At 52.1% G+C, this 53,179-nt stretch carries 39 protein-coding genes, 1 tRNA gene and 7 pseudogenes; 11 read left to right on the top strand and 36 right to left on the bottom strand.

Annotated elements, in window-relative coordinates:
• The 4 genes from DFR77_RS07185 to serB form a co-directional block, all read right to left on the bottom strand.
• Positions 1 to 744: opacity family porin (locus DFR77_RS07185; RefSeq protein ID WP_113852078.1), on the bottom strand; the 744-nt coding region annotated here is incomplete at its 3' end.
• Positions 745 to 1,472: 728 nt separating this feature from the next.
• Positions 1,473 to 3,053 (bottom strand): bifunctional phosphoribosylaminoimidazolecarboxamide formyltransferase/IMP cyclohydrolase, encoded by a 1,581-nt coding sequence (gene purH, locus DFR77_RS07175; RefSeq protein WP_003698822.1) that lies wholly within the window; start codon positions 3,051 to 3,053, stop codon positions 1,473 to 1,475.
• Positions 3,054 to 3,213: 160 nt separating this feature from the next.
• Positions 3,214 to 4,437, bottom strand: coding sequence for a chloride channel protein (locus tag DFR77_RS07170; RefSeq protein WP_003703667.1), 1,224 nt, complete (start codon positions 4,435 to 4,437; stop codon positions 3,214 to 3,216).
• A gap of 63 nt (positions 4,438 to 4,500) precedes the next feature.
• Positions 4,501 to 5,334, bottom strand: a complete 834-nt coding sequence (serB, locus tag DFR77_RS07165) for a phosphoserine phosphatase SerB (protein WP_003693646.1) — start codon at positions 5,332 to 5,334, stop codon at positions 4,501 to 4,503.
• Between the two features lie 288 nt (positions 5,335 to 5,622).
• Here serB and DFR77_RS07155 point away from each other — a divergent pair, with 288 nt between their 5' ends.
• The 3 genes from DFR77_RS07155 to pntB all read left to right on the top strand — a co-directional run bounded on the left by DFR77_RS07155 (position 5,623) and on the right by pntB (position 9,013).
• The gene (locus DFR77_RS07155; protein WP_025456209.1) at positions 5,623 to 7,161 is read left to right on the top strand and encodes a Re/Si-specific NAD(P)(+) transhydrogenase subunit alpha; all 1,539 of its coding nucleotides are present in this window, start codon (positions 5,623 to 5,625) and stop codon (positions 7,159 to 7,161) included.
• A 3-nt stretch (positions 7,162 to 7,164) separates the two neighbouring features.
• Positions 7,165 to 7,548: an MAPEG family protein gene (locus tag DFR77_RS07150; protein WP_003689346.1), complete on the top strand. Its 384-nt coding sequence runs from the start codon at positions 7,165 to 7,167 to the stop codon at positions 7,546 to 7,548.
• Positions 7,549 to 7,627: 79 nt separating this feature from the next.
• Entirely contained in the window at positions 7,628 to 9,013 is a 1,386-nt protein-coding gene (pntB, locus tag DFR77_RS07145; RefSeq protein WP_003700295.1) for a Re/Si-specific NAD(P)(+) transhydrogenase subunit beta, read from the top strand.
• 207 nt (positions 9,014 to 9,220) lie between these two features.
• Here pntB and DFR77_RS07140 read toward each other — a convergent pair whose 3' ends face one another.
• Positions 9,221 to 9,799 (bottom strand): NAD(P)H-dependent oxidoreductase, encoded by a 579-nt coding sequence (locus DFR77_RS07140; RefSeq protein WP_003693637.1) that lies wholly within the window; start codon positions 9,797 to 9,799, stop codon positions 9,221 to 9,223.
• A 238-nt stretch (positions 9,800 to 10,037) separates the two neighbouring features.
• Between DFR77_RS07140 and crgA the strand changes: the two genes are divergently transcribed.
• Positions 10,038 to 10,949 (top strand): LysR family transcriptional regulator CrgA, encoded by a 912-nt coding sequence (gene crgA, locus DFR77_RS07130; protein WP_003689351.1) that lies wholly within the window; start codon positions 10,038 to 10,040, stop codon positions 10,947 to 10,949.
• Positions 10,950 to 11,446: 497 nt separating this feature from the next.
• Here the strand turns inward: crgA and DFR77_RS07125 are convergent.
• The 10 genes and pseudogenes from DFR77_RS07125 to DFR77_RS07080 all read right to left on the bottom strand — a co-directional run bounded on the left by DFR77_RS07125 (position 11,447) and on the right by DFR77_RS07080 (position 18,672).
• Positions 11,447 to 11,522 (bottom strand) — tRNA-Asn (locus tag DFR77_RS07125).
• A 91-nt stretch (positions 11,523 to 11,613) separates the two neighbouring features.
• Positions 11,614 to 11,973 carry a roadblock/LC7 domain-containing protein gene (locus DFR77_RS07120; protein ID WP_002212575.1) on the bottom strand — a complete coding sequence of 120 codons (360 nt, stop codon included), beginning with the start codon at positions 11,971 to 11,973 and terminating at the stop codon, positions 11,614 to 11,616.
• A 20-nt stretch (positions 11,974 to 11,993) separates the two neighbouring features.
• A pseudogene (locus DFR77_RS07115) lies at positions 11,994 to 12,636 on the bottom strand (peptidase M23).
• A gap of 1 nt (position 12,637) precedes the next feature.
• Positions 12,638 to 13,173 (bottom strand): annotated as a pseudogene (locus tag DFR77_RS07110) (GTP-binding protein).
• A gap of 11 nt (positions 13,174 to 13,184) precedes the next feature.
• Positions 13,185 to 14,283 (bottom strand): annotated as a pseudogene (locus DFR77_RS07105) (response regulator).
• 2 nt (positions 14,284 to 14,285) lie between these two features.
• Positions 14,286 to 15,723: pseudogene (locus DFR77_RS07100) on the bottom strand (tetratricopeptide repeat protein).
• 220 nt (positions 15,724 to 15,943) lie between these two features.
• Positions 15,944 to 16,726 (bottom strand): malonyl-ACP O-methyltransferase BioC, encoded by a 783-nt coding sequence (gene bioC, locus DFR77_RS07095; RefSeq protein WP_003689357.1) that lies wholly within the window; start codon positions 16,724 to 16,726, stop codon positions 15,944 to 15,946.
• On the bottom strand, positions 16,714 to 17,361 hold the full coding sequence (locus tag DFR77_RS07090; RefSeq protein WP_003689360.1) for a pimeloyl-ACP methyl esterase BioG family protein: 648 nt from the start codon (positions 17,359 to 17,361) through the stop codon (positions 16,714 to 16,716). Before DFR77_RS07090 ends, bioC begins: the two co-directional genes overlap by 13 nt.
• A gap of 9 nt (positions 17,362 to 17,370) precedes the next feature.
• Positions 17,371 to 18,513, bottom strand: coding sequence for an 8-amino-7-oxononanoate synthase (bioF, locus tag DFR77_RS07085; RefSeq protein ID WP_003689362.1), 1,143 nt, complete (start codon positions 18,511 to 18,513; stop codon positions 17,371 to 17,373).
• Between the two features lie 21 nt (positions 18,514 to 18,534).
• Positions 18,535 to 18,672, bottom strand: a complete 138-nt coding sequence (locus DFR77_RS07080; protein ID WP_010358890.1) for a hypothetical protein — start codon at positions 18,670 to 18,672, stop codon at positions 18,535 to 18,537.
• A gap of 63 nt (positions 18,673 to 18,735) precedes the next feature.
• Between DFR77_RS07080 and DFR77_RS07075 the strand changes: the two genes are divergently transcribed.
• Complete coding sequence (locus DFR77_RS07075) at positions 18,736 to 19,812, top strand: L,D-transpeptidase (protein ID WP_003689364.1); 1,077 nt, start codon at positions 18,736 to 18,738, stop codon at positions 19,810 to 19,812.
• 203 nt (positions 19,813 to 20,015) lie between these two features.
• On the opposite strand, the gene DFR77_RS07070 is transcribed toward DFR77_RS07075, so the two are convergent.
• The 8 genes from DFR77_RS07070 to rpsT all read right to left on the bottom strand — a co-directional run bounded on the left by DFR77_RS07070 (position 20,016) and on the right by rpsT (position 29,475).
• Positions 20,016 to 21,482: a DASS family sodium-coupled anion symporter gene (locus tag DFR77_RS07070; RefSeq protein ID WP_003697406.1), complete on the bottom strand. Its 1,467-nt coding sequence runs from the start codon at positions 21,480 to 21,482 to the stop codon at positions 20,016 to 20,018.
• 197 nt (positions 21,483 to 21,679) lie between these two features.
• The gene (speB, locus tag DFR77_RS07065; protein WP_003689368.1) at positions 21,680 to 22,603 is read right to left on the bottom strand and encodes an agmatinase; all 924 of its coding nucleotides are present in this window, start codon (positions 22,601 to 22,603) and stop codon (positions 21,680 to 21,682) included.
• A 98-nt stretch (positions 22,604 to 22,701) separates the two neighbouring features.
• Positions 22,702 to 24,594, bottom strand: coding sequence for a biosynthetic arginine decarboxylase (gene speA / locus DFR77_RS07060; protein WP_003689369.1), 1,893 nt, complete (start codon positions 24,592 to 24,594; stop codon positions 22,702 to 22,704).
• 166 nt (positions 24,595 to 24,760) lie between these two features.
• Positions 24,761 to 25,045: a PepSY domain-containing protein gene (locus tag DFR77_RS07055; protein WP_003693623.1), complete on the bottom strand. Its 285-nt coding sequence runs from the start codon at positions 25,043 to 25,045 to the stop codon at positions 24,761 to 24,763.
• A gap of 149 nt (positions 25,046 to 25,194) precedes the next feature.
• Positions 25,195 to 27,003 carry an aspartate--tRNA ligase gene (gene aspS, locus DFR77_RS07050; protein ID WP_113852075.1) on the bottom strand — a complete coding sequence of 603 codons (1,809 nt, stop codon included), beginning with the start codon at positions 27,001 to 27,003 and terminating at the stop codon, positions 25,195 to 25,197.
• A 57-nt stretch (positions 27,004 to 27,060) separates the two neighbouring features.
• Positions 27,061 to 27,762 carry a DUF502 domain-containing protein gene (locus DFR77_RS07045; RefSeq protein ID WP_010358891.1) on the bottom strand — a complete coding sequence of 234 codons (702 nt, stop codon included), beginning with the start codon at positions 27,760 to 27,762 and terminating at the stop codon, positions 27,061 to 27,063.
• A gap of 141 nt (positions 27,763 to 27,903) precedes the next feature.
• The gene (locus tag DFR77_RS07040; protein WP_003689377.1) at positions 27,904 to 29,052 is read right to left on the bottom strand and encodes a phospholipase A; all 1,149 of its coding nucleotides are present in this window, start codon (positions 29,050 to 29,052) and stop codon (positions 27,904 to 27,906) included.
• A gap of 159 nt (positions 29,053 to 29,211) precedes the next feature.
• Positions 29,212 to 29,475 (bottom strand): 30S ribosomal protein S20, encoded by a 264-nt coding sequence (gene rpsT / locus DFR77_RS07035; RefSeq protein ID WP_002212556.1) that lies wholly within the window; start codon positions 29,473 to 29,475, stop codon positions 29,212 to 29,214.
• Between the two features lie 305 nt (positions 29,476 to 29,780).
• Here rpsT and DFR77_RS07030 point away from each other — a divergent pair, with 305 nt between their 5' ends.
• The gene (locus DFR77_RS07030; protein WP_010361543.1) at positions 29,781 to 30,923 is read left to right on the top strand and encodes an extracellular solute-binding protein; all 1,143 of its coding nucleotides are present in this window, start codon (positions 29,781 to 29,783) and stop codon (positions 30,921 to 30,923) included.
• A 1,197-nt stretch (positions 30,924 to 32,120) separates the two neighbouring features.
• On the opposite strand, the gene tbpA is transcribed toward DFR77_RS07030, so the two are convergent.
• From tbpA to DFR77_RS14690, 3 genes and pseudogenes are all read right to left on the bottom strand, one after another.
• Positions 32,121 to 34,859, bottom strand: a complete 2,739-nt coding sequence (gene tbpA / locus DFR77_RS07015; protein WP_113852072.1) for a TonB-dependent transferrin-binding protein TbpA — start codon at positions 34,857 to 34,859, stop codon at positions 32,121 to 32,123.
• 86 nt (positions 34,860 to 34,945) lie between these two features.
• On the bottom strand, positions 34,946 to 37,048 hold the full coding sequence (locus tag DFR77_RS07010; RefSeq protein ID WP_113852071.1) for a transferrin-binding protein-like solute binding protein: 2,103 nt from the start codon (positions 37,046 to 37,048) through the stop codon (positions 34,946 to 34,948).
• 1,531 nt (positions 37,049 to 38,579) lie between these two features.
• Positions 38,580 to 38,696: pseudogene (locus DFR77_RS14690) on the bottom strand (Fic family protein); the annotation flags it as partial.
• A gap of 196 nt (positions 38,697 to 38,892) precedes the next feature.
• Here DFR77_RS14690 and fic point away from each other — a divergent pair.
• A complete protein-coding gene (gene fic, locus DFR77_RS06990; protein WP_003689382.1) occupies positions 38,893 to 40,002 on the top strand; it encodes a protein adenylyltransferase Fic in 1,110 nt (369 codons plus the stop codon).
• Positions 40,003 to 40,730: 728 nt separating this feature from the next.
• Here fic and murI read toward each other — a convergent pair.
• The gene (gene murI / locus DFR77_RS06980) at positions 40,731 to 41,543 is read right to left on the bottom strand and encodes a glutamate racemase (protein ID WP_003689383.1); all 813 of its coding nucleotides are present in this window, start codon (positions 41,541 to 41,543) and stop codon (positions 40,731 to 40,733) included.
• A gap of 188 nt (positions 41,544 to 41,731) precedes the next feature.
• On the opposite strand from murI, the gene tsaE reads away from it, so the two are divergent.
• From tsaE to DFR77_RS06960, 3 genes are all read left to right on the top strand, one after another.
• Entirely contained in the window at positions 41,732 to 42,193 is a 462-nt protein-coding gene (gene tsaE, locus DFR77_RS06970) for a tRNA (adenosine(37)-N6)-threonylcarbamoyltransferase complex ATPase subunit type 1 TsaE (protein WP_003703029.1), read from the top strand.
• Complete coding sequence (locus DFR77_RS06965; protein ID WP_010358909.1) at positions 42,190 to 43,440, top strand: N-acetylmuramoyl-L-alanine amidase; 1,251 nt, start codon at positions 42,190 to 42,192, stop codon at positions 43,438 to 43,440. Before tsaE ends, DFR77_RS06965 begins: the two co-directional genes overlap by 4 nt.
• A gap of 81 nt (positions 43,441 to 43,521) precedes the next feature.
• Positions 43,522 to 44,340: a Fic family protein gene (locus DFR77_RS06960; RefSeq protein ID WP_170123228.1), complete on the top strand. Its 819-nt coding sequence runs from the start codon at positions 43,522 to 43,524 to the stop codon at positions 44,338 to 44,340.
• 45 nt (positions 44,341 to 44,385) lie between these two features.
• On the opposite strand, the gene DFR77_RS06955 is transcribed toward DFR77_RS06960, so the two are convergent.
• The 9 genes and pseudogenes from DFR77_RS06955 to DFR77_RS06910 all read right to left on the bottom strand — a co-directional run bounded on the left by DFR77_RS06955 (position 44,386) and on the right by DFR77_RS06910 (position 52,254).
• Positions 44,386 to 45,528 (bottom strand): THUMP domain-containing class I SAM-dependent RNA methyltransferase, encoded by a 1,143-nt coding sequence (locus DFR77_RS06955; RefSeq protein WP_047926989.1) that lies wholly within the window; start codon positions 45,526 to 45,528, stop codon positions 44,386 to 44,388.
• Between the two features lie 48 nt (positions 45,529 to 45,576).
• Entirely contained in the window at positions 45,577 to 45,999 is a 423-nt protein-coding gene (locus tag DFR77_RS06950; protein WP_003697420.1) for a hypothetical protein, read from the bottom strand.
• A complete protein-coding gene (locus tag DFR77_RS06945; RefSeq protein ID WP_003697422.1) occupies positions 45,992 to 46,801 on the bottom strand; it encodes an NUDIX domain-containing protein in 810 nt (269 codons plus the stop codon). Before DFR77_RS06945 ends, DFR77_RS06950 begins: the two co-directional genes overlap by 8 nt.
• 81 nt (positions 46,802 to 46,882) lie before the next feature.
• Positions 46,883 to 47,260: a holo-ACP synthase gene (gene acpS, locus DFR77_RS06940; protein WP_003689390.1), complete on the bottom strand. Its 378-nt coding sequence runs from the start codon at positions 47,258 to 47,260 to the stop codon at positions 46,883 to 46,885.
• Between the two features lie 49 nt (positions 47,261 to 47,309).
• The gene (gene pdxJ / locus DFR77_RS06935) at positions 47,310 to 48,038 is read right to left on the bottom strand and encodes a pyridoxine 5'-phosphate synthase (RefSeq protein WP_010358916.1); all 729 of its coding nucleotides are present in this window, start codon (positions 48,036 to 48,038) and stop codon (positions 47,310 to 47,312) included.
• A 52-nt stretch (positions 48,039 to 48,090) separates the two neighbouring features.
• Positions 48,091 to 48,834, bottom strand: coding sequence for a DNA repair protein RecO (gene recO / locus DFR77_RS06930; RefSeq protein ID WP_003689392.1), 744 nt, complete (start codon positions 48,832 to 48,834; stop codon positions 48,091 to 48,093).
• Positions 48,835 to 48,867: 33 nt separating this feature from the next.
• Positions 48,868 to 49,995 carry a prephenate dehydratase gene (gene pheA, locus DFR77_RS06925; protein WP_113852069.1) on the bottom strand — a complete coding sequence of 376 codons (1,128 nt, stop codon included), beginning with the start codon at positions 49,993 to 49,995 and terminating at the stop codon, positions 48,868 to 48,870.
• A 38-nt stretch (positions 49,996 to 50,033) separates the two neighbouring features.
• Positions 50,034 to 51,263: pseudogene (locus DFR77_RS06920) on the bottom strand (multidrug effflux MFS transporter).
• Positions 51,264 to 51,378: 115 nt separating this feature from the next.
• Positions 51,379 to 52,254 (bottom strand): DMT family transporter, encoded by an 876-nt coding sequence (locus tag DFR77_RS06910; protein ID WP_003689397.1) that lies wholly within the window; start codon positions 52,252 to 52,254, stop codon positions 51,379 to 51,381.
• A gap of 182 nt (positions 52,255 to 52,436) precedes the next feature.
• On the opposite strand from DFR77_RS06910, the pseudogene DFR77_RS06900 reads away from it, so the two are divergent.
• Positions 52,437 to 52,838: pseudogene (locus DFR77_RS06900) on the top strand (pilin); the annotation flags it as partial.
• Between the last annotated feature and the right edge of the window lie 341 nt (positions 52,839 to 53,179).

The following is a 53,179-nucleotide window of genomic DNA, read 5'->3' as shown; positions in this document are numbered from 1 at the left end:
GTAGCGGTAGCCGGTGTCCAAGGTCAGGTTGGGCGTGATGTCGAAACCGATACCGGCGATGACGCCGAGGCCCACGCGGCGGATGCTGTTGCTTTGGTGATGGGCGTTTTGCGTATTTTCCTCAGTATAAACCGTAGGGTTTAAGCCACCATAGGAGGAGGTAAGAAACTTTGTTGTTTTTTTGGTCGAATCGATGCTGTGTCTGACGTGTCCGTAGGCGACGCGCGCGCCGATATAGGGTTTGAATTTATCGTTGAGTTTGAAGTCGTAAACGGCGGACAAGCCGAGAGAAGAAACGGCGTGGAAGCTGCCGTTTTCCTGATTTTCCGTCTTCAGGTCTCTCTTATTCTGATTCTTGTTTTCCAACTCTTTTATGTCGACGGAATATTTATTGTCGTTCCACTTTCTGTAACGGGCATAATCTGCCGCTATCCTCCAGCCGCCGAAGTCGTAGCCGACCGACACCCTGGGGTGGATGGAATGCGTACGGATGTTTCTGAAATAATCGCTTACCGTGCTTATTTTGCCTTTGTTTGCGCCGGCTGCATCGGGATAATCGCGGGTAATGTGTTCGTAGGCGTAAGCCAGATCCGCCTGCACATACGGGCCGCGCCCATGGTCTTCACCCGCCGCCTGCGCTGCGGAAGAGAAGAGAAGAGAAGAGAAGAGAAGAGAAGAGAAGAGAAGAGAAGAGAAGAGAAGAGAAGAGAAGAGAAGAGAAGAGAAGTTTTTTGTCGGCCGTATGCATATCAACTCCGAATATCTAAGATTAAATTATTAAAAAGATTGTTAATAAACGCCAAGCATTTTATCAGATTTGTTTTGCCGGGATATGATTTGTTTTGTTAAAAAATGTATTTATTTTTTAAAATTCCGGTGCGGCGATCGGATATGGCGGATTAACAAAAATCAGGACAAGGCGGCGAAGCCGCAGACAGTACAAATAGTACGGAACCGATTCACTTGGTGCTTCAGCACCTTAGAGAATCGTTCTCTTTGAGCTAAGGCGAGGCAACGCCGTACTGGTTTAAAGTTAATCCACTATAGTGGATTAAAATAGGAAATATCCAATGCCAAAGCAATTTGTCGGAAATGGCCGGAACTCAAAAACCGGATTCCCACTCCTTCGTCATTCCCGCGAAAGTGGGAATCTAGGAATGAAAAGCAGCAGGAATTTATCGGAAATAACCGAAACCGAACGGTCCGGATTCCCGCCTTCGCGGGAATGGCGGCGCATAAGTTTCCGCGCGGACAAATCCGGATTCCCGCCTGCGCGGGAATGACGGGTTTTGGAATTACGGTGTATCGGAAATGATGACACGGGTATTCCTGACGATTCGGGTATTTCTGACAGGATGGATTCTCATCTAGATTCCTGCCTGCGTGGGAATGACGGGATTTCAGGATTACGGTAAATAGCGCAAAAATGCCGTCTGAAAACCCTTCAGACGGCATTGCCTTGTTCGTCTGCCTTAATGGCGGAAGTGGCGGATGCCGGTTACCGCCATGGCGATGCCGTGTTCGTCCGCCGCGTCGAAAACTTCCTGATCGCGCATCGAGCCTGCCGGATGGATGATGGCTTTGATGCCCTGTTCGGCAATCACGTCCACGCCGTCGCGGAATGGGAAGAAGGCATCGGAAGCGGCACATGCGCCGTTGAGGTCGAGACCGGCATCTTGCGCTTTGCGGGCGGCGATGCGGGTGCTGTCCACGCGGCTCATTTGGCCTGCGCCGATACCGTAGGTTTGGCCGCCTTTGCCGAAGACGATGGCGTTGGATTTGACGTATTTTGCGACGTTCCAGACAAACAGCAAATCGTTCCATTCCTGCTCGGTCGGTTGGCGTTTGGAGACGACTTTCAAATCGGCGCGGTTGATGCGGTTGATGTCGGGCGTTTGTACCAACAGTCCGCCGCCGACGCGTTTGAGTTCAAAGCGGTTGGCACCTGCTTTGAGCGGCACTTCCAATACGCGCACGTTTTTCTTGGCGGCGGCGATTTCAAGGGCTTCGGCGGTAAACTTCGGCGCCATGAGGACTTCCATAAATTGGTTGTCGGTAATCTGTTTGACGGTTTCGCCGTCGACTTCGCGGTTGAAGGCGATGATGCCGCCGAACGCGCTGGTGGTGTCGGTGGCGTAGGCGAGTTTGTAGGCGGTCAAGGTATCGGCTGCAACGGCTACGCCGCACGGATTGGCGTGTTTCACGATCACGCAGGCGGGCGCGTCAAAGGATTTGACGGCTTCCCAAGCGGCATCGGCATCGGCGATGTTGTTGTAAGACAATTCTTTGCCTTGCAGTTGATTGTAGGCGGAAAGGCTGCCTGCGGCGGGGTCAATATCGCGGTAAAACGCGGCGCGCTGATGCGGGTTTTCGCCGTAGCGCATGTCTTGCACTTTAATCCAGCTTTGGTTGAACCGGCTTGGGAATTCGCCGATTTGGGGCTGGCCGCTCAAAACGTCGTCTGAAAGGGAGGTCAGGTAGTTGGAAATCATGCCGTCGTATTGGGCGGTGTGGCTGAATGCTTTGCGTGAGAGGTTGAAACGGGTTTTGTCGCTCAACGCGCCGTTGTTGGCTTCGAGTTCGGCGGCAATGGCGGGGAAGTCGGCGGTATCGGTAACGATGGCGACGTGTTTCCAGTTTTTCGCGGCGGAACGCACCATGGTCGGGCCGCCGATGTCGATGTTTTCAATTGCGTCTTCCAGTGTGCAGCCGGGCTTGGCGATGGTGGCGGCGAAGGGGTAGAGGTTGACGCACACAAGGTCGATGTTGCCGATGCCGTGCTCTTCCATCTTGGCGACGTGTTCGTCCAAATCGCGCCGACCCAAAATACCGCCGTGGATTTTCGGATGCAGGGTTTTCACGCGGCCGTCGAGCATTTCGGGAAAACCGGTGTAGTCGGCGACTTCAATCACGGGAACGCCCGCACCGGCAAGCAGTTTCGCCGTGCCGCCGGTGGAGAGGATTTCGACACCGAGCTTGTGCAGGTTTTGGGCAAATTCAACCGCGCCTGCCTTGTCGGACAGGCTGATCAGGGCGCGTTTGATGACGGACATTGGGGCTTCCTTTTCTGACGGTTGGATGGTGAAAGGGGATCTTTTTCGGGGCGGTATTATCCGCTATTTTCAGTTTTTTGGCAGTAGGTTTTTGCAGATATTGTTGACAATTTACAAAGAAATGCCGTCTGGAAACCTTTCAGACGGCATTTGTCGGCATTCATTTGAAGCCCATTTTTCCCGATGTTCCCAATGCCCCCGCCATGCCGATGCACAAAGGCAGCAGCAGGGACAGCGGCGCGTAGGTCAGTTCCAATACGAACACAATGGCGGTCAGCGGCATTTTGAGCGATACGCCGAGAAACACCGCCGCTCCGACGACTGCCGCGCTTTCAGACGGCATTTCGGGGAAGACGCTGTTCCACGCGGCGGCGGCTGCAAAAGAAATGGTGCTGCCGAGCATCATAGACGGCGTAATCAGTCCGCCGTATGCGCCTGCCGCCAGCGCCATCAAAACGACCGCCCATTTGACAGCGGTCAACTCAAGGCTGTATTGCCAGCCGGTCAAACCGCCAAAAGTCAGTTGGTTGCCTGCTTTGCCGTTGCCCAAAATTTCGGGAAACCAAACGGCAATCACACCGATGAGTACAAACATACAGACGGCCAAGGGAATGATTTTGATATTGTCGCGCTTGATGAAGGGGAATTTTTGGGCGGTGCGCCGGAAAAAGACGGCGGTTGCGCCAAGTATCGGGCCGATGACGGCGGAAAACCAAAGCAATGAAGTATTTACGGCAAGGTTGGCGGGATGATACTGCTGCACGTCGCCTAAGCCGATGCGCGCGACGGCGGTGGCGATGACGGAAGTCAGCAATGCGGCGGCAACCGCCTGCTGCGTCCACACGCCCAACATCGCTTCGAGGATAAACAGCGTGGAGGCGAGCGGCACGTTATACACCGCCGCCAAACCCGCTCCGGACGCACAGGCAATCAAGAGGCGCATTTCGCCTTCGTCCAAACCCAACCGCCTGCCGCCGGCAAAAGCAAACGCGGCAGTCATTTCACGCGGGGCGACTTCGCGTCCGAGCGGCGAACCGAGTCCGACCGTTATGATTTGCAGCAGAACATGGAAAACCGTCGTCAGAAACGGCAGCCCCTGCAACGGCTGCTTCAAGGCGGCTTTGATTTCGATTTGCGGCTTGCCGAAACGTTTGAGCAGCCACCAGCCGCCGCCTGCGATCGCGCCGCACAGCGTCAGCATGGCAACGCGCCGCATACCGAAAGCCTGTGCCACACCTTCGCGGAACGAGATGTACGCACCGTCCGCGTCATAACCGTATGCCGTATGCCGTATGAAGTGCATCAGTTCCGTCAGCACAATGCCGACCAAACCGCCGATAACGCCTGCTGCCGCCAGGGCAAACCAAAGTTTTCTGCGTCCCACTGTCGTTCCTGCCGTTCAAATGCCGTCTGAAAACCTTTCAGACGGCATCCGTTTCCTATCCGCCTATCCGAACAGGCCGCGTACACGCTCCAAACCGCCGAAGTTGATACAGGCATCGGCGGCGGCCCGCGCTTTCGGTTTGGCGCGGTAAGCCACGCCTATGCCCGCTTCTTTGAGTATCGGAATATCGTTCGCACCGTCGCCCATCGCCAACACCTGATGCGGCTGCAATCCGAGGCGGCTGCGGTATTCGCGCAATAAATCCGCCTTTGCCTGCGCGTCGATGATTCTGCCTTTCAGACGGCCGGTCAACCTGCCGTTTTCAATTTCCAAAATATTGGCGTGTTGGTATTCGAAGCCGAGCCGTTGTTGCAGCCTTTCGGTAAAAAACGTGAACCCGCCGGACACCAGCAGGAATTTCACATTGTGCCTTTTGCATTCGTCCAACAAAAATTCCGCACCGGGCGAGAGCTTCAAAACGTTTTCATAAATGTCCGCCAAAATCTGTTCGTCCAATCCCGCCAACAACGCAACGCGGCTGCGTAAAGACTGTCCGAAATCCAACTCTCCGCGCATGGCGCGCTCGGTAATTTCCGCTACTTTGCCTTTCAAACCCACACCTGCCGCAATTTCATCGATACATTCGATGGTAATCAGCGTCGAATCCATATCGCTGACAATCAGCCCGAGTTCGCCAAACGCCATATTGGGCAAAACGGCGTGGTCGATTTGACGGCTGTCCAGTAACGCCGCGTCTTTTTCGCTTAAAGAAAATCCTTCTTCAACAATAAAACGCATACGCTTTTCATCAGCATAATCAGGTTCGGGCAGGCGTGAGGGGAAGTCGGAAGGCAGGGCTTCGGCGGAGGGAAATTGGAGGACGAGGGCTTGCGGCATAACGGCGGCTCAAAAAATGCGGATTATATAGTGAAACGGCAAAGAATGTTACGGCGGGCGTGCCTGCAATCGGAAAACGACTTCAAACGCAAACGGCAGTATGTGTCGGACAACACGGGAAAATGCGCAACTATTGCCAGCCTGATGAAAATTCGTTATAAGGGGATTATCTAAAATATATTAACATTTGAAGTGAATCGGTTTTAAACCGGTACGGCGTTGCTCCGCCCTGCACCGATTTAAATTTAACCCACGATACATATGAACAACCCGAAAAAGGATTCAGAGATGAAAATCGGTATCCCACGCGAGTCATTATCCGGCGAAACCCGCGTCGCCTGCACGCCCGCCACCGTTGCCCTGCTGGGCAAACTAGGCTTTGAAACCGTTGTCGAAAGCGGTGCAGGTTTGGCGGCAAGTTTGGACGATGCCGCTTACCAAACAGCAGGCGCAACCGTTGCCGACAAAGCGGCGGTTTGGGCCTGCCCTTTAATTTATAAGGTCAACGCGCCGTCCGAAGGCGAGCTGCCGCTGCTCAAAGAAGGTCAAACCATCGTCAGCTTCCTGTGGCCGCGCCAAAACGAAGCTTTGGTCGAGGCCTTGCGCGCCAAGAAAGTCAACGCGCTGGCGATGGACATGGTTCCCCGCATTTCCCGCGCTCAGGCCTTGGACGCTTTGTCTTCAATGGCAAACATCAGCGGCTACCGCGCCGTGATTGAAGCCGCCAACGCCTTCGGCCGTTTCTTCACCGGTCAAATCACCGCCGCCGGCAAAGTGCCGCCTGCGCAGGTTTTGGTGATTGGTGCAGGTGTGGCGGGTTTGGCGGCAATCGGTACGGCAAATTCGCTCGGCGCAGTGGTGCGCGCGTTCGATACCCGCTTGGAAGTGGCGGAACAAATCGAATCGATGGGCGGTAAGTTCCTGAAACTCGACTTCCTGCAAGAATCGGGCGGCGGCGGAGACGGCTACGCCAAAGTGATGAGCGACGAATTTATCGCCGCCGAAATGAAGCTCTTTGCCGAACAGGCGAAAGAAGTGGACATCATCATCACCACCGCCGCCATTCCGGGCAAACCCGCTCCCAAGCTGATTACCAAAGAAATGGTGGAAAGCATGAAATCCGGATCCGTCATCGTCGATTTGGCGGCGACGGGCGGCAACTGCGAACTCACCCGACCGGGCGAATTGTCCGTAACCGGCAACGGCGTGAAAATCATCGGCTACACCGACATGGCAAACCGCCTTGCCGGACAGTCTTCCCAGCTTTACGCCACCAACTTGGTGAACCTGACCAAGCTGTTAAGCCCGAACAAAGACGGCGAAATCACGCTGGACTTCGAAGACGTGATTATCCGCAATATGACCGTTACCCGCGACGGTGAAATCACCTTCCCGCCTCCGCCGATTCAGGTTTCCGCCCGGCCGCAGCAAACGCCGTCTGAAAAAGCCGCGCCTGCCGCCAAGCCCGAGCCGAAACCTGTTCCCCTGTGGAAAAAACTCGCGCCCGCCGCCATCGCCGCCGTATTGGTGCTGTGGGTCGGCGCGGTCGCACCCGCAGCATTCTTGAACCACTTTATCGTCTTCGTCCTCGCCTGCGTCATCGGCTACCATGTCGTTTGGAACGTCAGCCACTCGCTGCACACACCGCTGATGTCGGTAACCAACGCCATCTCCGGCATCATCGTCGTCGGCGCGCTGCTGCAAATCGGTCAGGGCAACGGCTTCGTTTCGCTGCTGTCGTTTGTTGCCATCCTGATTGCCGGCATCAATATCTTCGGCGGCTTTGCGGTTACACGGCGTATGCTGAATATGTTTAAGAAAGGGTAAGCCATGACTTTCGCCTATTGGTGCATTCTGATTGCCTGCCTATTGCCGCTTTTTTGTGCGGCGTATGCCAAAAAAGCGGGCGGATTCCGGTTTAAAGACAACCACAATCCTCGCGGTTTTCTGGCACATACGCAAGGCGCAGCCGCCCGTGCCCACGCCGCGCAGCAAAACGGTTTTGAAGCCTTTGCACCGTTTGCCGCCGCCGTTTTGACGGCACACGCAACCGGCAATGCCGGACAAGCAACCGTCAACACGCTTGCCGGATTGTTCATCCTGTTCCGCCTCGCCTTTATCTGGTGCTACATCGCAGACAAAGCAGCATTGCGCTCGCTGATGTGGGCGGGCGGATTTGCCTGCACCGTCGGACTGTTTGTCGCGGCTGCTTGAAACAGATGCCGTCTGAAAACACGAACGTCAATTTTTCAGACGGTATTGAAAACAAATCATCGAAAATCGGAGAATTTCCATGTCTTCAGGACTCGTAACAGCGGCGTATATCGTTGCCGCAATTTTATTCATCTTCTCACTGGCGGGGCTGTCCAAACAGGAAACCGCCAAACGGGGCTGCTATTCCGGTATCGCCGGTATGGCGGTCGCCCTCTTCGTAACGGTCTTTTCCGACAATACCCACGGACTGGGCTGGATTATCATCGCCATGCTCATCGGCGCGGCAATCGGCATCCACAAAGCCAAAAAAGTAGAAATGACCGAAATGCCCGAACTGATTGCACTTCTGCACAGCTTCGTCGGCTTGGCAGCCGTTTTGGTCGGCTTCAACAGCTACATCGAGCCGGGCAACGTTTCGCACGATATGCACACCATCCATCTGGTCGAAGTCTATTTGGGCATTTTCATCGGCGCGGTAACCTTTACCGGCTCACTGGCCGCATTCGGCAAACTCAACGGCAAAATCAGCAGCAGCCCGCTGCAACTGCCCGCCAAACACAAGCTCAACGCACTGGCGCTCGCCGTATCGTTTGTGTTGCTGCTCGTATTTGTCGGCATTGACGGCAGCGGCTTCATCCTTCTGATTATGACCCTGATCGCCCTCGCATTCGGCTGGCACTTGGTTGCCTCCATCGGCGGCGCGGATATGCCCGTGGTCGTATCTATGCTCAACTCCTACTCCGGCTGGGCGGCCGCAGCGGCAGGCTTTATGCTCTCCAACGACCTGCTCATCGTTACCGGCGCGCTGGTCGGCTCAAGCGGCGCAATTCTGTCCTACATTATGTGCAAAGCCATGAATCGGTCGTTTGTTTCCGTGATTGCCGGCGGTTTCGGCAGCGACAGCGGCATATCGTCTTCCGGCAGCCAAGAGATAGAGGAATACCGAGAAGTCAAAGCTGCCGATGTTGCCGAAATGCTGAAAGGCGCAAGCAGCGTCATTATCACCCCGGGCTACGGCATGGCAGTGGCGCAGGCACAATACCCCGTTGCCGAAATCACCGAGCTTTTGCGTAAAAACGGCATCGAAGTACGCTTCGGCATCCACCCCGTCGCCGGCCGCCTGCCCGGTCATATGAATGTACTGCTCGCCGAAGCCAAAGTCCCCTACGACATTGTTTTGGAAATGGACGAAATCAACGACGACTTCCCCGAAACCGATGTGGTCTTGGTGATTGGTGCGAACGATACCGTCAACCCTGCCGCCCAAACCGATCCGAACAGCCCGATTGCAGGTATGCCGGTTTTAGAAGTATGGAAGGCAAAAGAAGTCGTCGTATTGAAACGCTCGATGAACACCGGCTACGCAGGCGTACAAAACCCGCTGTTCTTCAACGAAAACAGCGTGATGTGTTTCGGCGACGCGAAGAAAACCGTTGACGGGATTTTGGCGGAATTGAAAAAATAATGCCGTCTGAACAATTCGGCGCAGGTTTTCAATCTGTTTGATTTGAAAAAATCACTACCAGCCCCGTTTGTGAAGGTTTGCAGTGATTTTTTTGCATTGGGGCAAACATTTTCAGACGACCCGTCCGGATAAGCACCCACATCTGAAACTGACACAAAATCAACGAAACAAACAAAATCCATCTCCGTGTTGAAGATGGATTTTTAATTAGCCGAACACTTTTTCCAAGTGTGCCTGATAATCTGCCAAGTATTTTTCCACTTGCGGATTTTTAACCACATCGTTACATAAGAATGTCGGCAGGCGGCTCAAGCCGATGAACTCGTTGGCTTTGTGGAAGTGCATATACAAAACATCAACGCCTTTGCCTTCAAAGAAATCGCCTTCGCGGGTAAAGGCTTCAATCGGCGCATTCCAAGTCAGTGAAAGCATATGTTTTTTGCCTTGCAACAAGCCGCCTGTGCCGTAGCCCTCAGTCGGATTGACGCGGTGTCTGCCGTCGCTTTGGTAGAGTTTGCCGTGTCCGCCGGTAAAGACTTCGTCCATATATTTTTTCACTGTCCAAGGCTCGTGCATCCACCAGCCCGGCATCTGCCAAATCACAGCATCCATCCAAACGAATTTTTCGATTTCCGCCTCAACATCATAGCCGGCATCAATCACGGTTTCTTGAACATTGTGTCCGAGCGCGGTCAAAACTTCTTTCGCTTTTTTGTGAAGCGTGTGGTTTAACCCGCCGTGAGAATGTCCGAACGCTTTGCCGCCGTCTAATAATAAAATATTCATTTGTTACCTCGTTTGTGAATTGATGAATGTATTGTACCGTTTTACTTTATGATTTAAAAGTGCAAAAATAAGAAAACACTTTTGCGTCAAATGGAATAATCAGATGTTTCAACACACGGGATGACACATAAATCGTCTCCCTATGTGCCGTCCTGATTGGGAAGGGGTTACGCCCTTCCCAAATAAAGTCTGATCCTGCCGCCCTAAAGGGTGGGGTTCCAACCGAAAAGGAAACACGATGAAAACCAATTCAGAAGAACTGACCGTATTTGTTCAAGTGGTGGAAAGCGGCAGCTTCAGCCGTGCGGCGGAGCAGTTGGAGATGGCAAATTCTGCCGTAAGCCGCATCGTCAAACGGCTGGAGGAAAAGTTGGGCGTGAACCTGCTCAACCGCACCACGCGGCAACTCAATCTGACGGAAGAAGGCGCGCAATATTTCCGCCGCGCGCAGAGAATCCTGCAAGAAATGGCAGCGGCGGAAACCGAAATGCTGGCAGTGCACGAAGTACCGCAAGGCGTGTTGCGCGTGGATTCCGCGATGCCGATGGTGCTGCATCTGCTGGCGCCGCTGGCAGCAAAATTCAACGAACGCTATCCGCATATCCGACTTTCGCTCGTTTCTTCCGAAGGCTATATCAATCTGATTGAACGCAAAGTCGATATTGCCTTACGGGCCGGAGAATTGGACGATTCCGGGCTGCGTGCACGCCATCTGTTTGACAGCCACTTCCGCGTAGTCGCCAGTCCTGAATATTTAGCAAAACACGGCACGCCACAATCTGCAGAAGATCTTGCCAACCATCAATGTTTAGGCTTCACAGAACCCGGTTCTCTAAATACATGGGCGGTTTTAGATGCGCAGGGAAATCCCTATAAAATTTCACCGCACTTTACCGCCAGCAGCGGTGAAATCTTACGCTCGTTGTGCCTTTCAAGTTGCGGTATTGCTTGCTTATCAGATTTTTTGGTTGACAACGACATCACTGAAGGAAAGTTAATTCCCCTATTCGCCGAACAAACCTCCAATAAAACACACCCCTTTAATGCTGTTTATTACAGCGATAAAGCCGTCAACCTCCGCTTACGCGTATTTTTGGATTTTTTAGTGAAGGAACTGGGAAAAAATATGAATAGAACGAATACCAAATAAGACATTAATTAACTTATTCTTCATCATCAATCAAACAAGTCTTTTCAATCAACTCCCTTACTCAAGGATACACGGAATTTTTATAAATCTGTTCGTTCCAAATCAGTGTTTTTATAAAATATTGAATTTCAATTGGTATTTAGAAATATTTGAGATTGGGCAAGCTGCAATCAAACGCTCAAACACAACCGCCGATAAATCGCTTTGCGTCGGCAATTCAGGCAAAACGATGAAGATTACCCTCAAAATTCTTATGGGTTTGGCGTAAAAGACGCGCCGAAGACCGAAATTGCTTATCCCGAGACCTTTACAAAACCGATAAATTTCAAAATTATAAAAATAACCAATTAAATCTTTAGAAATTTATTTTTCATAACCATCACGAAAGGAATTTTGCAAAGATTTTATTCCATCTCAAAACAATCATCTCAAAAATGCGTTTCTGACCGCCGGTAAAACAAAACCCTCTAAGAAAATACTTAGAGGGTTTTGGAATTTGGCTCCCCGACCTGGGCTCGAACCAGGGACCTGCGGATTAACAGTCCGTCGCTCTACCGACTGAGCTATCGGGGAGTAAACGCGAATAATAAAACAGAAATACCGAACGTGTCAATATAAATTGACAATCGATTGCACTTATCTGCAAGCCCGCAATCTTTATATGTTATATGGCTTCCGCAATATGCCTTGCCGCACGTTTGGCATCCAATAGGATTAAACCAAGTCTGCCGGTTTCTTTTGCCACCAGCACCAACACGGCATCTTTACCCGCCTGACTTAAAAGGATATAGCCTGATTTTCCTTTAATCATCACTTGTTCCAATTCCCCGCAGGCGAGTTCCTGCACCGAGCGACTCCCCAAAGCAAGCAAAGTGGCAGAAATCGCCCCTACCCTGTCCGAATTCAAATGTGAAGGAAGCATTGTCGCCATCGGCAATCCGTCGGTTGAGATAACGGCAGACGCGATAATATCCGTAGATGTATTATTTAAATCTTCAAGGATTGAAATCAATAATTGCTGCATAATCCCTCCTGTCCCAAGTTTTACACGCGGTTGCTGTAACGGCGGTATAAAATCCTTACCAAAGTAACAAATGCCTCTTTGCTCAAATCGGGAATGCCGGCGATAACCAAAATAAATTTGGTTGAACCGATATACAATGGGAAAAATGTCAATTCGCTCTGACCGGAAGGATCGCAAACGCCCCAAGCGTTATTGTTGATATACAGGTTGTTCCTAATCAGCAGCCGGTATTTCTTTTCCATCTGTGCGACTTCTGCCGCCAACAACCCCAACTCTTCCGCCGACTCATGATGGAAATTGGCGTTGGCAAGATACAGACCGTTCCGATCGACCAATAATGCCTTACCGCTGCCGGACAATTGTTCCATCAGCAACGGCAATTGCTCGTCCGACAAATTGATGCCGTCTGAATGACCGTTTTCATCGCCATAGAGGAATTCGAGTTTTTGCAAACGGTACAACAGGTTCAAAGCGGTATCGATGTCGGCGGTGTCCGCCCGCGAGCAGCTTCTCACTGCTGACCACTTCGTCCGCATCCGCTTTCAACAGGCTGCGCAACAAAGTTTTACCGGCACTGGGGGCATCGCTGGATACGGCATAAAATGCACCGGCAGGAGTCAGGCAGGGATATAAATTCGCTTGTAGTGAAAGTGTTGATTCCATATTAAACCTCCAGTCCCGGATCAATAGAAAATAACATTGCGCTAACCAATTGTTTTACGTCATCTTCCTTACGGGCATCAATTTCAAAAACCGGAACATTAAGATTATGTTTTGCAAGATATTTGTGATACACGTCGATACCGGGCTGAGAGCGTATATCCATCTTGGTAATACCGACAACGACGGATGCCTTCTCCAGCAGCCCTCGAAACGAATGTAAAAAGAATTCCAAATCTTTCAACGGGTTGGTTCGGGCATTATCTAAAAGCAATACCAAACCCATACTGCCTTGGCTTAAGATTTCCCACATAAAGTTGAACCGTTCCTGACCGGGCGTACTATATAAATGGACTTTGGTATCCTCATCCAAGCTGATGGCCCGTAGTCCATCGCCACTGTCGTATTCCTTTTCCTATCCAAAGTCATGTCGGATGCGGAAGCATCGGTCTGGACGAGTGCTTCGTCCGAAATAGCCGCAATGGCAGTGGTTTTCCCTACGCCGACAGGTCCTGTGAAAATAATTTTATTTTCTCTCATCTCTCCGCCTCTTAGCTGCCCAACAGTTTTTTCATCAGTCTTTGCAGAAGGCCGCGCGACTGGGATTGGGATGGTGTCGTGATTTTTTCCGCTTTTTTCATCATTTCACTATCAGAAGCAGAATCGGCCCCGATATTTATTTTATCCGCCATATCGGAGTATGCCTGTTGTGAAACCGTTTTCAAATCTACCGACAAAAACCCGGTTGTATAGGTTGCCGCAAGATAATTCAGAATATCATTGAGGTTTAAAGGCATCACTTTATACAACACGTTAAGGTTGACGGATGCCTTGGTCAAAAATGCCGACAAGCGTATCGACCCCGGCACATTTGCCTACCGGGTCAGGTTTGGCCAAGATTTCAACGTAAACGGAGTATCGGGAAAAATCGGATAAATCAACCTGTCCTGCGCCGTCCAAATGGAAAACTGCCACATACAGGACATAATGCCTACTTTAGCCTTTTCGCGCCATTGCGAGTTATCGGGAACAGTCTTGCAACTGACCTGCAAATTTTCGTCTTTGCACAATTCTTCGAGTTTTTACACACTTTCTGTCAGCAAAACCCGTTGTATCGAGGGGAAAACAATTAAGGACCGGCTTATTTCCATGCAAGATAGCGATGTCCTGCCTGTTCTTTTCCGCAAACCGCAACGCCCCCAATAATCCTTTATTCGGGTTAAACTGGCGTATCGTAACCGTACGCTGCACATTCCCGTTGTTTTTCGCCGACCGGTCTGCGGGTGCAATAAACGATTTCCCATAAACATTCTCGCCCTGCAATAACTTGCGGAGCATAGGAAACAATGTTTCAAACCGAATCGGTTTGGGCAGGTAGGGAACTTCAGAATCGGGAACTTTCTCCGAACAGACGGCGACGGGTATAGCCTTATAACGCCCGGCAAGCTCTTTCCAAAGTTCAAAACCGCCCTCGGCATCGGTATCCGCCAAAACCAAATCGGGCACGGCACTGCCGTCTGAAGGGGATACTGTTTCATAACGGGTGGTATTGTGCATTTTGAATGCCATTTTGAAAACGGATTCCTGCTGCGCCGTCATCCCCGCCAACATTACGCGTACTGTTTTAATTTTCGGCAGTTGAACTTCCATTTTTATTTTCCGTACCGTTTTATTTTTTTAATATTTTGATTCATACGCTGCAGCAGCCGGCTCATCAGCATAACGACCTCTTCAGGAAGCCTGTCCGCACGTTCCCTCAATACCCTTAAAAACTGCCCCAACCTATCCCAATCTTCAGTACGTTCATAAATATCGATCAACGTAATATAAAGCTGGGATTCGTCGGGATATTTCAATACCGCCTGCTCCAACACATCCATTGCCGCTTCAATCTGACCATACATCAGCAACGACTCTACTTCTTTAACCGCATCGTCTGCCGGAGACGAACCAGTGTTGATCAACGAAGAATCTTGAAGCACCAAATCCCGATGTTGCGCTTTGAATTTCTGTATATTTTTCGGCAGATACCCGTGCCTCATACCGATGTCTTTGATTTGCCGATCGTTCGGCCCCTTTTCCAAATCATCGAAAACTTCATGGTAACCCAGGCTGTACCCCTAACCCAGCATCCGCTCTTTAACCTGCCTGCCGTAGTTGCCCAACGTTTGGTAAAGTTTCCACAAATGTCCGGCAAAACGGTCTATGTCCGCGTGTTGGTAATCGAGTTTCAACGCATCGATAATCAGGTTTGCAGGTTTTTCGGAAGTTTGGATGGCACGGTCGTATTGTTTCGATGCCGTTTCGTAGCTGACTTTGTCTTTAAGGATTTTCGCACCTTGATCGGCGCGGACCAGGCCGGCAATCGCACCGATTTTCTCTTGGCTGATTCCGGACACGTCTTTTTTGCCCCGCACAATCGGGATGCGCTTGATTTCTTCGGCTCCATAAGCCTTACCGCCGACATCCGGCGGGGGCGATGCGGAAGCTGCCGTCGCAGAACCGCCTTCCGCACGTTTTTCAATCTCCTGAGTGCCCTATCCCAAACCTTCTTCCGCCAAGACGCGGATACGCAAATGGTTTGAATCTCGCTGTAATGCCTGTTCGATATATTTTGCCAAAAGTTCGAAAGGAATCAGTCTGCCGTATTTTTGCAGATTGTCTGCCAAAACATCGACATCCCCCACTTCGAGATTGATATCGATCAGCTCGCGGATAAGGTTCTCAGGTTTCGCTTCACCATCCGGAATGCCGTCCAGATAGGCAGCCAAAGATTCGGCAGCCTTGCCCTGATAACCGAATTGCTTATAAACCTGATACTCCGTAAGCGGATCGACTTCTTGCGCGGATACGGCGGCGGATGCGGTCTCGGCACTTTCGTTCCAAGACCAGTCGAGTTGCGTGCCGTCTGAAACCGATTGACCAAGTCTGATCGACCCAGTCCGAATCATTGCTTCCGGGCGGCTGCCCCTGCGTATTGCCGACACCTTGGGATTTGCGCTTCGGTGTTTTCTTACCCTGCTTCGCACGCATAACCAAAAGCATCAGCAATACCGCCAGTGCCAGACCGATAATTAATGAGTTTTCCAAAGGAAACCCCCGATACCGTAACGAGCGGATAGCTGACCGCCTGCAACGGCCAATTGTCCGCTTTTATTATTAACGATTTACTGAAATAGACTTGTAAATTTTAAATCATACCATAATTTAACGTTTGACAATATGCCTTCTGCATAAGGCTCGCCATATTACCTTTTACCCACATCAGTATCAATACCCGATATAAAAATAACTTTGCCCATAAGCTGCCTTATTGCCTGCCCGCCGCAGAGTGGCGCGCGATAAAAAATAACGGATGATAAGTCAGGCGCACTTTGCCCGACGGCATACCGAACGCCGACAAGTAATCGCCAATAAATCCATTGAGATTTTTTCTTGTCCAATTTTTTTGGTTCGTGGCGGTAACGCCTGTATATTTAAGGTGTTTGAGTACATCTAACGGCGTATCAAAGTCTAGTATTACCTTAAAATCCTCACACCATAAAAGCTCAAAATCTTTGGCTAACCAAGCCTGCCATTGGGATAAAGTCGGGTAATTTAAGCCTATATTTGTGATTTGGCGGACTTCTTTTAAATTGTCTTTGCCAAAGGTCGCAACCGCCAATAATCCGTTTGTTTTCAAGCCTGTTTTGCAATGGGCGATAAAAGCGTCGGGTTGGTGAAACCATTGCACGGCAGATGCGCTTGCGATTAAGTCAAATTGTCGTTGAAAAGGAAAGTTTTCCGCATCGCCGCAATAAAAATCAAAGGATTGAGGCAATTTTTCAGCCAGTCGGCTTCGTACATCGCACAAATCATTAAATAACCAATAATTCGCTGAAATCTGTTTTTGCAGCAAGGCACTCAACATTCCTGAGCCGCAGCCCAATTCCAACACGTTTTCCAATGGCATATCCGGCAAATAATCTTGCAAATGCGCGATTAGATTAATCGTCATTTTTTGTTGGATTAAGGCGTGCCTGTCATAATCGCTTAATGCTTTTTGGAAAGCCTGCCGAATGCGCGGTTTATTTATGGCAGTCAGTGATTCCATAGTGCCGACCAATGGGTAAATCTTGAAAACAGGTAATGCCCGCCGTCTGTTTCTTGAACGGTGCAACGCGGTGTCCAATATCGGTGCTGATTGGCAGGAATAAAAATTTTATCGCCCGATCCGAACAAGGCGTTTGTCCAGCGGATAAGATCTGTACGCCTATCTTGCCCGATCATCGCAAAAAGTGCGGTAAGTTCTTGATGAATTTCGTCAAACGGACGGGCGGGAAATTGTTGGTAATCTTCAAAAGATGCTTTATCGCCACAGATTCTACGTTCAAACTTTGAACGAGTATTTTCTGTGAGATTCTCCAATGTGCCTTTAAAAACGGCGCAAGGGATACCGAAATTATCATCGCAAGGCAAACCTGTGCCATTCACTGCCGTTGCGGATTTTAATCTTATTCCTTGCAATGCCCTCTCTGCCGCCCAAACGCCCATTGACCACGCCACCAAACGGATGTGCCGATAGGCGGAAAAATCAAAATCCAAATTTAAATCTTGATAATCATAGCAAATCAATAAATCGTGATTTTCCGGCAAAATCAAATGATTTACAGCATCGGGCGGCATTCCCCAACCTGCAAAATACAGGATTAAATGTTCGCCTTGATGATTGTAAAATTTTGTTTTCATATCATATCCTTACAGGCACGCCGCAAACTGCCGCACTTCATCCGTTGTCATATCGGCAGTTAAAGACAGGCGGATTCTGGATGTGTTTTTTGGTACTGTCGGCGGTCTGATGGGCAGGCAATAATAACCCTGACCTTGCAGATATTCCGCTTTGGCAAGGGTGGCTTCATTCCCGCCTAAAATATAGGGGACGATACAGGTTTCGCTCGGCATTATTTGCGTCCGATGCGCCACTTCCCGCCGTAAAAATGCGCTTAACTGCTCAAGATGACTTCTTTCTTTTGAGAATTGCGGCAATCGTTCAAAAATAAAATAAGTCCAAGCCACATTAAACGGCGGCAATGCGGTTGAAAAAATCAATGGGCGCATTTGATTAATCAAACATTCTTTCAATACTTGGTTGCAGACGGCATACGCCCCCACCGAGGCTAAGGCTTTACCGAAAGTGCCGACCAATAAATCAATCTCGGCAATCAGATTATCCCGTTCGGCAATCCCCAATCCGTTTTGCCCATAAACACCGATTGCGTGGGCTTCATCCACATAAAGATAAGTATTGGGAAACTGTTTTTTTAATTGGACAAGCTGTTTCAAATCCGCCACATCGCCGTCCATACTGAAAACAGATTCGGTAACGATAAAAGTGCGGTCAAATTTTCCGACGTTTTTTTCAAGCAGATTTTTCAAATGTTCATAATCATTATGACGATAACGGAAAAACGCACACCGGCTCAAACGGATGCCGTCAATCATACTGGCGTGAACGAATTTATCTGCCAAAATCAAACTTTTCGTCGTCGTCAAAGCAGGCAAAATACCGAGATTGGCGTGATAGCCGCTGTTGAACAATAACGCGCTTTCCCGTTGGAAACGTTGTGCGACAAGCTCTTCCAAATCGGTATAAATAGGAAAGTTGCCCGTTAATAAACGTGATGAAGAACTGGTAAAAGAGGGAAAATTACCGCCGTATTGCTGCAAAAAAGACCGGCGTAAGTTTTCATCTGATGCCAACCCCAAATAATCATTAGACGACATATTCAGCATTTTGCGGTTTTCCCGCGTAATATACCGCCCTTGATGAATCAAATCCGGAATCGAACGATATTGATTTTGCGCGCCGAGTTGTTCAAGCTGTTGTCTAAAAACTTTCATTATGATGTAAATATTCCTGAGTTAAAGCCTGAAGCAACCCAGCATCAAACAATCAAGTAATGCCCCTTTAATGAAAATCGTTTTGCCGCCGACCTTTGCCACACCCCTGCCTTCATAATCCAAGGCGGAAATTTCCGCGATATTTGTTTCCGTTGCCATTACCCAATCCGTCCGCACTGTACCGAAGCGCATATTTTCGCACAAATTGGTACGGTTTCAGGTATGATTTGCCGAAAACCTATCGGACACACACCATATTTTGATATGAATAAAACAATCTGCCGCACTGCCGCACTATTGATAAGCGGTTTTTCATACGCAAACACCGTCATTCCCGATGTCTCCCCCGTCGCACAAGGTCAACATGTCTTCATTAACATCCCTCAGCAACGCCTGTTCCTCTACACCGACGGCAAACTGACCAAGGTTTATCCCGTTGCAGTAGGTCGGGCGATGACACAAACCAATCTAGGCGAACATAAAATCGGGGCGAAAGCCTATAACCCTGTTTGGCACATCCCAAAATCCATACAGAAAGAACGCGGCGACGGCGTAAAAACCATAGCCGCCGGCCCGGACAACCCTTTGGGGCCGGTTTTTGTCCGCTTAGGAGACCCGAAACTCGGTTTGGGCATACACGGAACCAATGCACCGGCCAGCGTCCCGGGCATCCGGAGTCACGGCTGCGTCCGCATGAAATCGCCCGACGCGCTCGAGTTTGCCAAAACCATCGCCACCGGCTCGCCCGCCTCCGTCATCTATCAAATGGCGGGCCTCAATGAAGATGCGGATCGCAACCTGTGGCTTGCCGCCTTCCGCGACCCTTACGGTAAGAACAACCTTGACACCGCCTCCCTGAAAAAAAGCATCGGGCAATGGGCAAAAACACAGGGCAAAACCATCGCGCCCGAGAAAGTCGATGCCGTACTCAAAGACCGCACCGGATCGGCCGTCTGTCTGACCTGCGGCAAAAACGGCAAGATGAAGATGCCGCTCAAATCGCTGGCGTGGATACAGGGTTCTTCCTCATACAGCCAAGCTGAAGTCATTGAACAAACTGAGGAAACCAACTCTGCCGAAGTATCCGAGACACGCACGCCCGAAGTGCCTGATGTACACACGCCCGAGGCACAAGCGCATTTAAATACCCAATCCGACGGCACGCCGACTGCCTATACCGAACCGGCTGCCGATTCATCGCCGCAAGTAGAATCACCTGATCAGGCTGCTTCCGAGCCGGTTGATGTATTATTTTCAATAGATGTGATACGGCAGGGGAATTTGCGTTTAGGTAATTGAATAACCTTCTGATTATTTAATACTTATGTTTATCAGAAGTTGACAGGCGGTTTGGTTTTTGTTTGGCTTTTCCTACACCGCCGCCCTGCCGCTTTCTGCAACATCCAAGCGCACAAATATGCCGTCTGAAGGCTTTAGACGGCATATTTCACGATAATAGTCGCCCAATCAAATAAACACAGATTGGAAATTTATTTTTCCCTTTACCAATATCCCAGAACTTTCCACCAAATGCTGCCGATAACGGAAAAAATCAGAAAATTGACTACGCTCATGACAAAACCCGCCTTCCACCATTCTCCCATTGTGGTGTAGCCCGAGCCGAAAATCACAGGTGAAGTACCGGTCGCATAATGAGTGAGGGTCATCATAATGTTGGATGCGGCCGCCATCATCAGCGCGGTCGGCATCGCCGGGGCATTCAGTGAAACGGCAGCAGCGAGAAATGCGCCGAACATAGCGGTAATATGTGCAGTAGTACTGGCAAACATATAATGCGCATACATATAAGCAAGCACGAGGATTACGCCCGCAGCCGTGCCGCTAACGCCCAAACCGCCGACACTTTCCGCCAACACTCCGGAGAACCATTTAATCAGTCCGAGTTTATTTAAAAATGCGGCCATCATAATCAATGCGCCAAACCAAATAATCGTATCCCACGCGCTTTTTTCTTTCAAAACATCGTCCCAAGTCAATACACCGGAAAGCAAAAGCAGGCTTAATCCGATAAATGCGGTGGCGGTGGCGTTGATACTAAAAGCGTGATTGCCGGTAATAAGGGCGGGAACATCTGCCCACAACAGCAGCAAGATACCGAAAATGACCGCCATAATGATTTCGTCTGCCGACATTTTACCCATCTCGCTCAGACGGTCTTTGGCAAATTGAACAGCATTGGGCGTTTCTTTAATTTCAGGCGGATACAAAAAATATAAAATCAAAGGCATAACGAAAAAGGCGATAACGCCGGGAACAGCCATTGCCCACGCCCACGCCCCCCAAGAAAGACGGAAACTACTGCCTAAATTTTCGGCAATCAAGTTGACGATTAAAGGGTTGGGGGCAGTTGCAGTAATAAACATAGCCGACGAAATGGGATTGGAATGATAATTGACCAAAGCCAAATATTTACCCATCTTGCCTTCTGTGCCTTTTGCGGGATTGGAGCCGTAACTGCCGGCAATCGACTGCATAATCGGATGTATAATGCCGCCGCCGCGCGCGGTATTGGAAGGGGTAACGGGAGCCAGCAGCAGTTCGGAAAGAGCGAGACTGTAACCGATGCCCAGCGTTTTTCTTCCAAAAACGGCGATAAACAAATATCCGATACGCATCCCCAGCCCTGTTTTGAGCAAACCGCGCGAAATCATAACTGCGATGGCAATCAGCCAAATCAACGGATTGGCGAACGCACTCAACGCATCGCTCATCGCCGCGCCCGGTTTGTCGGCGGTTACGCCGGTTACTGCGACCAACCCGACGGCAATAATCGACAGCGCGCCCAACGGCATAACCTTGCCGATAATGGCGGCAATCACACCGACAAACATAGCCAGCAGCGTCCAAGCCTGAGGCTTGACCCCGTCGGGTACGGGCAGTGCCAAAACCAGGGCGCACAATACTGCGGCAATGGCGAGGGGTATCGGTTTGAAACCCAATTTCATCATATTGACCTCCGTAAAAAAGACCGTCCCGAAAAATCGGAAAAATAATATTTAACTAATTGTTTTATAAGTTATATTACGATATTTCACCGTCTTTCCGATATGCGGCTCCGGGCAACTTTTGTTTCAGTATTTGAATTTTCATTAGACTGAATACGCCGTTTGAACGGCACGGCGAAAACCCGGGGGATGCCGGACGTTCAGTCCTTTTTCGCACCTTGAAGGTAAAGCATTTCCAAGGCAATTGTGGCGCCGGCCAAAGCGGTAATGTCGGATTGGTCGTAAGAGGGGGCAACTTCTACAACATCCATACCGACGATGTCGAGATCCGTCAGCCCACGTAGGATTTTTAATGCCCTGTCGCTGCTCAAGCCGCCGCATACGGGCGTACCGGTCCCGGGGGCGAACGACGGGTCGAGACAGTCTATGTCGAAAGTCAGGTAAACGGGCATATTGCCGACGGTTTCTTTGATTTTACGGACGGTCTCTTCAACACTGTCTTCATTGACTTTGGGGGCGGACAACACAGTAAAAGGCAATTTTTTACTGTGTTCGGTGCGTATGCCGATTTGTACGGAACGGGACGGGTCGATGAGGCCTTCCTTGGGGGCGGTATAAAACATCGTGCCGTGGTCGTATTCGCTGCCGTTGTCGTAGGTGTCGGTGTGCGCGTCAAAATGAATCAGTGCGAGTTTGCCGAAATAGCGGGCGTGGGCGCGCAACAACGGGAGGGTAATGAAATGGTCGCCGCCCAAACTCAAACAGCGTTTGCCGAAAGAAAGTAATTTGCCGGCGTGCGCTTCCATTTTTTCGACAAAATCCCTGCTGTCGCCAAAAGAAAAAACCAAGTCGCCGCAATCAATAATGTTCAGGCGTTCGCGCACATCAAATGTCCACGGAAACCTGCGGTGCTCCCAAGCGAGGTTGACGGAGGCGCGCCGGATGGCTTCAGGACCGAAACGCGCGCCGGAACGCCCTGAAACCGCCATATCATAAGGCACGCCGGTAATAACCCAATCGGCATGGCTTTCATACGGCATAAAATTAAGCGGCAGGCGCAAAAACCCGAAATTATTGGAAACGAGGGAGTTGTCGGTTTGTCCTGCCAGTGTGCTGTATTGCATCGTAATGATTCCTTGTAATTGGTTTCAATCGGTCGTGATGATTGGTGTTTGAGTAAGAAAATCGGGCTTCAGACGACATATCCGATACCTTGATGCGTCTATTCGTCTTCCAAATAGGTATAACCATTAAGCCCCGCTTCGAGTTCTTTTAAGAAAGACATAGCCTGCGAGGCAGGAAGGTCTGAATGTTCGATTTGTTCGCGATAGCGTTTCATCAGCTCTTTCGGATCTTGATAAACGTATTCGAGCATATCGGCAACGGTGTTTCCTTCATCGTAATCGATGACGGTAAATTGTCCGTCTTCCCTTACAACAACATCAGCAGTGGCAGTGTCGCCGAAAAGATTGTGCATATTGCCGAGTATTTCCTGATATGCTCCCACCATAAAAAAGCCTAAAAACGGCGGCTCTTCTTCGGGATAATCAGGCATAGGCATCGTACCGGCGATGCCGTCGCCGTCGATGTAGTGGTCAATCGTACCGTCTGAATCGCAGGTAATGTCCAACAACACGGCGCGGCGCGCAATCGGTTCATTCAAACCGGTAATAGGACAAACAGGGAAAAGTTGATCTATGCCCCAAGCATCGGGCAAAGATTGGAAGAGTGAGAAATTGACATACAGCTTATCGGCAAAACGTTCTTGCAATTCGTCAATAATGGTTCGGTGAGACCGGTGTTTTTCATTAAACAATTCGCCGACTTCATGACAGATATTTAAATACAGTTGCTCCGCCCACGCACGTTGCGCCAAACTCAACAGCCCGACATTATACTGATTATGCACATCGGCAAGATCAAACTGCCCTTCGTGTATCCAGCTGCGTAAGGAACGTTTTTCCCGCGAGGCGGAAATATCCGTCCAAGTTTCCCACATACTGTGCAACACACGCGGTGCTTCGGGCGATGGCGCATCCAGCCGACGCGGTTTGTAACGTTCAACGCCTATAACATTAGCAACCAAAACGGCGTGATGTGCGGTAATGCCGCGCCCGCTCTCGGTAATGATTGTCGGATGCGGCAGCCCGTGTTCGAGACAAGCCTGACTGATGCCCCATACGACTGTGGCGGCATATTCGTTCAGGCTGTAATTAACGGAACAATCCGATTGTGTGCGGTTTCCTTCGTAATCCACGCCAAGCCCGCCACCTACATCAAAACAGCGGATATTTACCCCCAGTTTGTGCAACTCAACATAAAACCGAGCCGATTCGTGTACACCTGTGGCAACATCACGGATGTTCCCAAGCTGCGAGCCCAAATGGAAATGCAAAAGCTGCAGGCAGTCCAGCCTGTTTTTTTGTTTCAAAATATCGACCAGTTGCAAAACTTGGGAAGCCGACAAGCCGAATTTTGATTTTTCCCCACCCGAAGACTGCCATTTTCCCGAACCTTGGGAAGCCAGTCTGGCGCGCACACCCAAACGGGGCTTGATGCCGAGTTTTTCCGCCTCTTCCAATACCATTTGTATTTCGGACAGCTTCTCAATCACCAAATAAACCTGATGCCCCAGTTTTTCGCCCATCAAGGCGAAACGGATATATTCACGGTCTTTATAGCCGTTGCAGACGATTAATGTTTGCCGGGTGCCGGCGTGTGCCAAAACCGCCATCAGTTCGGCTTTAGAACCGGCTTCCAAACCATGCGGTTGTCCGCTTGACATAAGCGACTCGATGACGCGGCGGTGTTGGTTGACCTTGATAGGGTAAACCAAACAATAACCGCCCTTATAGCCGCACTCTTCCCGTGCCGTCTGAAAGGCGCGGTTAATGTCGCGGAGGCGGTGTTCGAGGATTTGCGGAAAACAAAACAAAACAGGCAGGCGCGCCTGATGTTTTTGTTGCACGGCTTCAGTCAGTTTTTGCAGTGAAACAGTTTGATTGTGTTGCGAGGGATTGGGGCGGACGATGATTTCGCCGGAATCGTCAACATCATAATAACCTATGCTCCAATGATTAATGTTGCACACTTCACGGATGGTAAGGATAGGCATAATAAACCTGCTCCGTCTGTCGTGTTGAAAAGGAATGATTATAACAAATCAGCGTGAAATGTCATTTTTTTAATAAGAAAAGCCTGCCTCATACCTGATGAGGAACAGGCAAAATGCCGTCTGAACGCTTCAGACGGCATTTTGGTTCATCTTTCCATCAAAGGAGTCAGCGATCGAGCTGCTCTTTGATGATTTTCAGGTCGGGGTAAGACAACACGATGTCGTATTCGCGGCCGTCTTTATAGGCTTCCACTTCCAAAACAGGTTTGCCCCAGTGGTCGTCGGCATCGACATCGTAAACCTGATAACCGCGCTGTTCCAACATTTTCACGGCTTTTGTGCGGTTTTGTTCAAAATGGGGATCGCCGTAAATCTGACGCTCGGCAGAGTCGCCGGCAAATGCGGTTGCGGCATTTAGGGAAACAACGGCGGCCAATAACAGTTTTTTCATTTTCAGTCCTTTTTTTATCGGTTGATTGAACAAGATGTGTTTTTCAATACCGCCATTAAAACACAGCAAAATTAGGTTTGAATTAGAGGGAAGTCAAGAAGCGTAAATGCCGTCTGAAAAAACAGAGCCGTCAAACGGCTCTGTTTTCCTTATGCTTCTTTTGTTTCAACTGCTTTTTGACGCAGACGCAGGCTCAATTCACGCAACTGCTTATCGTCCACGCTGTTGGGCGCATCGGTCAGCAGGCATTGGGCGCGTTGTGTTTTCGGGAAGGCAATCACGTCGCGGATGGATTCGGCACCGGTCATCAGCGTTACCAGACGGTCGAGGCCGAATGCAAGGCCGCCGTGAGGAGGCGCACCGAATTTCAGGTTGTCCAAGAGGAAGCCGAATTTCTCTTGTTGCTCTTCAGGGCTGATTTTCAGCGCGGCAAACACTTTCCCTTGTACGTCTGCACGGTGGATACGGATAGAGCCTCCGCCGATTTCCCAGCCGTTCAATACCATATCGTAGGCACGGGCCAGGCAGTTTGCAGGATCGGAAACCATCAGGTCTTCATGACCTTCTTTAGGAGCGGTAAACGGATGGTGTACGGCAACGTAGCGGTCGGCTTCTTCGTCGTATTCGAACATCGGGAAATCGACAACCCACAAAGGTTTCCATTCGTCTGTGAAGTAGCCGTTGTCTTTGCCGTGTTCCAAGCCGACTTTGATACGCAATGCGCCGACGGCTTCGTTCACGACTTTGGCTTTGTCCGCACCGAAGAAGATGATGTCGCCGTTTTGCGCGGCGGTACGCTCGATGATTTCTTTCAGGGCGTTTTCAGACAAGAATTTTACGATTGGAGATTGCAGGCCGCTGTCTTCGCCGTTGGAGAGGTTGCCCGCATCGTTTACTTTGATGTATGCCAGACCTTTCGCGCCGTAGATGCCGACAAATTTAGTGTATTCGTCGATTTCTTTGCGGCTGAATTTGGCGCCGTTCGGCACGCGCAGAGCGACTACGCGGCCGCCTTTCATGTCGGCTGCGCCACGGAAGACTTTGAATTCTTCCGTTTTCATCAGGTCGGTCAACTCGGTGAATTTTAAGTTGATGCGCATGTCCGGTTTGTCAGAGCCGTAGTAGAACATGGCTTCAGAATAAGGCATGCGTGGGAAGCCGCCCAAATCTACGTTCAAAGCATCTTTGAAGACTTGTTTGGCCATGCCTTCAGTGATGTCCATGATTTCATCCTCGTTCAGGAACGAGGTTTCCAAGTCGATTTGAGTGAATTCAGGTTGGCGGTCGGCGCGCAAGTCTTCGTCACGGAAGCACTTGGTGATTTGGTAGTAACGGTCGAAACCCGCCACCATCAACAGTTGTTTGAATAATTGCGGCGATTGCGGCAGCGCGAAAAACTCGCCCGGATGAACGCGGCTCGGTACGAGGTAGTCGCGCGCGCCTTCCGGAGTGGAGCGGGTCAGCATCGGCGTTTCGATGTCGATGAAGCCTTGCGCGTCCAGATAACGGCGAACGCCCATAGCGACTTGGTAACGCAGGCGCAGGTTGCGCTGCATCACAGGGCGGCGCAGGTCGATAACGCGGTTGGTCAGGCGCACGTTTTCGCTGATGTTTTCGTCGTCGATTTGGAACGGCGGCGTAGCGGCGGCGTTCAACACTTCGATTTCTTTGGCAAGGATTTCGATTTTGCCGGAAATCATTTTGTCGTTGGTCGTGCCTTCGGGACGGTTGCGTACGCGGCCGGCAATGCCCAAAACGTATTCGTTACGGGCGGAATCGGCAGCGGCAAACGCTTCGGGCGTGTCGGGATCGATCACGACTTGGACGATGCCTTCGCGGTCGCGCAGGTCGATAAAAATCACACCGCCGTGGTCGCGCCGGCGGTGTACCCAGCCTTTGACGGTAACGGTTTGGCCTAAGTATTGCTCGCTGATCAGGCCGCAATAGTTGGTACGCATAAAATCACCTTTTATTGATTTAAACTGAAAACAGAAAATGCCGTCTGAACGGCAGCTTTATTGTTGTTCGGGCAACTCCGCCTTTTCAGGCGGCATAGGTCCTGCCAATGTTTTGACGGGCAGGTCGTCAGGGATGACCATACCCAGCGAAATCACATATTTCAACGCTTCGTCCACGCTCATATCGAGTTCGCGCACATCGCTTTTCTTTACCATAATATAGTAACCGCCGGTCGGGTTGGGCGTGGTCGGGACATACACGGAAAGATAATCGCCATCCTGCGGCAATGCGGCCTTAACCGCATTCGACACCTGACCGGACACGAATGCGATTGTCCAAATACCCGATTGGGGAAACGGCACGAGTACCGGCGTTTTAAACGAACGGCTGCTGTCGGACAGCAGCGATTCGGATACTTTTTTCACACTCGAATAGATGGATTTGACAACCGGAATCCGCCCCAACAGGCTGTCCCACGCGGCAAGAATCTGCCGGCCCAACACGTTTGCGGCAAATAACCCGGTTACAAACAATACGGCAATGGCAACAATAACGCCGAGCCCGGGGATATTAAACCCCAAAACATATTGCGGCCGCCATTGCTTCGGCAGCAGGTTGACAAGCTGGTCGGACGCGGAAACGATATAGGAAACCACCCAAACCGTTACCGCAATCGGCAGCCAGACCAAAATGCCTGTAATCAGATATTTTTTTAACGCCTTGGCAGCTTTGCCGCCTTCGGCCGCAGGTTCCGTCATCTTGCTTGATTCCGACAAAGTCCGTACAAACCGCACATTATACGCGTTTGCCCGGATTCAAACGAATTTTTTATCCCGCCCCGCCAAACCGCCGGCGGCTTCAGACGGCACGGCAACTTGATATGCCGTTTGAAACGGTATTCAGATGCCGTCCCAGTCGTTGAACATCAACCCGATACCGATACCGTTCTGCTTGTGGTTGTAGTCGATCAGGCTCTCGCCGTAACCGTGGAATCCGCGTACCACGCCTTTGAGTTTGCCCTTAATCGGAAACGTGTAGGCGGCTTCAATCGCGCCGTAGCCCGTTTTGGGGTTGTAGCGCAATACGGAATACACATTCTGCCTGTCGTTCAGGCGGTACTGCAGCTTCACGTCGCCATACCCCATATAGTCGGCAATATCGGGATTGTCGTTTTTATCGCCGCTCTGATCGAACGCACGCACCCACACGCGCGGAATCACCGTCAATTTGCCCCATTCCATGCCTGCCATGGCATAAATCCTGTTCCACGAACGCGATTCGGGACGGCTCTGTCCGTTGGACTGGTGGACAAAACCCGCACCGAGCATACGCAGCCTGCCGCCGAACGGCAAATCCGCCTTCACAGGCTGGGTCAGGAAAATTTCAGGTTTGTAATCCGTATTGCGGAACGGCGCGGATTTCCTGCCTTGGTTGTAAATCTGCCAATCGGATCTTTGGGTGTAGCCGAACCACAGATCCGCGCGGGTTTTAAACAAATTTTCGGCAATTTTGCTTTTGAACGAAACCTGCAATTTGGTTTCCGCACGTTTCTGCTGTCCGAATTTTTCCTGTACAGTCGTACCGCGCGTCGGCGAACTCGGGGCATAGTTGGGCGAATTGTTATACCAAAACGGCATAAGGTACATCGGATTGTGTTCGCGTACGCCCAACAGCCCGCGCAAATCGTTTTTGTCCAAGTCGTACATCAGGCTCAAAGGCGTATAGATATCGGCGGTTTCGCCCGCACTGTCGGCAGGAAGCGCATCCCCGCCTTTTTCAACAACAATGACCGCCTCGCCCTTATCCAAGCTGCTGCGGACGGTTTCCGTCAGATTGAGTACGGCTTTCGACTCCTGCCCTTCCTGCCCTGCCGAAGACGGAAGCTGTGCCGCAAAAATCCTGTCGTAACACGCCAAACGCGTAACATTGTCCGTCAAAGCGGCGCATTGCAGCGCGGTCTCTCCAAAAGCGGATGCCGTCGGCAACAGTCCTGTCAAAAGAATATAGCGCATATTTCGTGTATTCATCTCCGCCCCCATTGTCGGCATATTGGTTTTCAAACGGCATTTTATAGCGGATTCGGATAAAAAACCGCACCCTTTCCGCCATTTCGAACTTTACCCCCGAAATACAGAAAACCCCGAAACCGTCGGGCTTCAGGGTTTTCCGCTTATCGCGTATCAACCGCCTTGGCGGTTTTGCAAAAATCAAGCCAGTGCTTTTACTTTTGCAGACAGACGGCTTTTGTGGCGAGCCGCTTTGTTTTTATGAAACACGCCTTTGTCGGCGATGCGGTCGATGACTTTGACGGACTCTTGGTAAACCGCTTGTGCGGCAGCTTTATCGCCTGCTTCGACTGCTTTCAATACTTTTTTCACTGCGGTGCGGAATGCGGTACGCAGGCTAGCGTTGTGGGCGCGTTGTTTGACGGACTGGCGGGCACGTTTGCGTGCTTGTGCGCTGTTTGCCATATTTGGAATCTCCTGAAAGAAAAATAAATTCTGTAAACGCGCAATTTTAAAGGGGGTTTACATTATATGCAAGCCTTTTTTCTCTATCCGCCCGTCGGACACCCTGACGGCGCAAAAAAACGGCAAAATCGGGCGGCCGTTTCCCCCCTCCTTTTGGAAACAGGGTAATTTTTTAGGAAAATCAGGCCAATATCGCTTTGAGTTTGCACAAATTTACTTTACAATGCCCAAACCTTGCGCCGGGGTGTTTATGGGGCGCGGGGTTTTCTTTTTTTTCCAACCTCTTTCATCAGGAATCTGCCCGTATGAAAAAATCCGTATTAGCCGTTTTGGCCGCGCTGTCTCTGGCAGCCTGCGGCGGCAGCGAAAAAAACGCCGTGCAGCCTCAAGCAGGCAGCGCACCTGCTGCCAATGCCGAAGCCGCTGCCACCGATACTCTGAACATCTACAACTGGTCGAACTATGTTGACGAGAGTACGGTCGAAGACTTTAAAAAAGCCAACAATCTGAAGCTGACTTACGACTTGTACGAAAACAACGAAACGCTGGAAGCCAAAATGCTGACCGGCAAATCCGGTTACGATTTGGTTGTGCCGGGCATCGCCTTCCTGCCGCGCCAAATCGAGGCGGGCGCGTATCAAAAAGTCAACAAAGACCTGATTCCCAACTATAAAAACATCGATCCCGAACTCTTGAAAATGCTGGAAGCCGCCGACCCGGGCAACCAGTATGCCGTCCCCTATTTCTCCGGCGTGAACACGGTTGCGATTACGGCGAAGGGCAAAGAGCTTTTGGGCGGCAAGCTGCCCGAAAACGGCTGGGATTTGCTGTTCAAACCCGAATACACCCGCAAGCTGAAATCCTGCGGCATCGCCTTGTGGGACACCCCCAGCGAAATGTTCCCGATTTTGCTGAACTACTTGGGCAAAGACCCCAAAGGTTCGAATCCTGAAGATTTGAAGGCGGCGGCGGAAGTGTTGAAGTCTATCCGTCCGGACGTCAAACGTTTCAGCCCGTCCATCATCGACGAGCTGGCGCGCGGCGACATCTGCCTGGCGGCAGGCAACGGCGGCGATTTGAACTTGGCGAAAGCGCGTTCCGAAGAAGTGAAAAACAACGTCGGCATCGAAGTGCTGACACCGAAAGGTATGGGCTTCTGGATTGAGTCTTGGCTGATTCCCGCCGATGCGAAAAACGTCGCCAACGCCCACAAATACATCAACTACACGCTCGACCCCGAAATCGCGGCGAAAAACGGCATCGCCGTAACCTTCGCCCCCGCCAGCAAACCGGCGCGCGAAAAAATGCCTGCCGAGTTGGTGAACACCCGTTCCATCTTCCCGAACGAGCAGGATATGAAAGACGGTTTCGTCATGCCGCAAATGAGCACGGATGCGAAAAAACTGTCGGTCAGCCTGTGGCAGAAAATCAAAGTCGGCACCAACTGATTCGAAGCATTAAAAATGCCGTCCGAACGATGTTCGGACGGCATTTTATATTGGATGGAAATAGAAATATTTATACCGTCGCCCCCACGGCCGGGATTTCAGATTGCGGACATTTATAGCGGATTAACAAAAACCGGTACGGCGTTGCCTCGCCTTAGCTCAAAGAGAACGATTCTCTAAGGTGCTGAAGCACCAAGTGAATCGGTTCCGTACTATTTGTACTGTCTGCGGCTTCCTCGCCTTGTCCTGATTTTTGTTAATCCACTATATCAGGAAAGACAAAAAACCTTCCGCCGTCATTCCCGCGCAGGCGGGAATCCGATCCGTTGGGATTTTGCAACTTCAAATCAATCCGCAAACTGAAATCCCGTCATTCCCGCGCAGGCGGGAATCCGGCCCGTTGGGATTTTGCAACTTCAAATCAATCCGCAAACCGGAATCCCGTCATTCCCGCGAAAGCGGGAATCTAGAACGCATCCGCACGGAAACCCGCACCCCGTCATTCCCACGGAAGTGGGAATCTAGAATGTCAAATCTCAAGAAACCGTTTTATCCGATAAGTTCCTATGCCGACGGACCTGGATTCCCGCCTGCGCGGGAATGACGGAGGGGAACGGCGCACGGACATTTGCCGGAATCTTTTATGTTTCCATTATCATACTCTTTTCAATGCGCTATTCCAGGAAAAAGAAAATAGCTTGTGCAGGCTGCTTTTTGTTTTTCAGACGACCTGTAATTAACGGCTGCTTATCCAATCTGCTTTTCAAACTACCTGCAACCGCAAAATCTGCTGCAACCCGCTCCCTCCCCTGTGGGGGAGGGTTTGGGAGAGGGCATTTTTCAAGTTGCGGCAATCCCCCCCCCGCTCAAAAAATTCCCTAACCGCCCCAATACAAGCCTTGCGGCTTACTGCCCTCTCTCTAACTCTCTCCCACAGGGAGAGAGGACTATGATGCCCGCCGGCGGCTTGCTATTAGGAATATCTGAATCGTCATTCCCACGAAAGTGGGAATCTAGAAACCCCAACGCAGCGAGAATCTATCGGAGAAACCGAAACCCGACAGACCCGGATGCACGCCTGCGCGGGAATGACGGGTTTCGGGATTACGGTGTATCGGGAAGGATGGGAAACGGTGGGGATTGTGTAAAAAAACGCCGTCTGAAGCCTTTCAGACGGCATTTGCGGCGTTCGGACGTTTAGAACTTCATTTCCAAGCTAAATGTGTAGTTGCGGCCGGGGGCGGCATATCGGTTGTAAACGCCGACATTTTTGTGTTGGTTGACTGCGCCGGCGGCAGTTTGCCGCACATTTTCCCAAGTAACATAGCGGTGGTTGAGGAGGTTGTACACGCCCGCACGGAGGGTGAAGTGTTTTTTAACCGTGTAATAACCGGACACATCCACAATATACCAAGGGCGGGTACGGCGCGCGGTGGCTTTTGTATTGCGGCTGTTGCCGTTGAGCAAAGCCCGGCTGCCCAACAACTCTGTGATTTCCTTGGCTTTGGAATAAGTCAGCATACCGTTCACGCCCCATTTGCCTTCCGGTTGGTCATAGCCCGAGCCGACGACATAGCGCGAGGGTTGGATGGCATCAAACAGATGTGATTGGATATCGGTGCGGTCTGCGCGTTTTTTGATGTCGCGGACACGGACACGATTATAGGCAAATGTAGAATACCAACCTTCGGGCAATTTATCCCATACGCCGTTCCAATCGATTTTGCCCAAAATATTGATGCCGGTAATCCGCGCGCTTTGGGCATTGAGGTAAGCCGGGTCGCCTTTGGTTTGTTCTTTGCCGTCTTTAATTTGCACTTCATAACCCCGGACAATCAAATCGCGGTAGGCATTGTTGAACCAACTTGCCTCCAAGTTGCCGAAATCGCCTTTAAACACGATGCCGACTTCTTTGTTGAACGATTTTTCCGGATCGATTTTGACGGCTTTTATTTTATCGCCCGACCGCCAGCCGTACATTTCCGCAAACGAGGGCAGGCGGAAGCCGGTTGAAGTGCGGTAAGTCAAATCCAGCCAGTCGGCAGGTTTGAGGACGATGCCGGTGTTCCAGGACAGGGTGCGGTGCGTGCCGGTGGAAACGCTGCCGTCGTCCGAATGCGTGCTGCGGTAGTCGTAGCGCAACCCCGCGCCGACATCCGCCCACCTGCCCAAACGGACATTGTCCCGGACTGCCGCGTAATAGCTTTTGCCGTTGATGCTGCGCGGCGTGCAGTCCGTATAAGTATTGTTGCCAAAGAGGCAGATTTGCCCCGTAACCACATTTCCCCCGCCTATGCTGACCCAATAGGGTCTGTTCTTGCCGCCGTTGGGGCTGTTTTTGCCGTTTGGAGGGGGCGTTTTCGGCGAATAGGCGCGGTTGGCATGTTGATAATAATAATCCTGATGGCGGAGATTAGAGCCGAAGCGGTCGTAACCGAGATTCACGCTCAGGTTGTGGCGGATTTTGGCGGTATCGAAGGATTTTTTGAATGCCGCCTGCAAGAGCCTGTGGCTTTCCCCGTAAATCACGCGGTCGGATTTGTAGTAGGAAGACGGCTTGTCGGCACTCGGGCGGCAATATTTGTCCGAACCGTCGGCGGAACAGTGCGTCTGCTGAAAATGATTGTCCAAACCGATGCCCTGCCGGTCGTAAGAGAGGCGGGCATAATCCGCCCAAGTGTCTTTATCGGCATTGGTATAGACATATTCCAAACCGTAGCGGCTTTTGGTGTGCGTCTCGTCGTAAAACACGCCCGTACCGTATTCCGCGCCCACCTGCGCACCGTTTTCACCGTTGGTAATCAGCCCGCCGTATCGGTGGTCGCCCGCGTATTTGCCGTAGCCTCTTATCGATCCGTATTTTTTATTTTCATCAAAAACCGCCTTGGTCAGGAATGCCGGAACCGTCATATCGCGCGTGTCGAAAGTTTGCTGCGTGCGTTCGAGTATGCCGCCGATGTAGTGCCGCTTATTCTCAAAACGAAAACCCGGGCGGAACAGCCACGACCGGCTTTCGTATGAAAGCGGATCGGCGAGGAAGCGGTTGGGGCCCGTGTAGTCTCGGGTGGAAACCGTTTGACGTTCGTCTTTGTCGGCAACATCTTTTTTCGGATTCGCTTTACACTTTTCGTAATCCCTGTTTTTGCATTCTTCTTCAACGATGAAATGGGCGTATGTGCTCGCGTCATCAACCGGCGCCAGCCTGTTGAAGCTTTGAACGCCGCGTCCGGCGGCTTCGTGGGCGCGGATTTCCCCCGCGTGCCGCCCGGTGCGGATCAGCAAAGCCTCCGCACCGCCGATGCGCCCCGCCAGCGCGATGGATTGGGTAAGCCCCCGGTTTTTGCCGGAATAGGCGGTTTTACTCTGAATGCCCCACTGCCTGCCTTCCCCGATAACATCGTCGGCGGTTTTGGTTTGAAATGCGACCGAGCCCGCCAATGCGCCGCTGCCTTGTTCGACCGAGTTTGAGCCTTTGCTGATTTCGACAGCCTTGACGTTTTCATACTCGATTTCATTGATTGCGCCGCTGCTGCCCGCCGTCCTCGTCCCGCCCAATGCCGCCTGCGCGGTGTAGGACTGTATTTGCGCCAAGCCGTCCACCGTCAAGGAGACGCGGTTTTTGTCCATACCGCGTATCGAGTAGCCCGAGCTTGCGCCGCGCCCCTGTTCGACGACGGCGATGCCGGGGTCGTAACGCGTCAGGTCGCGGATGTCGAGTACCTGTTCCTTGCTGAGGGTGTCGGCGGTTTTGACCAATTTGCCCAAACCGGTTACTTCGTTATCACGGCGGGTTTTCTGTTTTTTGGCTTTTACCTGTATGGTATCCAACTGTTTTTCCTGTGCTTGTCCGGCTTGCACATTTTCTGCATAAACGGGCAGCGCGGTCATTAAAGACAGGCATAAAATATTTAATCGGAACAAATGTTGCTGTTGCATAGTGTTTCCCTACCCTTCGCTTTCAGACGGCATTTAAAGCCGATATGCCGTCTGAAGCCTTATTCTTGATTGTTCGGCAGCCGTGCTTATTGCACAAGCTTTTGGCGTTTCGCACCGAATACGACAGTTGCACTGCCTGCTGAATTTCCACTGCCGGATGAAGCTTGCGCATTTTCTTGCGCATTTTTCGTTTGTTCATTGCCCGGATAGGCAAACCATCCGCCCAACTCTTCGGCGTTAGGCCCGTAAAAACCGCCCTGCACCTTGGCTTCTGCGATGTGCGCCTTATGTGTAGCAACGGTATTGTTCGTATCCAGCGCAAAGCCGCCATCACCGGTTTTCGCCGTACCTTCAAATCCGTTGCCCTGAATCATTCCCTTAATGGTAAAGGTTGCCTCCGACCTGTTTTCAGCGGTTAACGTGCCGGTAATTCTTTTGTCTTTGAAATTCACGTCAAACTTTGCCCGATTACCATTTTCCTGATTGGAGGCTTCGCGGGTCCAACTTGTGCCGTTGGTGGCAATATGCCCGTACCAAGTGCCTAGATAAACGACGTTTTCGTCTTTTGGAATTTCTTTTTCATCGGTGCGCTCGCCTTGGAGGAACATACTTTGTGCGTCCTGTGGCGTTTGGGCGGCAGTTTGGTTACTGTTTTTGACTGCCTGCATCACGGAATTGTTGTTTTCACGTGTCAGCAGCCCGTATTTCAGATAATTGAGGTTGGAACAGCAGACTTGGACTTTATAGGTTTTTGTTCCCGCCTGCCCGCCGTTAACGCCCGCCGCACCCGAAGCGGTTTGCATGCCGACCGCGCCTGTTTGGGCTTTGGTGTCTTTTTTATCACTTTCCGGCGTGTAGGTTGTTGTGTAGGTTGTTGTGTAGGTAAAGTCTGTTCCACCGTTTTTACCTTTATCTGCCTGACTGCCCCCGCTTTCGGTGGACAGGAGCGGAATCATAATGCCGTCGACAACCAGTCGGGTAGCGTCGCTGAAGTTGTCGAGATTTTCGACTTTCTTACCGTCCGATTTCAGCTCGACCGCATCCAAAACCGTGGTCAGCTTGTCTTCAGACGACATGCCTGCCGCACCTGCGCCGCTTGAAACCGCCGGAGTATTGCCATTTTCGGCTTTGTCTTTGGTTTTCGCGCTGCCGACAACGGCAACTTTTTGATCGTCGCTCAAAAAGCGGAAACCCAATTCCTCACCCTTCGGGCCGAAAAAGCCGCCGCTCAAAGAAGACGAGTCGGAAACAAAGGGATGTTGTTTGGCTTGTCCATCGCTGGATTTATCGGTCGCCGTCGCCGTGCCGCTGAAGCGGTTTCCCCTAAGCGTCGCTTTGAGGTTGTAGTATTGCGTGGTGCGTTCATCTCTATCATTGATTACCCTGTTGTTTTTAATTAATTTTCCGTTCAGGGTTTTTTTCCCAAAATCAACCGTTATTTCCGTTGTTAATCCCCAACCTACGTGCCCGTCTTTTTTATCCTCCTCTTTCCTGACTATATAATCCAACTCCCCGGAAAAAGCACTATATCGGTCTCCGGGTCTCGCAGAAGCATTTCCTAAATCTGTAAATCTCTGATTTGCTTTCACATCAGTTAAAAAATCCCAAGTACCTTTGTACGTAACATTCCCTGAAACAGGAAGTTTTCTCGAGGGATCTTTGCCTTTATAAAAAATATAACCGTCAGGACCGTTTTTGGCTGTGATTATAGATAAACCTTTTTTTTCAATTGTATTTTGAATCCGTTTATAAAAAAAACCCGACCAAACGTATTGGAAATTATGATGGTCCTTAACCTTAGATATACCCTGCTCTCCTTTACTTGAATCTTGCAATATTTCTCCATCATTTCCAGGTAAGGCATCAATAATATTTTGTTGTTTGGAAGGGTTTTTGATATTACCATTATCCGTTTGTTCCCAATCATTTTCAGAGAGTGGTATCTTATCTTCTTTAGGATTCGCCTGCGGATACCAATTCCGCCGCTTGAAGCGCATCGCGAAACCGTATCCGCCTTGGTCTTTTCGGGCTTCCGGTTTTTTGGAAGGAACATCTTGATACTTTGGCGCGGCACGCGGGGCTTCGGTATCGACAGAATCAAGATCGAAACTGCCGCCTCCGCCCAGACAAGCGCTCAACAAAAACACAGGCAACACCATAGCAGCCTGATTCACCAATGGATTGTTCATAACAAACCCGATTCAATTAAAGAATGATAAGGATTATTATTTTATTTATTTTTAAAAAATTTGCAAATGCTTTTTTATATTTTTAGTAAATAAACCAAAATACCGTCATTCCCGCGCTGCTTTTAAAACCGCCTGCAACCGCCAAACCTGCTGCAATCCGCTCCCTCCCCTGCGCGGGGGAGGGCTGGGGAGAGGGCACTTTCCAAGTTGCGGCAACCTCTCCCAAATCCCTTAGTCTTCTAAAACACAAGCCTTGCGGCTTACTGCCCTCTCTCTAGCTTTCTCCCACAGGGAGAGAGGACGGTGCGGCTGTTGGGGTTAAGGTTTCTGTAAACTAATCAGCTTGTGCAGGCTGTTTTTTATTTTTCATACGACCTGAAATCAACGGTAAATCCAAGTTGCTTTTCAAACCGCCTGCAACCGCAAAATCTGCCGCAATCCGCTCCCTCCCCCGTGGGGGAGGGCCGGGGAGAGGGCATTCTCCGAGTTGCGGCAATCTTTCCCAAACTCCCTTAGTCTTCTAAAATACAAACCTTGCGGCTTGTTGCCCTCTCTCTAACTCTCTCCCGCAGGGAGAGAGGACGGGGTGGCTGTTGGGGTTAAGGTTTATGCAAACTAATACGGCTTGTGCAGGCTGTTTTTTATTTTTCATACGACCTGAAATCAACGGTAAATCCAAGTTGCTTTTCAAACCGCCTGCAACCGCAAAATCTGCCGCAATCCGCTCCCTCCCCCGTGGGGGAGGGCCGGGGAGAGGGCATTCTCCGAGTTGCGGCAATCTTTCCCAAACTCCCTTAGTCTTCTAAAATACAAACCTTGCGGCTTGTTGCCCTCTCTCTAACTCTCTCCCGCAGGGAGAGAGGACGGGGTGGCTGTTGGGGTTAAGGTTTATGCAAACTAATACGGCTTGCTGCCCTCTCTCTAACTCTCTCCCACGGGGAGAGAGGACTATGATGCCCACCGGCGGCTTGCTATTAGGAATATCTGAATCGTCATTCCCACGAAAGTGGGAATCTAGAACGTCAAATCTCAAGAAACCGTTTTATCCGATAAGTTTCTGTTCCGACAGGTTCGGATTCCCGCCTGCGCGGGAATGACGAATCCATCCATACGGAAACCTGCATCCCGTCATTCCCACGAACCTACATTCCGTCATTCCCGCGAAAGTGGGAATCTAGTTTTTTTGAGTTTCAGTCATTTCCGATAAATTGCCTTAGCATTGAAGGTCCGGATTCCCGCCTTCGCGGGAATGACGGGATTTGAGATTGCGGCATTTATCGGGAGCAACAGAAGCCGCTCTGCCGTCATTCCCGCGAAAGTGGGAATCCGGTTTTTTGAGTTTCAGTCATTCCCGATAAATTGCCTTAGCATTGAAGGTCCGGATTCCCGCCTGCGCGGGAATGACGGGATTTGAGGTTTCTGTTTTTAATTTTCTGTTTTCACGGGAATGACGGTTTAGAAGTTACCCGAAACCTCAAAAAAAAGCTGTGTTTTAATATAGTGTTGATAGACGTACTTGGCCTCCATGTATTCAATCGTGGAAATCTATATCTTCGTCCTCGCCGAAATAGTCTATGCCCGATATACAATTTTGATACACAAACTTGGAAATATGGGTATCGTCGCCGGAGCGATAGAATGCGGACAGTTATATATATACGGTTTTTTTAGGGGAGCGGGCAGATGAAGGGCGGATTTTGAATTAACCCCATGCAAATTGACTTTTGCGGGCGGTTTTACCGCCCATATATTTACAAAAGCCAAATTTTTAAACATATATCCTTGATATATACACGGCGTAAACATATACTGGAAACATCTTTAAATTTTCCGAAATTTTAAACATGAGCAACTGGAAACCCGATATTCCCTATAACGATTTACCACCCCTGCCGCCAAAACAGGATATTGAAAGCAAAACCATCCTGAAACGTTGTATAGCCGCCCGTGCATCCCTTGCCCGTTTAAAGCAGGCGGCAGAATTGATACCGAATCAAGCCATGCTGATTAACACCCTTCCTGTTATGGAAGCCCGTGCAAGTTCGGAAATTGAAAACATCGTAACCACCACGGACAAGCTGTTTCAATCCCTGCAAATGGATACGGAACGGCAAGACCCTGCCACGAAAGAAGCCCTGCAATACCGCACCGCCCTGTTTGCAGGCTATGAATCACTGGCGAGCCGCCCTTTATGCACACAAACCGCCATCATGGTCTGCAACGCCATCAAGCACCCCTACGAAACGGCCATCCGCAAAACAGGCGGCACAGCCCTAAAAGGAGGTAACAGCGGAAATGTTGTCTATACCCCGCCCGAAGGAGAAGAAACCATACGCGGCAAGCTGGCAAATTGGGAGCGGTTTATTCACGAAAGCGGCGATTTAGACCCGCTTGTCATCATGGCGGCGGCACATTACCAATTTGAAGCCATCCACCCGTTTACGGACGGCAACGGGCGGACGGGACGCATATTGAACAGCCTGCTATTGATTGAAAAAGGGCTTTTGGATTTGCCTATTTTGTATTTGAGCCGCTACATCATCGAAAACAGGGCGGACTATTACCGCCTGCTTTTAGGCGTAACCGAACGGCAGGATTGGGAAAGCTGGATAATCTACATCTTAGACGGCGTAGCCGACACCGCCGATTGGACGGTATCGAAAATAGATGCGATACGCTGCCTGTTCGAGCAGACACGTCAACACATACGGACACACGCACAAGGAATCTACACGCACGAACTGGTAAATCTTCTGTTTGAGCAGCCATATACACGCATTGCCAACCTAGAAGCGGCAGGGATAGCCAAACGGCAGACGGCCTCTAAGTACCTGAAAGAGCTTTCAGGCATAGGTGTGCTGCAAGAAATCGCCATCGGCAGGGACAAACTATTCATTCATCCGCGCCTAATGGAACTATTGCGGGGAGAGGGCAACAGCTTTACTTCATTCTAACCCCCTCTTCATCCCTACATGACTAACACGAAACAGGGATTTTGACACCCGAACCGGTACCCCTTGTATTTTCCCCGCGAAAAGCCGGCATCCGCCCGCGCATCATGGGAGCAACAAAACCCCTGCCTAAAATTTTGACTTGTGCAAATTAGGGGTATATTTGGGGGGGTATATTGAAAAATGGCTAAAATAAAATGTTTAATAAACAAAATGTTGAAACTTAATTTCGATAGAGCCTCTGCATATCGTATTGAGGCGTTAATGGAATTTGAGAAAGCTATTTTTAAATAAGAAAAGGTAACTATTAAATAGCTACCTTTCTAAAATTAAATATCAACACATCGTTAAAACACAGCCAAAAAAAACCGAAACCGAACGGTCCGGATTCCCGCCTGCGCGGGAATGACGGATTTCAAGATTACGGTATTGTCGGGGATGATGGGAAACGGTGGGAATTGTGTAAAAAATGCCGTCTGAAGCCTTTCAGGCGGCATTTGCGGCATTCGGACATTTAAAAATCCCGTCATTCCCGCGCAGGAGGGAATCCGAATACATCCGCACAGAAACCTGCATCCCGTCATTCCCGCGAAAGCGGGAATCTAGAACGTAAAATCTAAAGAAACCGTTTTATCCGACAAGTTTCCGCACCGACAGGTCTAGATTCCCACTTTCGCGGGAATGACGGGATTTTAGGTCTCTGTAATCTCGGGCAGCTTTCCGTTATCGTTTTAACCCAAAGACACCATTTCAATCTGCTCCATCGTCCTGCCCAGAAAACGCTCGCCGATGGTTCTGAATTTCAAAGGAATATCGCTGACGTAAAAACGGTAGTCGGGATTGTTGTTGCCGGTATCGAGCAATCCTTCCTGTGCAAGGACGCGTGCGGTTTCTTCGGCCGTCGTAATCGCGGAATCGACCAGCGCGACATTGTGCGCCTCCCTGCCGATTAAGGGCTTGAGCAAGGGAAAGTGCGTGCAGCCCAACACCAGCGTATCGATGCCGTCTGCAAGCAATGGTTTGAGGTATTCGCATACGGTCAGGCGGGTAACTTCGTGTTCCAACCAACCTTCCTCCACCAAAGGGACGAGCAGCGGCGCGGCCTGCGTGCGGACGAGCGTGTCGGGGTTGTCCCTGTGGATGGCGCGCGCATAAGCATTGCTGTTGACTGTCGTATTGGTGGCGATGATGCCGATTTTGTTGTTGCGCGTCGTTGCCAGCGCGGCTTTGGCGCCGGCGGAAATCACGTCCAAAACGGGCATATTGCCCGTCTTTTGACGGATTTTCCGCCCCGCAACCGCCGCAATCGTGTTGCACGCGATAACCATCGCCTTGACATCGTGTCCCAATAAAAAATCGACAATCTGCATCGAGAAATTTTCGATGGTCGCCTTGGATTTCGTCCCGTAAGGCACGCGCGCCGTGTCGCCGAAATAAATGATGTTCTCCATCGGCAGCCGTTCCATCAGCGCGCGCACATTGGTCAAACCGCCGATTCCCGAGTCAAAAACGCCGATGGGCCGCTGCCTGCCGATATTTTCCATCCTTTTTCCAATCCGTCCTAAACATACAATCCGCATATTGTACACGCGCCGCTTTTTCTTGACAGCCATGCCGTCTGAAAGCAGGATGCGTATTTGGCTGTTATAATGTACGGCAATGCCGCCGCCGGGCGCACGGTTTGCCGACCGCCTGCCCCTCCGATCCGCCACATAAAAGTTGTAAAGCCCCTATGTCTGATTTTTCCCCCGTTTCCCGATTCCTTGCCGACGAAGCCGCCACACTCGATTTGGGCGCGGCGTGGTCTTCCCGTTTAAACGCACCGCTGGTCATTTACCTCGAAGGGGATTTGGGTGCGGGCAAAACCACGCTGACGCGCGGCATCCTGCGCGGATTGGGTCACCAGGGCGCAGTCAAAAGCCCGACCTACGCCATCGTCGAATCTTATCCGCTGGAACGCTTCGCCCTGCACCATTTCGACCTCTACCGCTTCTCGTTCCCCGAAGAATGGGAAGACGCGGGGCTTGACGAGCTGTTTGCCGCAAACAGCGTCTGCCTGATCGAATGGCCGCAACAGGGAGGCGAATTTACCCCGCCTGCCGACATCACCGCAACATTGACACACGGCGGCGGCGGCAGAAAATGCCTGCTGACCGCCCATACCGAACGAGGACGCGAAAGCCTGCCGCTATGACCAAACTGACACGAAGACAAATCATCCGCCGCACCGCCGGCACACTGTTCGCCCTGAGCCCCATCGCATCCGCCGTTGCCAAAACGGTACGCGCCCCGCAGTTTACCGCCGCACGGATATGGCCGTCGCACACCTACACCCGCCTGACGCTGGAAAGCACCGCCGCGCTCAAATACCAGCACTTCGCGCTCGACAACCCGGGCAGGTTGGTCGTCGATATACAAAACGCAAACATCAATACCGTATTGCACGGGCTTTCCCAAAAAGTTATGGCGGACGACCCCTTTATCCGCAGCATACGCGCGGGTCAGAACACGCCGACCACCGTCCGCCTCGTCATCGACCTGAAACAGCCCACCCACGCACAAGTCTTCGCGCTTCCGCCCGTCGGCGGCTTTAAGGACCGCCTCGTCGTCGACCTCTATCCGCACGGGATGGATGCCGACGATCCGATGATGGCGCTGCTCAACGGCAGCCTGAACAAAACCCTGCGCGGCTCTCCGGAAGCCGACCCCGCCCAAAACACCACGCCCCGACCCGGGCGAGGCAAAAACGGGCGCAGACCCGTCATCATGCTCGATCCGGGACACGGCGGTGAAGACCCCGGCGCCGTCAGCCCGGGCGGTTTGCAGGAAAAACACGTCGTCCTCTCCATCGCCCGCGAAACCAAAAAACAATTGGAAGCCTTGGGTTACAACGTCTTTATGACGCGCAACGAAGACGTGTTCATCCCATTGGGCGTGCGTGTCGCCAAAGGGCGCGCACGGCGGGCGGACGTATTCGTCTCCATCCACGCCGACGCTTTCACCAGCCCCTCCGCGCGCGGAACGGGGGTTTATATGCTGAACACCAAAGGCGCGACCAGCTCTGCCGCCAAATTCTTGGAACAAACCCAAAATAATGCCGACGCGGTCGGCGGCGTACCGACCAGCGGCAACCGCAACGTCGATACCGCCCTGCTCGACATGACGCAAACCGCCACACTGCGCGACAGCCGCAAACTCGGCAAACTGGTGCTTGAAGAATTGGGCAGGCTCAACCATCTGCACAAAGGCAGGGTGGACGAAGCCAATTTCGCCGTATTGCGCGCACCCGATATGCCGTCTATCCTGGTCGAAACCGCCTTCCTGTCCAATCCTGCCGAAGAGAAGCTGCTGGGCAGCGAATCCTTCCGTCGGCAGTGCGCCCAATCCATTGCCTCGGGTGTCCAACGCTACATCAACACATCCGTATTGAAGCGGGGTTGATTGAAAAGGCGGTGTTTCAAAATATAGTTGTCGGATGAAGGCAGGCATAAACCTACTTCCGCCCCAAACCGCGTTTTTATGATGAAAGGTATGGATAAATTGAGATACCAACGGGATTTTTTAAATATCCGCCCCATTTTTACAGCCGGCGAACAAGAATACCTGACCGAATTGTCCGATCGGCTTCCTTTATCTGTTTTAACGGACTCCGTGCGTAATATTGAAGAAATCGGTATCGATTTTGTGTACAGTTCTGCCAAATTGGAAGGAAACACTTATAATCAATACGATACGCAGGCATTGCTTAAACTCGGGCAAACCGCAGGCGGGAAGTTATATTCGGATGCCGTAATGTTAATCAACCTGAGGGAAAGTTACCGGCACCTGCTGTCCGGTTTGGACAGCCCCAAGCCGTTTGACTGGTTGGATTTCTTAAAAACCACCCACAGCCTGATTTCGGAAAACTTACTGGAAAAAGACTCCGGCGGCGTAGTCCGCCGCGACAGCGTTACTATAAGCGGGACAGACTACACCCCTTTATCCAACCCGCAAAGTTTGGATACGGAATTGAAATGGTTGCTTCAAGAAGCCCCCAAAATAGAAAATCCTTTCGACCGCGCCGTTTATCTCCATAATAATTTGGCGTATCTCCGATATTTTAAGGACTGCAATAAACGTACTGCCAGAAACTGTATGACCTTGTCGCTGATGCGCTCCGGTTTTTTTCCTTGCGTATTCTCCCCCGACAGTTATCCCGCCTATGCCGAGGCTGTCGTAGCCTATTACGAAACCGGCGATTACGGTTTATTCAAGAAATATTTTATTTCGGCATACGAAAATACCGTAAATAAGTACGGTCCCCAGCCTGATGTGGATATTTTCCGAAATTTCTCCATTTAAAAAGCCGTCTGAACATTTTTCAGACGGCTTTTTTGTACACTTTCCTCAACGGTTCGATCCCTGCACCATATCGATCAGGAACAGGCGGCAGTCGAGGTTGCCGTTATAAAGCGGGATTTTCCGCTTGGGCAGCAGGCGCATGAATTTGGGCATTTCCCTGTCGCCGGTAAACATGCCGACCCGCCAGCCGGCATAGTGTTTTTTCAACCACGTCCCCAACTGCGGATAAAGTGCCTGCAAAGCGCGGACTTCCTCAAGGCGCACGCCGTAGGGCGGATTGGACACCATGATGCCGTTTTCGCCGTTCGGACGGACGGACTGCGCGCCGGCAACGCTGAAGGAAACGATGTCGTCCGCTCCGGCATTGTGTGCGTTGTCCAATGCCGTCTGAACGATGCGGCGGCCGTTGTCGCTGCCTGCAATCGGGGCGCGGACGGGGCGGGTTTGCGCTTCGGCGCGGCGGCGCAAATCCGCCCACAGCGTTTTATCGAAATTTTGCAGTTTTTCAAAACCGAAGCGGCGCATCATACCCGGCGCGCGGCCGGCGGCAATCCAAGCGGCTTCGATAGCAATCGTGCCGCTGCCGCAAAACGGGTCTTGAAACGGCTGCGTACCGTCGTAGCCTGCCGAGAGCAGCAGCCCGGCGGCAAGGTTTTCGCGCAGCGGGGCTTCGCCGGTATCCAGGCGGTAGCCGCGTTTGAACAGGGCTTCGCCCGAAGTGTCGATGAAGATTTCGACATTGCGTTCGTCCAAAAAGGCGTGGATGCGGACATCGGGCGCGGCTTTGTCCACGCTCGGACGTGCGTCGTAAATGTCGCGGAAAGCGTCGCAGACGGCATCTTTGACGGTCAGGCCGGCAAATTGGAGGCTTTTGACGTTGGCGCGTTTTGCCTCGATTTTGACTTTGAACGTCTGCTGCAAGGTAAACCAGTTGAACCAGTTGATGTTTTTGGCAAGTTTGTAGATGTCGCGCTCGGTGCGGTATGTGCCTTTGGTCAGGCGCAGCAGGATGCGGCCGGCGGTGCGCGAGTGCAGGTTGGCGGCGTAGGCCTGTTCCAATCCGCCCCGGCAGGAAACGCCGCCGTCAAACGCCCGAACCTCGGTACAGCCGAGGCTTCCGAGTTCTTGAGATAAAACGGTTTCCAAGCCGCGCGGGCAGGTGGCGAAAAGTGTATATAAAGTATTCATAGCGTGTCCTTTCCGGACGGATGTTCCGGCAATGGCGGATTGAAAGGTTTATTCGGCGGTAAATGCCGTCTGAAATGTCCGGCTGCCGATTGTAATGTCCGCCGTAAAATCGCGCCTGCCTTCGACACAGACGGGCAGGCGGATGCGTGCTGCCTGCCAATTCCCCGACGGTTGCCGCTCGAACATATAGCGGTTGAAACCCATATCCATATTTTTCATACTGAAGCTGATGCTGACCTGTTCCGTGCCGGCGGGCGCGTGTTCGATATAAATATCAAACGGTTTTTTGGTTGAAACGGCGGCGGCGCGGACACGGCTTCCGTCCGGCAGCGTGCAACCCTCGGTCAAATCGCATTGCGCCGCCACGGCTTGCGGCTGCTGCGCCTGCCACCATTGCAACAAAACGAGCTTGAAGGCGGCAAAGGCAGTCAGCAGCAGTACGGCAAGCAGTAATTTGCGGTTTTTATTCATGATTCTTCCCTATTGTTTCATCCCTTACCACCGCGTGCGCCCCCAATCCGAGCCATAGTTTTCCATAACGTGCAACCGTCTGTCCGTTTGCTGCAAGTACGAGCGGCACGGATACGCCCTGCCGCAGGGCTTCTGCCGCCTCTTGTACCTGAACATCATCGCACACGCGCCACACGGCCACATCTGCGCCCTTTTCCTGCGCCTGCCGCCATTGTTCGCGGGCCTGCACCATCATCCACACGCTGCCGGCGTGTTCGGACCTGTCCTGCCATTGTGCCGCCTCCATCAAAACGTTCGCACCGCTTCCCCCTGCCGAACCCAAAGGCAGGACGCGGTACGCGCCCATACTGTTTTCGCCGTACAAACCTGTTTTCAGGCTGCCGTACAAACGGCGCGGGACGGACAGCGAACGCAAAAGCGCACCGTTGGCAGGCAGCATGGGGGCAACGGTAAAATCACCCGCCTTCTGCCAAGACCATTCCTGCCCTTCGCGCGATTGCGGTCCGCCCTCCCATTGATCGGGGTTTACCCATAAGAATTTCAGGCAGACGCGGGCGTGTTCGTAGGAATGGATTTTGGTCAGCCAAGGCGTGGCGGCGAGGATGCGGATGCCGAGTTCTTCTCCAAACTCGCGTTGCAGGGCTTGGAAGTCGGTTTCGCCCGCCTCGACCTTGCCGCCGGCAAATTCCCAATATCCGGCATAGGGCTTGCCTTCGGGGCGCGAGCCGAGCAGGTAATTGCCGTCTGAATCGAGCAGGATGCCGGCAACGACGCGGATAAGGGGGCGGGTATCTTGGATCATGGCGGGTATGCGGTTGGTCGGTCGGAATGCAAATGAGGGAAGGGCAATGCCGTCAACGGGTTTGCCGAATTTCAGACGGCATTATTTTTCGGCAACGGCAAACGCCAACACGGTATCGCCTTCGTCCGCCATACTCAGGCTGACGCGGCTGATGCCTTGTTCTTCCAGCCATTCGGACAGGGCGGGGCCGTAGAAAAATTCGGGCTTGCCCAATGCGTCGTGCCCGATGCCGATGTTGCGGAAGGAAACCGCGCCTCGTATGCCCGTGCCGACGGCTTTGGCGAAGGCTTCTTTGGCGGCAAAGCGTTTGGCAAGGTAGTTGACGGGTTTGCCCGCCTGCGGAAATTCAAGCAGCTCTTCGGGAGTGAGTATGCGCCCTGCAAACGCCTGTCCGAATTTTTTGTTTAAGCGGATGATGCGCTTGAGGGAAACGATGTCTGTACCGATGCCGTAAATCATATTTGCGCTCCTTTTTCGTGAAATGCCGTCTGAAACGGTTTGCCTGCCCTTACGGCAGCAGCCTTGCCCTGAACATCGCCTCCTTCATCTGGCGCACGGCTTCGGGAAGTCCGAGGAAGAGGGCTTGGGCAATCAGCGAATGCCCGATGTTCAGTTCGCGGATGGCGAGGATTTGGGCGACGGGGGTAACGTTGTGTATGGTCAGTCCGTGTCCGGCGTTGACGACCAGGCCCAAATCGCCGGCGAAATGCGCGCCGTTTTGCAGACGCTCGAACTGCCTGATTTGTTCGGCGTGGCTGCGTGCATCGGCGTATGCGCCGGTGTGCAGCTCGACAACGGGCGCGCCGACATCATAGGCGGCTTGGATTTGCCTGTCGTCGGCATCGATAAACAAGGACACGCGTATGCCCGCGTCGGTCAGGATTTTGGTGAACCCGGCAATTTTTTCTTGTTGCGCCAATACGTCCAAACCGCCTTCGGTCGTGATTTCCTGCCGTTTTTCAGGCACGATGCACACGTCTTCCGGCATCACTTTAAGCGCGTTTTCGAGCATTTCTTCCGTCAACGCCATTTCAAGGTTCAGGCGCGTGCGGATGGCGTTTTTGACGGCAAATACATCCGCGTCTTTGATGTGGCGGCGGTCTTCGCGCAGGTGCATGGTAATCAGGTCTGCACCGTGCGTTTCGGCAACCAGTGCCGCCTCCACGGGGCTGGGATAAGTCGTGCCGCGCGCGTTGCGGACGGTGGCGATGTGGTCGATGTTGACACCCAGAAGCATAATGTTTCCTTTTCTCTTCGTTTTCCTGTTTGACGGCATGGTGCGGGCGCAGCTACGCGGTATTGCGGTCGAACTGCCTTATCTGTTCCAACACCTGCCGCGATTTCAAGCCTTCGGGAAGCAGCGTGCCGATTAGCAGCCGTGTGATTTTCAATGCCTGTTGCAGGCTTTCGGCGGTGCGGAAACTGCCTTCGCGCAAATCGATCAGGCTCTGCCCTTCGACAATTGCGCCGGCTTCGTGCGAAAGCGCGCCTGTGTCCCGGCATACGGGCATGACCGCCTCTTCGGGCATCAGCCGGTAGGTTTTGTCCGCCAAAATATCGCCGCCCGTGCCGTCGGCGTGCAAATCGGGGGCAACGCCCAAGGCATTGAGCAGCTTCCATTCGAAGCGGCGCAAATCGGCAATATGGTTGGCTTCACGGCACACTGCCTCCATCACTTTTGCCAACGCGTCGTACAGTTCGGACATCGGGTCTTCGCGCGCGGTCAGTTTCAACACCAGCTCGTTCACATACAGACCGCTGAACAACGCCCTGCCCTGCGGCTGCCGCCATCCGCCCATCCATTCGGCGCGGTGCAGGGTTTTGAGTTCCTGACTGCCGTACCACGACACGCTGGCAGGGACGAACGGAACCAATACGCCGCGCAGCTCGCTCTGCCGTTTGCGCGCGCTGCGCGCCAGCAAAGCCACACGCCCGTAACGGCGGCTGAATGCTTCAACCCGCAGGCTGCTTTCGCGCCAAGGCGAAGATGCCAGCATAAAAACGGGTTCGTGGTTGACTCGGTGTTCGGACATAATGCCTGAAATGCCGTCTGAACGCTGCCGCGACTACAAAACGGCAGTCGGATACGAACCGATGACTTTGACAAACGAAGCGCGTTCGCCCAAGCGTTCCAATGCCGTCTGAATCTGCGCGTCCCGGCGGTGTCCTTCGATGTCGATGAAGAACAGGTATTCCCACAAAACGGATTTGCTCGGACGGCTCTCAAACTTGGTCATGGAAATACCCGATTCGGTCAGCGGTTGCAGCAGCGAGGCAACCGCGCCGGCGCGGTTGGGCGCGGAAACGGCCAGCGAGGTTTTGTCGCTGCCGCTTGCACCGGTTTCGTGATGTCCCATGACCAGAAAGCGCGTGGTGTTGTTCGGTTCGTCTTCGATGCACTCGGCAACCATATCGAGTCCGTAAATTTCCGCCGCCGTGCGTCCGGCGATGGCGGCAACCGTACCGTCGTCCGATTCGGCAACCAGCCTTGCGGCTTCGGCATTGCTGGACACGGCAATCCGTTCGGCGTTGGGCAGACGCCTGCCCAACCAGTCGTTGCACTGCGCCAACGCCTGCGCGTGCGAAAATACTTTGGCGATACCCTCGGTGCTGCCGTTGTTTTTGCGCAACAGGTTGTGGTGGATGCGCAAAACGACTTCGCCGCACGCCTGCAACGCGGTAACGGCAAGCAAATCCAATGTGCGCCCGACCGAGCCTTCGGTCGAGTTTTCCACGGGCGCGACCAGATAATCCGCCTGACGGGTTTCAACCTGTTTGAAGCAGTCGTCTATGGTCGGACACGCCATTGTATGCGCGGCATGACCGAAATGCTTAATCGCCGCCTGCTGGGTAAACGTGCCCTGCGGCCCCAGATAGACAATGGTCAGCGGACGTTCGACGGCGAGGCACTCGCTCATCACTTCCCGAAACAGGCGTGCTACCGATTCGTCGGGCAGCGGGCCTTTGTTCAAATCCTGAATGCGGCGCAACACGGCAACCTCGCGTTCGGGGCGGTACACCGCGCCCGTGCCTTTCAGCTCGCCGATGGCGTGGGCATGTTGCGCGCGTTCGTTGAGCAGGCGCAGGATTTCGGCATCGATGGTGTCGATGGCGTTGCGGTGCGGGATGAGGAGTTCGTCGATAGTTTGGGACATAATTTCGCCTGAACGGTAATTTGCCGTGCATTCTAACATCAAATGCCGTCTGAAGCGGTTTCAGACGGCATTTTCCGTTAAAGGTATTCGCTTTGCCCGTTTTCTTTCCACGCACGATGCGAGCAGAGCCACAAAAGCGCAATGCCGCAAGAGGCGGACGCGGTCATGGTTGCCGCCATCACGGTTGCCGAACCGTCGTGCAGGACGGTTGCCGCCATGCCCACGCCCGCGCCGATTAAGGACCGGAATACACCCAACACGGCGTTCGCGCTGCCGCCCTCTTCTTTGAAATAAGACATAAAGCATGCCTGCGTGTCCGCACCGACCAGGCCCTGCGTACCGACGGAAAACATCACGCACGCAACCGGCAGCCAAAACGGGGGCAACCCGAAAAACAGCACGGCGGCGAGTTGGGACGGGTTGGCGGCAAATTGGACGACAATCCCCCGCAGCAGGATGCTTTGCGGATGCGCGCCGGTTTTAAGCCGCCACGCGGTAACGCGGCTGAAAAACATCATCGTGATGATGTTGAGTGCAAACACCCATGCGTACCGGTGCGGCGTAACGTGGTAGAGCTGCCGGTACACGAAGGAAGATTCGGTCAGAAAGGCGAACATCGAACCGAAGCTGAATGCCTGAAAAAACAGATAACCCATCGCGGCACGGGTTTTCAATACGCGCTTGAACCGCCCCGCCACCAGCCCGAACACATCCCTGCCGATTTTGCCGCCGACGGCGGGATTGGGCAGGAAATACTGTACCAAACCGGGCAGCACCGGCGAATACGCCGCCAAGAAAACGAAAATCGCCCGCCATCCGCCCAATCCCTGCAACAATGCGCCGACCATGGGTCCGGCCAGCGGCACAACCATCAGAATGATGCCGATAAGGGCAAACATCTGCGCGGCTTTGCGTCCGGAATAATAATCGCGCACCATCGCACCGACGATGACTACAGCCATGCCTGCGCCGAACGCCTGTACCGCACGCAGGTTAAGGAGCTGTTCGGTACTCGAAGCAAATACGATGGCGGCAACGGCAAGGCAATATACAATCAAACCGGTCAGGGCGACGGGTTTGCGCCCTTTGATGTCGGACACCGCGCCGCCGGCCACTTGCCCGAACGCCGTGCCGAACATAAACAAACTCAGACTCTATTCGATACGGTGGATATCCGCGTTCAGCGGCTGCGCCATTTCGGGAATCGCGGGCAGGTAGGCATCGGTGGAAAACGGCATCAGCGCGACCAGTATCGCCATCAAAACCGCCATCAGTTTTCCGCTCATCGGAGGAAGGGTCGGAGACATGGTTTTTCCGTTCAAATCAAATAAAGAAACCGTCGCAAACGACGGTCGGTACGGGCGCAAGTCTAACATATCGGACGGCGGGGCAAAACCGAAGGATATGCCGCCCGAAACCGCTTCAGACGGCATTGCCGTTTTGCGCGTCCCTGCGCGACAGCCGGCCGGCGGCGAAAGTGGCGGCGATGACGACAAACACGCCCAAGGCGGACACGGGCGATAAATGTTCGCCCAAAATCAAAACCGCCAACAGCACGCCGACGACGGGTTCGAGCGAAATCAACAGTCCCGACGCGTTGGCAGGAACACGGCTCATCCCCTTGTTCCACAGCCAATAGGCGTACCAGCCGCACCCCAAACCCAAATACAACAGCGACAATACCATCCCGACGCTCCAGTCCACGGTATAACTTTGCGCCAAAGCAAGCGAAAACGGCAGGCACATCAACGATGCGGCGGCAATGGAAACAGATGTGAATGCCGGTGCGCCGATGCGGGCAATCAGCCTTTGCGTCGGACGCATAGCGGCACAAAAGCCCGCGCCCGCCAACAACACCAGCAGGCAGCCGAACCAGCCGACTTCGCCGCCCTCTTCCGCACCGCCCGCCATCAGCAGCGCGACACCGGCAAATGCCGCCGCGCCGCATATCCAGTGGTAGGCACGCGCTTTGTCGTTGAAGAAAAAGTGTCCGACAAACACCATCAGCAGCGGCTCGAGTCCGACAATGACCGATGCGCTGGCGGCGGAAGTGTATTTCAACCCGACAAACTGAAGCAGCAGGGTCAGCACATAGTTGACGAACGACACAATCAGCAACGGCTTCCATTCCTCACGCGGAATCTTGCCGACATGACGGCGGCAGGCGGGCAGTGCAGGCAGCGCGGCAATCAGCAGGCGCACGCCGACCATCAATGCGGGATCGATGCCGCCATAGACATATTTGGCGGCAATAAACGAGCTGCTCCAGATAATCAGGGCAAGGATTTGGTAAAACATAGTGAGTGGTAAAGTCAGATGGTCATACAAAAGTATAGCGGATTAACAAAAATCAGGACAAGAAGGAATGCCCGAACCGTCATTCCCGCCACTTTTCGTCATTCCCGCGAAAGCGGGAATCTGGAATCTCGGACTTTCAGATAATCTTTGAATATTGCTGTTGTTCCAAGGTCCGGATTCCCGCCCGCGCGCAAGTTTCCGAAGCCATCCTTTTGGCCGAAGGTCAAAAATCAGCCGTTACCGAATATTACCTGAATCACGGCAAATGGCCCGCAAACAACACTTCTGCCGGCGTGGCATCCTCCGCCACCGACATCAAAGGCAAATATGTTGAAAGCGTTACGGTCACAAAAGGCGTCGTTACCGCCAAAATGAAATCAGACGGCGTAAACAAAGAAATCAAAGACAAAAAACTCTCCCTGTGGGCCAGGCGTGAAGCCGGTTCGGTAAAATGGTTCTGCGGACAGCCGGTTAAGCGCACCGGCGACAACGACGACACCGTCAAAGCCGACGGCACCGACAACGACAAAATCGAAACCAAGCACCTGCCGTCAACCTGCCGCGATGAATCATCTGCCACCTAAGGCAAATTAGGCCTTAAATTTCAAACAAATCAAGCGGTAAGTGATTTTCCACGGCCGCCCGGATCAACCCGGGCGGCTTGTCTTTTAAGGGTTTGCAAGGCGGGCGGGGTCGTCCGTTCCGGTGGAAATAATATATCGATTGCGCTTCAAGGCCCTGCATGTGCCTCATTGCCACCCGTTTAAACACGGTTTTTATCTGACAGGCGCGCAATCCGCCCCCTCATTTGCCGAACAAGCGGTCCGGACTCCCGCCCGCGCGGGAATGACGGCTGCAGATGCCCGACGGTCTTTATAGCGGATTAACAAAAATCAGGACAAGGCGGCGGGCCGCAGGCAGTACG

Source organism: Neisseria gonorrhoeae (assembly GCF_003315235.1).
Classification (GTDB): domain Bacteria; phylum Pseudomonadota; class Gammaproteobacteria; order Burkholderiales; family Neisseriaceae; genus Neisseria; species Neisseria gonorrhoeae.
The sequence above is the reverse complement of the archived record's forward strand: the minus strand, read 5'-3'. Positions and strand labels throughout refer to the sequence as shown.

Coding starts and splice junctions, on each gene's coding strand:
- DFR77_RS07070 (WP_003697406.1), bottom strand. CDS start 21,482: ATGATGAAATTGGGTTTCAAACCGATACCCCTCGCCATTGCCGCAGTA.
- bioC (WP_003689357.1), bottom strand. CDS start 16,726: ATGGAATCACTGACTGCCATAAATAAACCGCGCATTCGGCAGGCTTTC.
- DFR77_RS06910 (WP_003689397.1), bottom strand. CDS start 52,254: ATGTTTTACCAAATCCTTGCCCTGATTATCTGGAGCAGCTCGTTTATT.
- fic (WP_003689382.1), top strand. CDS start 38,893: ATGAGCAACTGGAAACCCGATATTCCCTATAACGATTTACCACCCCTG.
- DFR77_RS06960 (WP_170123228.1), top strand. CDS start 43,522: ATGAAAGGTATGGATAAATTGAGATACCAACGGGATTTTTTAAATATC.
- recO (WP_003689392.1), bottom strand. CDS start 48,834: ATGTCCGAACACCGAGTCAACCACGAACCCGTTTTTATGCTGGCATCT.
- acpS (WP_003689390.1), bottom strand. CDS start 47,260: ATGATTTACGGCATCGGTACAGACATCGTTTCCCTCAAGCGCATCATC.
- DFR77_RS07120 (WP_002212575.1), bottom strand. CDS start 11,973: ATGCAGCAATTATTGATTTCAATCCTTGAAGATTTAAATAATACATCT.
- tbpA (WP_113852072.1), bottom strand. CDS start 34,859: ATGCAACAGCAACATTTGTTCCGATTAAATATTTTATGCCTGTCTTTA.
- speA (WP_003689369.1), bottom strand. CDS start 24,594: ATGCCTATCCTTACCATCCGTGAAGTGTGCAACATTAATCATTGGAGC.
- pdxJ (WP_010358916.1), bottom strand. CDS start 48,038: ATGCTTCTGGGTGTCAACATCGACCACATCGCCACCGTCCGCAACGCG.
- DFR77_RS07080 (WP_010358890.1), bottom strand. CDS start 18,672: ATGGCAACGGAAACAAATATCGCGGAAATTTCCGCCTTGGATTATGAA.
- DFR77_RS06950 (WP_003697420.1), bottom strand. CDS start 45,999: ATGAATAAAAACCGCAAATTACTGCTTGCCGTACTGCTGCTGACTGCC.
- DFR77_RS07045 (WP_010358891.1), bottom strand. CDS start 27,762: ATGACGGAACCTGCGGCCGAAGGCGGCAAAGCTGCCAAGGCGTTAAAA.
- DFR77_RS07010 (WP_113852071.1), bottom strand. CDS start 37,048: ATGAACAATCCATTGGTGAATCAGGCTGCTATGGTGTTGCCTGTGTTT.
- pheA (WP_113852069.1), bottom strand. CDS start 49,995: ATGTTAGAATGCACGGCAAATTACCGTTCAGGCGAAATTATGTCCCAA.
- murI (WP_003689383.1), bottom strand. CDS start 41,543: ATGGAAAATATCGGCAGGCAGCGGCCCATCGGCGTTTTTGACTCGGGA.
- DFR77_RS07155 (WP_025456209.1), top strand. CDS start 5,623: ATGAAAATCGGTATCCCACGCGAGTCATTATCCGGCGAAACCCGCGTC.
- DFR77_RS06965 (WP_010358909.1), top strand. CDS start 42,190: ATGACCAAACTGACACGAAGACAAATCATCCGCCGCACCGCCGGCACA.
- DFR77_RS07090 (WP_003689360.1), bottom strand. CDS start 17,361: ATGAAAACAAAATTTTACAATCATCAAGGCGAACATTTAATCCTGTAT.
- DFR77_RS07040 (WP_003689377.1), bottom strand. CDS start 29,052: ATGCCGACAATGGGGGCGGAGATGAATACACGAAATATGCGCTATATT.
- bioF (WP_003689362.1), bottom strand. CDS start 18,513: ATGAAAGTTTTTAGACAACAGCTTGAACAACTCGGCGCGCAAAATCAA.
- DFR77_RS07140 (WP_003693637.1), bottom strand. CDS start 9,799: ATGAATATTTTATTATTAGACGGCGGCAAAGCGTTCGGACATTCTCAC.
- DFR77_RS06955 (WP_047926989.1), bottom strand. CDS start 45,528: ATGAATACTTTATATACACTTTTCGCCACCTGCCCGCGCGGCTTGGAA.
- DFR77_RS07075 (WP_003689364.1), top strand. CDS start 18,736: ATGATTTGCCGAAAACCTATCGGACACACACCATATTTTGATATGAAT.
- crgA (WP_003689351.1), top strand. CDS start 10,038: ATGAAAACCAATTCAGAAGAACTGACCGTATTTGTTCAAGTGGTGGAA.
- DFR77_RS06945 (WP_003697422.1), bottom strand. CDS start 46,801: ATGATCCAAGATACCCGCCCCCTTATCCGCGTCGTTGCCGGCATCCTG.
- aspS (WP_113852075.1), bottom strand. CDS start 27,003: ATGCGTACCAACTATTGCGGCCTGATCAGCGAGCAATACTTAGGCCAA.
- serB (WP_003693646.1), bottom strand. CDS start 5,334: ATGCCGCAAGCCCTCGTCCTCCAATTTCCCTCCGCCGAAGCCCTGCCT.
- purH (WP_003698822.1), bottom strand. CDS start 3,053: ATGTCCGTCATCAAACGCGCCCTGATCAGCCTGTCCGACAAGGCAGGC.
- DFR77_RS07055 (WP_003693623.1), bottom strand. CDS start 25,045: ATGAAAAAACTGTTATTGGCCGCCGTTGTTTCCCTAAATGCCGCAACC.
- DFR77_RS07030 (WP_010361543.1), top strand. CDS start 29,781: ATGAAAAAATCCGTATTAGCCGTTTTGGCCGCGCTGTCTCTGGCAGCC.
- speB (WP_003689368.1), bottom strand. CDS start 22,603: ATGCAATACAGCACACTGGCAGGACAAACCGACAACTCCCTCGTTTCC.
- DFR77_RS07150 (WP_003689346.1), top strand. CDS start 7,165: ATGACTTTCGCCTATTGGTGCATTCTGATTGCCTGCCTATTGCCGCTT.
- tsaE (WP_003703029.1), top strand. CDS start 41,732: ATGTCTGATTTTTCCCCCGTTTCCCGATTCCTTGCCGACGAAGCCGCC.
- rpsT (WP_002212556.1), bottom strand. CDS start 29,475: ATGGCAAACAGCGCACAAGCACGCAAACGTGCCCGCCAGTCCGTCAAA.
- pntB (WP_003700295.1), top strand. CDS start 7,628: ATGTCTTCAGGACTCGTAACAGCGGCGTATATCGTTGCCGCAATTTTA.